Origin of the sequence: Rheinheimera nanhaiensis E407-8 (genome assembly GCF_000296695.1) — a bacterium.
Taxonomy (GTDB): domain Bacteria; phylum Pseudomonadota; class Gammaproteobacteria; order Enterobacterales; family Alteromonadaceae; genus Alishewanella; species Alishewanella nanhaiensis.
The window spans coordinates 170,708-228,378 of the sequence record NZ_BAFK01000002.1; the positions used below are offsets into that span (position 1 = coordinate 170,708).

Annotated in this window: 41 protein-coding genes, 1 tRNA gene and 1 pseudogene (1 of these 43 cut by a window edge); 26 read left to right on the forward strand and 17 right to left on the reverse strand. The window is 51.8% G+C overall.

Annotated features, from left to right (window positions below; translation table 11 throughout):
• Both RNAN_RS02405 and RNAN_RS02410 read left to right on the forward strand, forming a co-directional pair.
• Positions 1 to 1,348, forward strand: partial view of a sensor histidine kinase gene (locus RNAN_RS02405; RefSeq protein WP_008218410.1) — the end only. Its footprint begins 1,940 nt before the window's first position; only the last 1,348 of its 3,288 coding nucleotides appear in the window; the start codon falls outside the window, past its left edge; its stop codon occupies positions 1,346 to 1,348.
• Between the two features lie 212 nt (positions 1,349 to 1,560).
• Complete coding sequence (locus RNAN_RS02410) at positions 1,561 to 3,144, forward strand: S8 family serine peptidase (protein ID WP_008218412.1); 1,584 nt, start codon at positions 1,561 to 1,563, stop codon at positions 3,142 to 3,144.
• A 56-nt stretch (positions 3,145 to 3,200) separates the two neighbouring features.
• Here the strand turns inward: RNAN_RS02410 and trhA are convergent, their stop codons facing one another.
• The gene (trhA, locus tag RNAN_RS02415; RefSeq protein WP_008218413.1) at positions 3,201 to 3,842 is read right to left on the reverse strand and encodes a PAQR family membrane homeostasis protein TrhA; all 642 of its coding nucleotides are present in this window, start codon (positions 3,840 to 3,842) and stop codon (positions 3,201 to 3,203) included.
• 112 nt (positions 3,843 to 3,954) lie between these two features.
• On the opposite strand from trhA, the gene RNAN_RS02420 reads away from it, so the two are divergent.
• Complete coding sequence (locus tag RNAN_RS02420) at positions 3,955 to 5,274, forward strand: glycosyltransferase (RefSeq protein WP_008218416.1); 1,320 nt, start codon at positions 3,955 to 3,957, stop codon at positions 5,272 to 5,274.
• Here the strand turns inward: RNAN_RS02420 and RNAN_RS02425 are convergent.
• A complete protein-coding gene (locus tag RNAN_RS02425) occupies positions 5,271 to 5,642 on the reverse strand; it encodes a hypothetical protein (RefSeq protein ID WP_008218417.1) in 372 nt (123 codons plus the stop codon). The genes RNAN_RS02420 and RNAN_RS02425 overlap by 4 nt on opposite strands.
• Positions 5,643 to 5,777: 135 nt before the next feature.
• Between RNAN_RS02425 and RNAN_RS02430 the strand changes: the two are divergent.
• Together RNAN_RS02430 and RNAN_RS02435 are read left to right on the forward strand one after the other, a co-directional pair.
• A pseudogene (locus RNAN_RS02430) lies at positions 5,778 to 6,540 on the forward strand (Nif3-like dinuclear metal center hexameric protein).
• Positions 6,537 to 7,304 carry a methyltransferase gene (locus RNAN_RS02435; RefSeq protein ID WP_008218422.1) on the forward strand — a complete coding sequence of 256 codons (768 nt, stop codon included), beginning with the start codon at positions 6,537 to 6,539 and terminating at the stop codon, positions 7,302 to 7,304. Before RNAN_RS02430 ends, RNAN_RS02435 begins: the two are co-directional and overlap by 4 nt.
• Before the next feature lie 27 nt (positions 7,305 to 7,331).
• Here the strand turns inward: RNAN_RS02435 and tamB are convergent, their stop codons facing one another.
• Both tamB and tamA read right to left on the reverse strand, forming a co-directional pair.
• Complete coding sequence (tamB, locus tag RNAN_RS02440) at positions 7,332 to 11,114, reverse strand: autotransporter assembly complex protein TamB (RefSeq protein ID WP_008218424.1); 3,783 nt, start codon at positions 11,112 to 11,114, stop codon at positions 7,332 to 7,334.
• Entirely contained in the window at positions 11,111 to 12,835 is a 1,725-nt protein-coding gene (gene tamA, locus RNAN_RS02445; protein ID WP_040551469.1) for an autotransporter assembly complex protein TamA, read from the reverse strand. The genes tamB and tamA overlap by 4 nt, the downstream gene beginning before the upstream one ends.
• 210 nt (positions 12,836 to 13,045) lie before the next feature.
• Here tamA and RNAN_RS02450 point away from each other — a divergent pair, with 210 nt between their 5' ends.
• A complete protein-coding gene (locus tag RNAN_RS02450) occupies positions 13,046 to 14,161 on the forward strand; it encodes a beta-ketoacyl-ACP synthase III (RefSeq protein WP_008218427.1) in 1,116 nt (371 codons plus the stop codon).
• Between the two features lie 64 nt (positions 14,162 to 14,225).
• On the opposite strand, the gene RNAN_RS02455 is transcribed toward RNAN_RS02450, so the two are convergent.
• Positions 14,226 to 14,534: an isoamylase early set domain-containing protein gene (locus RNAN_RS02455; RefSeq protein ID WP_008218429.1), complete on the reverse strand. Its 309-nt coding sequence runs from the start codon at positions 14,532 to 14,534 to the stop codon at positions 14,226 to 14,228.
• A gap of 454 nt (positions 14,535 to 14,988) precedes the next feature.
• Between RNAN_RS02455 and RNAN_RS02460 the strand changes: the two genes are divergently transcribed.
• Entirely contained in the window at positions 14,989 to 16,209 is a 1,221-nt protein-coding gene (locus RNAN_RS02460; RefSeq protein ID WP_008218435.1) for an efflux RND transporter periplasmic adaptor subunit, read from the forward strand.
• 4 nt (positions 16,210 to 16,213) lie between these two features.
• Positions 16,214 to 19,387, forward strand: a complete 3,174-nt coding sequence (locus RNAN_RS02465; protein WP_008218437.1) for an efflux RND transporter permease subunit — start codon at positions 16,214 to 16,216, stop codon at positions 19,385 to 19,387.
• A 67-nt stretch (positions 19,388 to 19,454) separates the two neighbouring features.
• Here RNAN_RS02465 and asnB read toward each other — a convergent pair whose 3' ends face one another.
• Entirely contained in the window at positions 19,455 to 21,119 is a 1,665-nt protein-coding gene (asnB, locus tag RNAN_RS02470) for an asparagine synthase B (protein WP_040551471.1), read from the reverse strand.
• A gap of 311 nt (positions 21,120 to 21,430) precedes the next feature.
• Here asnB and RNAN_RS02475 point away from each other — a divergent pair, with 311 nt between their 5' ends.
• From RNAN_RS02475 to RNAN_RS02500, 6 genes are all read left to right on the forward strand, one after another.
• Positions 21,431 to 22,249 carry a DUF3025 domain-containing protein gene (locus tag RNAN_RS02475; RefSeq protein ID WP_008218441.1) on the forward strand — a complete coding sequence of 273 codons (819 nt, stop codon included), beginning with the start codon at positions 21,431 to 21,433 and terminating at the stop codon, positions 22,247 to 22,249.
• Between the two features lie 24 nt (positions 22,250 to 22,273).
• Positions 22,274 to 23,080 (forward strand): ATP-binding cassette domain-containing protein, encoded by an 807-nt coding sequence (locus tag RNAN_RS02480; protein WP_008218443.1) that lies wholly within the window; start codon positions 22,274 to 22,276, stop codon positions 23,078 to 23,080.
• Positions 23,080 to 24,282 (forward strand): ABC transporter permease, encoded by a 1,203-nt coding sequence (locus RNAN_RS02485; protein WP_008218445.1) that lies wholly within the window; start codon positions 23,080 to 23,082, stop codon positions 24,280 to 24,282. The genes RNAN_RS02480 and RNAN_RS02485 overlap by 1 nt, the downstream gene beginning before the upstream one ends.
• 164 nt (positions 24,283 to 24,446) lie before the next feature.
• The gene (locus RNAN_RS02490) at positions 24,447 to 24,653 is read left to right on the forward strand and encodes a bacterioferritin-associated ferredoxin (RefSeq protein WP_008218446.1); all 207 of its coding nucleotides are present in this window, start codon (positions 24,447 to 24,449) and stop codon (positions 24,651 to 24,653) included.
• A 141-nt stretch (positions 24,654 to 24,794) separates the two neighbouring features.
• Complete coding sequence (locus RNAN_RS02495; protein WP_008218448.1) at positions 24,795 to 25,688, forward strand: aspartoacylase; 894 nt, start codon at positions 24,795 to 24,797, stop codon at positions 25,686 to 25,688.
• 108 nt (positions 25,689 to 25,796) lie between these two features.
• A complete protein-coding gene (locus RNAN_RS02500) occupies positions 25,797 to 26,606 on the forward strand; it encodes a substrate-binding periplasmic protein (protein WP_008218450.1) in 810 nt (269 codons plus the stop codon).
• 17 nt (positions 26,607 to 26,623) lie between these two features.
• On the opposite strand, the gene gloA is transcribed toward RNAN_RS02500, so the two are convergent.
• Positions 26,624 to 27,025, reverse strand: a complete 402-nt coding sequence (gloA, locus tag RNAN_RS02505; RefSeq protein WP_040551534.1) for a lactoylglutathione lyase — start codon at positions 27,023 to 27,025, stop codon at positions 26,624 to 26,626.
• Between the two features lie 318 nt (positions 27,026 to 27,343).
• Here gloA and RNAN_RS02510 point away from each other — a divergent pair, with 318 nt between their 5' ends.
• The 4 genes from RNAN_RS02510 (at position 27,344) to RNAN_RS02525 (ending at position 34,618) form a co-directional block, all read left to right on the forward strand.
• Entirely contained in the window at positions 27,344 to 30,034 is a 2,691-nt protein-coding gene (locus RNAN_RS02510) for a TonB-dependent receptor (RefSeq protein WP_008218452.1), read from the forward strand.
• Positions 30,035 to 30,179: 145 nt separating this feature from the next.
• Positions 30,180 to 32,708: a glycoside hydrolase family 3 protein gene (locus tag RNAN_RS02515; protein WP_008218455.1), complete on the forward strand. Its 2,529-nt coding sequence runs from the start codon at positions 30,180 to 30,182 to the stop codon at positions 32,706 to 32,708.
• 60 nt (positions 32,709 to 32,768) lie between these two features.
• Positions 32,769 to 33,830, forward strand: a complete 1,062-nt coding sequence (locus RNAN_RS02520) for a sensor histidine kinase (RefSeq protein ID WP_008218458.1) — start codon at positions 32,769 to 32,771, stop codon at positions 33,828 to 33,830.
• Positions 33,827 to 34,618, forward strand: coding sequence for a LytR/AlgR family response regulator transcription factor (locus RNAN_RS02525; protein WP_008218459.1), 792 nt, complete (start codon positions 33,827 to 33,829; stop codon positions 34,616 to 34,618). The genes RNAN_RS02520 and RNAN_RS02525 overlap by 4 nt, the downstream gene beginning before the upstream one ends.
• Positions 34,619 to 34,639: 21 nt before the next feature.
• Here the strand turns inward: RNAN_RS02525 and nth are convergent, their stop codons facing one another.
• The 9 genes from nth to RNAN_RS02570 all read right to left on the reverse strand — a co-directional run bounded on the left by nth (position 34,640) and on the right by RNAN_RS02570 (position 43,238).
• Complete coding sequence (gene nth / locus RNAN_RS02530; RefSeq protein WP_008218461.1) at positions 34,640 to 35,275, reverse strand: endonuclease III; 636 nt, start codon at positions 35,273 to 35,275, stop codon at positions 34,640 to 34,642.
• 5 nt (positions 35,276 to 35,280) lie between these two features.
• Positions 35,281 to 35,976: an electron transport complex subunit E gene (locus RNAN_RS02535; protein WP_008218463.1), complete on the reverse strand. Its 696-nt coding sequence runs from the start codon at positions 35,974 to 35,976 to the stop codon at positions 35,281 to 35,283.
• Between the two features lie 9 nt (positions 35,977 to 35,985).
• On the reverse strand, positions 35,986 to 36,615 hold the full coding sequence (gene rsxG / locus RNAN_RS02540) for an electron transport complex subunit RsxG (protein WP_008218465.1): 630 nt from the start codon (positions 36,613 to 36,615) through the stop codon (positions 35,986 to 35,988).
• Positions 36,615 to 37,679: an electron transport complex subunit RsxD gene (gene rsxD, locus RNAN_RS02545; RefSeq protein ID WP_008218467.1), complete on the reverse strand. Its 1,065-nt coding sequence runs from the start codon at positions 37,677 to 37,679 to the stop codon at positions 36,615 to 36,617. The genes rsxG and rsxD overlap by 1 nt, the downstream gene beginning before the upstream one ends.
• A complete protein-coding gene (gene rsxC, locus RNAN_RS02550) occupies positions 37,676 to 39,817 on the reverse strand; it encodes an electron transport complex subunit RsxC (RefSeq protein WP_008218469.1) in 2,142 nt (713 codons plus the stop codon). The genes rsxD and rsxC overlap by 4 nt, the downstream gene beginning before the upstream one ends.
• Positions 39,818 to 39,819: 2 nt before the next feature.
• Positions 39,820 to 40,371 (reverse strand): electron transport complex subunit RsxB, encoded by a 552-nt coding sequence (gene rsxB / locus RNAN_RS02555; protein ID WP_008218472.1) that lies wholly within the window; start codon positions 40,369 to 40,371, stop codon positions 39,820 to 39,822.
• Positions 40,368 to 40,952 (reverse strand): electron transport complex subunit RsxA, encoded by a 585-nt coding sequence (gene rsxA / locus RNAN_RS02560; RefSeq protein WP_008218474.1) that lies wholly within the window; start codon positions 40,950 to 40,952, stop codon positions 40,368 to 40,370. Before rsxA ends, rsxB begins: the two co-directional genes overlap by 4 nt.
• 139 nt (positions 40,953 to 41,091) lie before the next feature.
• Positions 41,092 to 43,017: an EAL domain-containing protein gene (locus RNAN_RS02565; RefSeq protein ID WP_008218476.1), complete on the reverse strand. Its 1,926-nt coding sequence runs from the start codon at positions 43,015 to 43,017 to the stop codon at positions 41,092 to 41,094.
• A 144-nt stretch (positions 43,018 to 43,161) separates the two neighbouring features.
• Positions 43,162 to 43,238 (reverse strand) — tRNA-Asn (locus tag RNAN_RS02570).
• A gap of 573 nt (positions 43,239 to 43,811) precedes the next feature.
• Here RNAN_RS02570 and RNAN_RS02575 point away from each other — a divergent pair.
• From RNAN_RS02575 to RNAN_RS02600, 6 genes are all read left to right on the forward strand, one after another.
• Positions 43,812 to 45,161 (forward strand): MATE family efflux transporter, encoded by a 1,350-nt coding sequence (locus tag RNAN_RS02575; protein ID WP_008218480.1) that lies wholly within the window; start codon positions 43,812 to 43,814, stop codon positions 45,159 to 45,161.
• Positions 45,158 to 47,155 (forward strand): excinuclease ABC subunit UvrB, encoded by a 1,998-nt coding sequence (gene uvrB, locus RNAN_RS02580; protein ID WP_008218482.1) that lies wholly within the window; start codon positions 45,158 to 45,160, stop codon positions 47,153 to 47,155. The genes RNAN_RS02575 and uvrB overlap by 4 nt, the downstream gene beginning before the upstream one ends.
• 156 nt (positions 47,156 to 47,311) lie before the next feature.
• Positions 47,312 to 48,097 (forward strand): putative porin, encoded by a 786-nt coding sequence (locus tag RNAN_RS02585; protein ID WP_008218485.1) that lies wholly within the window; start codon positions 47,312 to 47,314, stop codon positions 48,095 to 48,097.
• A 170-nt stretch (positions 48,098 to 48,267) separates the two neighbouring features.
• The gene (locus RNAN_RS02590) at positions 48,268 to 49,359 is read left to right on the forward strand and encodes an efflux RND transporter periplasmic adaptor subunit (protein ID WP_008218489.1); all 1,092 of its coding nucleotides are present in this window, start codon (positions 48,268 to 48,270) and stop codon (positions 49,357 to 49,359) included.
• Between the two features lie 2 nt (positions 49,360 to 49,361).
• Positions 49,362 to 52,424 carry an efflux RND transporter permease subunit gene (locus RNAN_RS02595; protein WP_008218490.1) on the forward strand — a complete coding sequence of 1,021 codons (3,063 nt, stop codon included), beginning with the start codon at positions 49,362 to 49,364 and terminating at the stop codon, positions 52,422 to 52,424.
• A complete protein-coding gene (locus tag RNAN_RS02600; protein ID WP_008218492.1) occupies positions 52,421 to 54,214 on the forward strand; it encodes a M14 family metallopeptidase in 1,794 nt (597 codons plus the stop codon). The genes RNAN_RS02595 and RNAN_RS02600 overlap by 4 nt, the downstream gene beginning before the upstream one ends.
• 120 nt (positions 54,215 to 54,334) lie before the next feature.
• On the opposite strand, the gene fusA is transcribed toward RNAN_RS02600, so the two are convergent.
• Positions 54,335 to 56,440 carry an elongation factor G gene (gene fusA, locus RNAN_RS02605; protein ID WP_439645774.1) on the reverse strand — a complete coding sequence of 702 codons (2,106 nt, stop codon included), beginning with the start codon at positions 56,438 to 56,440 and terminating at the stop codon, positions 54,335 to 54,337.
• A gap of 292 nt (positions 56,441 to 56,732) precedes the next feature.
• On the opposite strand from fusA, the gene RNAN_RS02610 reads away from it, so the two are divergent.
• Positions 56,733 to 56,945, forward strand: a complete 213-nt coding sequence (locus RNAN_RS02610) for a type II toxin-antitoxin system VapB family antitoxin (protein WP_040551540.1) — start codon at positions 56,733 to 56,735, stop codon at positions 56,943 to 56,945.
• Positions 56,938 to 57,279 carry a nuclear transport factor 2 family protein gene (locus tag RNAN_RS02615; RefSeq protein ID WP_040551473.1) on the forward strand — a complete coding sequence of 114 codons (342 nt, stop codon included), beginning with the start codon at positions 56,938 to 56,940 and terminating at the stop codon, positions 57,277 to 57,279. The genes RNAN_RS02610 and RNAN_RS02615 overlap by 8 nt, the downstream gene beginning before the upstream one ends.
• The last annotated feature ends 392 nt before the right edge of the window (positions 57,280 to 57,671 follow it).

Here is a 57,671-nt window from a genome sequence, read left to right on the forward strand (position 1 = left end):
CAACCGTCAACCCCCGCAAGCCGTGCTGTCTGCAGTGGTGATTGATCATCAGCAACTACAGTTAAAGCCACATGCCACTGCCTGGCCCACTATAAAGTTGTCGGCGAACAACCATACGGTTAACTTTGAGTTCAGCGCACTGGATTTTCAGGATCCACAGCGTAATCAGTTTCACTACCGGCTTGAGGGGGTTGACGCTGACTGGGTGTTAGCCGGTGCGCGCAACAGCGCTTTTTATGCGAATTTGCCGCCCGGCGATTATCCGCTATGGCTTCGGGCATCTAACAATCATGGCATCTTTAGTAGCCCTCAGATTGTCGCCAGCTTGCAGGTGCAACCACATTGGTGGCAGCGCAAGCCGGTGCTTTATGCTGCGCTGCTGATCGCGCTGGTGCTGATTTGGCTGTTACATCTGTACCGGCTGCGCCATGTGCGGCAAATTAACCGTTTGTTACAGTCAGCCGTAGAGGATAAAGCCAAAGCTCAGCTCATTTTGGAAACCAGAGTGTCAGAGCGTACTCAGGCATTGGAGCAAAGCTCTGTCACGCTGTCACTACGCACGCGGCAACTTGAGCGCAGCCTGGCGGAGCTGGCCAAATCAAACCAGGAGTTAAAACAACTGGATAAACTTAAAGATGAGTTTATCGCCACCGTCAGCCATGAACTGCGCACGCCGCTGACTGCAATTCGTGGCGCTATTGGTCTGGTGGCGCAGCAAGTGGTTACGCCGGACAACCCTATGTACCTTAACATGCTGCAAACGGCGCAAGCCAATAGCGAGCGCCTGTCGCAATTGATCAATGATTTACTCGATTTGCAGAAGTTTGCTGCCGGTACCTTTACCCTTAGCTGCAAAGCTTTAAATTTGTCACTGTTGCTTCAGCAGGCTGTATTAGCCATGCAACCCTATGCCAAACGCTATCAGGTGGATCTGCTGCTGGACAGTCCCGGCGTGGATAACTGCTGGGTTGATGCTGATGCACTGCGACTGCGCCAGGTGATTGATAATCTGATCTCTAATGCCATTAAGTTTTCACCGCCTGAGGCGCTGGTCAGGGTGCGTTTGCTGTGCCACAACGATGAAGTAAAGGTAGAAGTTGAAGATCAGGGTGCCGGCATTCCGCTGGCGTTCCAACAGCGGGTGTTTGAGAAGTTTTCTCAGGCTGACAGCTCAGATCAGCGTGCGAAAGAGGGCAGTGGCCTGGGGCTGGCTATATGCAAAAAAATCATTGAAAACCATCAGGGCCAGATAGGCTTTTCCTCAGAACTGGCCAAAGGCTCCGTTTTTTGGTTTCGGTTAAAACGCATCGCCACGCCACAGCCGACGAAGAATAACCAGTTAACATAGGTTACTGTGTGCAATGACAAATCTAAACAAGTACCTAAAAAACTCAATTTGTTTCTGATAGTTATATAAATTTCCTATCCTGGGTTTATCTCATGCATTTGTAATGAATTTATAATCTGTTTGTAATGGAGCTCTGATCCGCAATTGGTTACTTTTTGTGCTGCAGGATGCCGACCGAACAACATGGAACATAAAAATTAACCAAGGGTACTATGATGAAAAAAATGACTACCGTACTGGCAGCTGCGTCTGCTGGTTGTTTTGCGCTGAGCCTGACCTCTGTAGCTGTTGCTGAGGGCGTTAAAAAGCCGGAAGCTAAACTGAGCTTAGCTGAATTGGCTGAAACAAAAGCCACCCGCTATATCGTTAAATTTAAAGAACCGGTTGCCACTATGGGCGCTGATGGTCGCAGTCAGCGTCCGGAGTTTTCTGTTGCCCGTGCTCAGCAGGCGCTGCAAAAAGCCAATGTACAAGCGTTATCGCATTTACACTTGGTACATGCCAGTGTGGCGGAGTTAACGCCAAAGCAGCTTCGGATGCTGCAAAATGATCCTGACGTTGAATATGTTGAAGAGGACCACAAACGTTATCTGATGGACGTAATTACACCTATGGCGCAAAGCACGCCATACGGTATCAATATGGTTCAGGCTAACCAGGTCAGTGACAGTAGCGCTGGTAACACCAAAGTGTGTGTGATTGATACCGGTTGGGCTGCGGGGCATGAAGATCTGCAAAACTCGGGTGTAACGGGGTACTCATTTTCAGGCCACGGCACCTGGTACTCTGACGGCAACGGTCATGGCACCCATGTGGCGGGTACCATGGTGGCACTGAATAATAACACCGGTGTGGTAGGAACCATAGGCAACGGCCAGGCGGGTGTGCATATTGTTAAAATTTTTAATAACTCGGGCAACTGGACTACGGCGTCCAACCTGATCACCGCCATTCAGTCATGTAAAGACGCGGGTGCCAAAGTGGTGAATATGAGTCTTGGTGGTAGTTCGTCTAACCAGACAGAAAACACTGCTATGACTAATTTTTATAATGGTGGCATGCTGTTAGTGGCCGCGGCGGGTAATGCCGGTAATACCAGCTTCTCTTATCCAGCGTCGTACAATGCCGTTGTATCTGTTGCCGCAGTGAATTCCAGTGGTACGCTGGCCAGCTTTTCACAGCGTAACTCGCAGGTTGAAATTGCCGCCCCGGGGGTAAGCGTAAACTCGACCTGGAATAACGGTGGCTATAACAGCATCAGCGGTACTTCTATGGCATCGCCACATGTTGCGGGTGTTGCCGCCTTAGTATGGAGTAACCACCCACAATGTACAGCTGCACAAATCCGTAATGCCTTAAATGCAACGGCGGAAGACCGGGGGGCCACTGGCCGTGATACCTCATACGGTTGGGGTATTGTTAAAGCCAAAGCTGCCCACGACTATCTGACCAACAATGGTTGTGATGGCTCAGGCGGCGGTGGTACTAATCCACCACCAACAGGCGGCGCCACCTTCCCGAATTTATCGGCATCCAGCGGTCAGTGGCTGCGTGGCAGCTATGCGATTCCGTCTGGCGTATCCAGTGTTACCTTCCAGATCTCTGGCGGTACAGGTGATGCTGACCTGTATGTGCGTTATGGCAGCGAGCCTACCACCACGAGCTACAACTGCCGGCCTTATCTGAACGGTAACAATGAAGTATGTACCATTAATAACCCGCAGGCGGGTACCTGGCATGTTGGTATCCGGGCATATACTGCGTTTAGCGGTGTAACCTTTAGCTATCAGTATTAAGCTAAAAGTGCCAGTACAGTAGAAACTCCAAGCAGGTCAGTTCTTTGGCCTGCTTTTTATCGTGTCAGGGCAAAATAATATACGGCAAAAAAATGCAGCACACTGCCGGCTAATACGAACAGATGCCAGATCAGATGATGCAGATATAAGCGCTTCCAGACATAAAAAATCACTCCAAATGAGTAACATAAGCCGCCAGCCAGTAACAGCAACAACCCCGGGGTATCTACATGGCGCAGCATAGGTTCAATCGCTACGATCACCAGCCAGCCCATGCCCAGGTAAAGTGACAGCGACAGCTTCTTATATTTAAGCCCGGTGGCCAGCTCAATAATTACGCCTGCCAGTGCGATAAGCCAAATCACAGCAAACAACGCCAGCCCCCAGCTTTCACGCAGATTAATCAGTGTGAAGGGGGTGTAGGTGCCTGCTATCAGGATAAAGATGGCCGCATGATCCAGCTGGCGTAGTCGTCGCTTTAGCAAAACATCTGAGACGGCATGATACAGCGTTGAGCTGCTGTACAGTAAGATCAGGCTGCTGCCGTAGATAATACTGCTGGCGACATACCAGCCATCCTGCAATTGCAGGCTAACGGCCAGCATGACTAGCAGAGCGGTAATGCTCAGTAGCGCACCCATGCCATGGCTTAGCGCATGCAATAGCTCTTCCGCTTTGGAGTAATGACTGACACTCATGCTGATGTTCCACGGCTAAGGATTGTTGTATCTTAGCATGACAGCTGGTCCTGCCAAGCTGTTGCGATGGGCAAAAAACCGCTAAACTGCCGCCTTTTAACAGGTGGGGATAATGGTGAGTCAGGTGCCTTTACTGGTCGTGGTCGGTTATGTCTGGCCTGAGCCCAACTCTTCAGCGGCTGGCTATCGTATGCTTAGCTTGCTCAAACTCTATTTGGCACAGGGCTGGCAGGTTGTGTTTGCCAGTGCTGCAGAGCCCGGTATGCACCGTTATCCGTTGGCTGAGCTGGGCGTGATTGAGCAGCAGATTGCGTTAAATGACAGCAGCTTTGATAACTGGATTACCGCGCTTAATCCGCAGGCAGTGCTGTTTGATCGTTTTATGCTCGAAGAGCAGTTTGGCTGGCGGGTAGAGCAAGCCTGCCCAGAGGCGCTGCGTATACTGGATATGGAAGACTGTCATGCGCTTAGAGCGGCGCGCGAGCAGTGTGCAAAGACGACAGCGGCGTTGGATGCAGCCGCACTTAATTCAGAGCTGGCGCTGAGGGAAATTGCCGCTATTTATCGCTGCGATATCACGTTGGTGATTTCCAGCTATGAAATGCAGCTGCTGCAACAGCATTATCAGGTGCCCGCGGCCTTGCTGTGTTACTGCCCCTTTTTACTGGAGCAGGAGCCGACACCAAACCGGCTGAAGTTTGACCAGCGTGAGCATTTTGTCGCTATTGGCAATTTTCGCCATGCCCCTAACTGGCATGCAGTGTTGTGGTTAAAGCAACAGATCTGGCCATTAATTCGTGCCCGCTTACCGCAGGCACAGCTGCATATCTATGGCGCTTATCCACCCCCTAAAGCTACCGCCTTGCACAATGTTCGCGACGGTTTTTTGGTAAAAGGCTGGGCAGAAGATGCCTGTGTGGTGATGGAGCAAGCGAGAGTGTGTCTGGCGCCGCTGGCATTTGGGGCCGGTTTAAAAGGTAAACTGCTGGATGCAATGCGCTGTGGCACGCCCAGCGTAACCACCGATATAGGTGCTGAGGGCATGCAGCCAGACGGTGCGTCAGTACAAGCAGATAACCCGGACCAGAGGCTATGGGCCGGGATTATCGCTAATGATGCTAAGGGTATTGCTGAGGCGGCAGTGAAGTTGTATCAGCAACCTGAGCTTTGGTCTCGTTGTCAGCAGCAAGGGTATGCCATCGTAACGGAAAAATTTATGCTGGCAGCACATCAAACAAGGCTTTGGCAACAGCTGGAGCAGGTAAGGCAGCAGCTTGAGTTACACAGACAGCACAATTTTACCGGCTTAATGCTCAGGCATCATGCTTATCGCAGCACTAAGTTTATGGGGCAGTGGATTGAAGCGAAAAACCGGCTTGGCGCTTCTACAGCGGCAGAGCCGGATGCAGTGCCAGCGCCGGAGGCAAATTAGCGGGTGCCGCGCGGCTTGCGCTGCTGCTCACCAATACGGCTAGCCCACAAGGCTTGAGCCGACTGGCCGTTACCGCTGCTTTTGGCTTTTGCTTTGGACGCCGTTTTAGCGGCCGCTTTGGGCGCTGCAGCTTTAGCGGCAGGCTTTTTATCCTCCGCTTTTTTGTCTGCAGCCGGTTTGGCGGCAGTTTTGCCTTTGGCGCCAGCGTAACTGGCGGTCAGCTCTGCCAGCTCAGCCAGACGAATATTCTTGCCGCCATCTACACTGAACCAGCCCGGTTTTTGCTCCAACTGTGGCGCTTTACCAAAGGCCGCTTTGTAGGCTGCGGTAAACTCGGCAACCACCTGATCTTTATCCAATTTGCTCATACGGATCCTTAACTGAGATTATTTAAGCAAGTCGCGCATTATTTATACACCATTTTGACCGCTTAACACAAATGTGCCTGATTTCTTAGCCAGTTGCAGTACAATAACCGCTAATCGAGTGAAGGAGCTTTGCTGATGATTTCGCGTGACGAGCTGGTGAGTTTTTTAAACCAACATTTACAAAGTGAACGAATACGTGATTACTGCCCGAATGGTTTGCAGGTAGAAGGTAAGAGCCAGATCCGCAGAGTGGTTACCGGGGTTACCGCCAGTCAGGCTTTGCTGGACGCGGCTGTTAACGCCGGGGCCGATGCTGTTGTGGTACACCATGGCTACTTTTGGAAAAATGAAGCGCCGCAGGTCACCGGTATGAAAAATGCAAACCTTGCTGCAGCATGACATCAACCTGCTGGCGTATCACCTGCCGTTGGATGTGCACCCGGTGCAGGGCAATAACGCTCAGTTAGGGGCCTTGCTCGGCGTGCAAAATATCCGGCCGCTACTTAGTGTTGAGCCTGAAGGCGTGGTGCAGCAAGGCGAGCTATCTACAGCGTTAAGCCCGGCGCAGCTGGCGGCAAAGCTTGAGACGTGGCTTAAGCGGCCGGTGTTACTGCATCAGGCCACGCTGCCTGCTGCTGACAGCCTTGTCAGTAAACTGGCCTGGTGTACCGGCGGGGGGCAGAGCTATATTGAACAAGCGGCCGCCGCTGGTGCCCAGCTGTTTATCAGTGGTGAGGTGTCGGAGCAGACCATTCATGTGTCGCGCGAACTGGGTATTCACTTTATTGCCGCCGGTCATCATGCTACCGAGCGCTATGGCGTAAAGGCGCTGGGGGAGCTGATTGCACAGCAGTTTGGCCTTGAGGTGCAATTTATTGATATAGACAACCCGGCATGACAAAAAAAACCGATCGCAGTTTTGATGGTATTGCCGCTAAATTTGCCCGCAATATCTACAGCAGCAGTAAAGGTGCGCTGCGCCAGGCGGTGTTGTTACGTGACTTGCTGGAGCTGTCGCAGCTGCAGCAGCCCTGTCAGGTGCTGGATGTCGGGGCAGGTCAGGGCCAGGTTGCGCTGGCGTTAGCCGCGCGGGGGCATAGTGTTCATCTTACGGATATTTCCGCTGACATGCTGCAAATGGCCCGGCAGCAGGCTGATTTGGCCCAGTTACAACAGGTCAGCTTTGAGCAGGTTGGTTTAGCCCAGCTTGCTGCAGCAAAGCCCGGTGTTTATCCGCTGGTGCTGTGTCATGCCATGCTGGAATGGCTGGCCGAGCCTGAGCAGGCACTGGCGCAGCTGAGGCAATTGGTAGCGCCTGACGGGGTCTTGTCACTGATGTTCTACAACAAAGATGCCAAGCGTTTTGCCAATATGGTGTTTGGCAATTTTGACTATGTTGCGGCCGATTTGCAGGTGAAGAAAAAAGTCAGCCTAAACCCGCAGCAGCCGCTGGTGCCAGCCGAGGTGTTAGTTTGGGCACAGCAGGCCGGTTTTCGCCTGCAGGGTAAAACCGGTGTACGTTGTTTTCATGACTACTTACGCGATCGCAACCTGCAGCACAGCCATTTTGACCAGTTACTGGCGCTTGAGCTGCAATTTAACCGTCAGGAGCCTTATGCTTCGCTGGGGCGCTATCAACATCTGCTGCTACAAGCGGTATAGCTGTTGGCGTAATAGGTGCAGATATGCTTAGTCGAACTCAAACTTATACAACAGATCGACGGCGTTATCTAAACCCGATACCGCCTCCAGATACAGCCGGCGCATCAGGCGGTAGCGTAGGGTAAATTCGCCTACCGCATTAAAAATGCCGTAACCGTATTTTAGCTGCAAGTCGCGTGATAAATAGCCGCTTACCGTTACCTGAGAGTTATCACCGGCCCCGGCAGTGTCCAGTGTCAGATCACGTAAGCCGAAAGCTTCGCCAATTTCGCCGACCACTTTGCTGCCGGATGACAGCGTCATGCCAATCAAACTGGTGGTCACGGCTGTGCCGGCATTGCCACTGTCACCGCCCAGGTCTCGCCCCATCACCAAATAGGCCAGCGCACTGGCTTGCGATTTAGCCGGCTCGGAAAAAATCACCACATTAGGATCATCGGCCGGGCCTGTTACTCTGATGCCGGCGATGACATCATCTTCCATATTGGCAGGGTTACGAATAGCTTCAACATTTAAAAACGGCTGATCGGCCGGGCCGTTAAAATTCATTTTGCCTTTACGGATCAGTAAGTCCTGACCGTAGGCCCGAAAAGTACCATCGACCAAATTGACATCACCATTTAATCGTAACGGCTGCAATGGCTGCTGTCTTACCCGCAGATTGCCACTGAGGCGGGTTTGCAGACCAAAAGCGGACAGCCGTACCCGCTCACCCAGCTGCACGTTTAAGTCGGTTTGCAGCGCAAACAGGCCGTCATTGCTAACGGCTTGCGGTGTTAAGTCGGCGTCAAGCAATACCGTATCGCCAGACAGCTCTACTGCACTGGCCGGCAGATCGTCGATATTAATACGGGCGTTGGGAATACGCACCGTACCGCTGAGCCTGGTGAGCTCTGGGCTGGCTTTAATGGTCAGATCCGGCGCTATTTGTAAGCTGGCTTGTGGCACCTGTAACCTGATCTCATCGCCTTTTATGTTAAGCTGCGCCTGCCAGTTGTCCAGCTGTTGCCAATCGGCCTGGCCAGTTAATACCACCTCGCCTTTGGGGGTGATCACCTGGCCGTTTAGCCTGGCGTTACTGCCGCTAAAATCGAGCTGCAGATCTGCATCATCAATATCTACCGGCGCCAGCTTGCCCTTCACTTTAGTGTTGCTAAGCCGGGTCTGGCCGTGCAGCAGCGGTTGTTGCAGGGTGCCACTGAGCTTAAGCTCAGTGTCCAGCACACCACTAAGTTCGGTAAGTTCACCCAGTAACGGCTGCAGAAAATCGATAGCAAAATGGTTTAGACGTACGTCACCACTGAGGGGTTTAGCGCCGGCATCGGCGTAAGCCAGCGTTATATTGGCATCGAGTTTGGCTTGCTCGTTAAAAGCCACCTGCAGCGTATTGTGCAGGGCGTTATCACGGATTTCCGTATTAACTGCCAACTGCTGCCAGCTTAGCGTAAGGGGAGTATCCAGTTGCTGCGTCAAGCTGCCCTGCGCGCTGCTAAGGTGTGCAGTAGCCTTTAGCGGTTTATCCTGTTGCCAACTCAACATTGCCCCGGCATCAACACGGCCTTCCAGGTTAGTGTTCGCTGGTAGCAGCGCTGCTAGTGCGCTCAGTTCAAGCTGCTGCAAGGTTAGTTTGGCGCTGGCTTGTACCGGACTAAACTGCATGGTTTGCGTGGCGCACAGCGAGGCTAAGTCTTGCTGCCAGCAATGAGCCGCCACACTAAGCTGCTGCTCTTTGTCCTGGTAGGTTAGCGCAGCAGGCGCTTTAAGCCGCCAACTTCCGAGCAGGCTGCTGATTTGTGCCTGTTGTAACTGGCCTTGCCATTGGTTGTTTTGCCGTCCGCCAGCCAGGCTTAGCTGTGCCTGGTGCTGGTCGGCATCTATATCAAGCCTGAGCGCGTGCTGCTGTTCGCTGCCATGCAAATGCAGCGCCAGTTGCGTTAATTTGTGCTGCTGATAACGGCCGCTTTGTGCCTGCAGGGTGATATCCGTGTGCCAACGCTTTTGCTCATCCAGCCACACTGAACTATCAAATTTAAGCTGCTTTAGCCGCAGCTGGTCAAAGCCTATATCCTGGCCGCTTACAGCGCCTTTAAGTTTAGGGTGCAGACGGGGGCCGGTTAAAGTGAACTGGCCCTGGACCTTACCTTGTGCCTGGTCAAGCGATTGGCTGATATCGCTGATGTCCAGAGCCAGCATCAGATCCCAGCTTTGCTGCAGGCTACCGGCCAAACGCAGCTTGTTGTCAGCGTGGCTTATTTGCAGTCCGGGGCTGCTAAAACGGTAGTCGCCGTTGCCAGTAGCATCATCGGCCCGGGCACTGCCGCTTAGGGTTAACACGTAGTCACGCAGCTTACCGCTAATATCGATGTTATCCAGCGCCAGCTGCCAGCCATGTTGCTGATTAACCTCAGCCCGGTAGTGCAGGCTGCCGTTAAGCTCACCGGGGTATGCTGGCCAGAACATGCCGGGTTGAATAGCCCTGAGCTTACCATTCCCCTCGACCCTGATACCTTGCTGCCAGTTCAGGCTAAGCGGGCTTTGTACCTGGCCCCCCAGGGTATCAAGCTGCAGTTGCGACAGCACCAGTTGCTCGGGTGTCAGCTGGCCGTCAAAGGCGATGGCCATCGCTGGCAGGCTATCGCTGTTAAGGCTGACGCGGCCACTCAGGGCGCTTTGCTTGCTATCGCCTGACAGCTTAAGCTCACCGCGCGACAGGGTAAGCATGGCGCTTTGCTCACCTTCAGCCATCGGCCAGCTGAGGTTAGCAAGATTGAGCACAAGCTGGTGTGGCAGCAGCTCGCTAAGTAAGTTCAGCTGGGCGTCAACATCCAGCGCAACAGGGCCGCGCGCAGCCAGTTCAAGGCGAAGCGCTGACAAGTCGCCACTGGCGTTAAGTTGCAGTTGTTGCTGCGCCAAAGCGCCATCGCTGATGTGCGCCGACACCTGTGCGCTTAGTGGATAACGGCCGCTTGCGCTTAGACGGGCTGAGCTTTGCACTTTGCCAAGCGGATGATAGAGATCTAACTGCGTCAGGTTTAATTCGTTTTGCTGCCACTGCAAGCTGATATAAGCGCGCTCCAGCGCAACATGCTGTTGTTGCTGCTTAAGCACAACATTGTGCAGGCTAAAACGGTCGACAAACAGTTGTAGCGGCAGGCTAAAGTCAGTTAACACCGGCGGGATATAGTTAAAACCTGTGCTCTGCTCGGTGTCTGCTGCGCTGTCGGGCAGCGTTAACTGCACGTCTTGCCAGTTGGGGGTGGTCAGTTGCAGTTTATTGCCCCAGGCGTCTAACCGGGTGCTGAGCTGTTGCCAAGTCAACTGATAGTCATCAAGGCGGATATCACCCTGGGTAATACTAAAGCCAGACAGCGTAACAGGAAAGGGCAGCCAGAATGCGCGGGTGGCCGGGTTGGCAGTTTGGCTGCTGCTTTGGACATCATCCAGCTCTGCAGCAGCGGTTTGCCAGTTCACACTCAGGTTATCCAGTTGCAGCTGCTCGGTGCACAGCGCCAGTTGCAGTAAACAGCGATGATTAAAGCGCAGTGAAAATTGTTGCAGTTGTACCCAGTTACTGCCCTGTTGCCAGCGTACCTGCTGCAAGGTGTGGCCGCCCAATACACTGCCCTGACTGGCGCCAATGCTAAGGCCTGGTATCAGCGCCTGCGCCAGTGCAATATTCAGCCGCAAGCCGGCATGGCTAAACAGCAGGGCGGCCAACAGCAGACACAGCAGCAGGCTGGGCAGTAAAATTGTCCAGTTCAGCCATTTCAGGCTAAGCCGGCATAGGGCTTTTGCGCGCAGCCAACTCATAATTCAGGCCCTAAAGCAAAGTGCAGCTGAAAACCACTGCCGGGCTGGTCCAGGCCAAAGGCGAAATCAAGCCGGATTGGCCCTACTGGCGATGCCCAGCGCACGCCAACCCCCACACCCTGTTGCCAGTCGGGGTTGTCATCCCAGGCGCTGCCATAATCAGTAAAGGCGGCCAGCCACCAGTTGCCCCGTAACCGATACTGGTATTCTGCCGAACCGGTCAATAAATAACGCCCGCCAATCAGCTCGCCTTGCTCATTAGTCGGCGAGATAGTTTCATAACCAAAACCACGAATGCTGTTGTCGCCGCCGGCGAAAAAACGTAAGGAAGGGGGAAGCTTACGTAGTGCTTCCATTAAAATAGCGCCGGCATCTAAGCGGGTAACAAAGCGGTGGTTATCGCCGGCGCTGCCTATCCAGCCGGCGCGCCCGCGCAATCTGACAAAGCTGGCACCAGAGCCCCAGGCTTCATCTGACACTTCTACCCGCAGCGCTAACCTGTCAGCGCTGTGGGGCATGGCACCACCGGCCTGACGGCTGCGGTTATAGCTGATACCTGGCATGATCAGGCTGATATTGTCCCGTTGATCGGCCTGTACAAAGTCTTCATATAACCAGCGCAGCGATGCAGTGCGATACCATTGGTTACCCAGCAACCAATAACGCTCTAACACCAGGTTAGACTCGCGGCTGGCGGTATCTTCAGTATCGCGGTTTCGTACCCCTAGTTGTAACTGATAGTAATCTGTTGCGCTGTGTTGTAACGGCAACTTATAGGCTGCTTCAATGCTTTGCTCTATTTCTGATAAGGCGAGGTCGGTACGCAAGCTGTGGCCAGCGCTGTTTAACCAGGGCTTTAGCCAGTTAAGCTTCAGCCTGGCGCCTACGTCGGTCGAGTAGCCAATACCGGTTTCGATAATATTGCGCCGCTCCGGTGCCAGGCTAACCTCTACTGGTAAGTGAAAATCGCTGATTTGCTCCGTATTACCCTCAACCAGAATGGAGGAAAACCAACCTGTTGTAGCCAGCGCCTGATTCAGTTCGCCTAATTGGCTGGCCAGATAGGCATCGCCTGCAGCGAACGGCAATAACGACTGCAGCCGGGCGCTGTCAATTTGCTGGCCGCTAAAGGTAACCTCGCCAAAGCGGTAACGCACACCGCTGTCAAAATGCAGCCGCACAAATGCCTGGTTTAGCTCAGGGGCCACCTCAAGCCGGTTCAGGCTAAAGCGGGCATCAAAATAGCCTTTACGTAAAGCCAGATTGCGCAGCGCACTTTTTAACCCCTCGTACTGACCATGATGTAATATGGCGCCGCGTTTGGGCGCCTGTTGCTGCAACAAAGCGGCAAAATCTGCATCGTTGGCGGCATCCCCGCTTAACTGAATATCGACAGTGTCAATCAGCACCGGTTTGCCAGCCTTAATGTGCAGTGTCAGGGCCAGCGGGTTATCCGGTTTGGGGTGCACCTCAATCTCACTTTGATAGTACCCCAGCGCCTGCAGCGCTTTTTCTGCTTCCTGCGTCAATGCGGCGTGTAGGCGCGTGCCGGCGCTGACTTCATCTTCAGTGAATTTTTGCAGATAAATGGCCACGTTGTCTTTTAACTCACCTTTAATGCCTGTGATATTCAGTGTTAAGGCCGACTGCGCCCAAGCTTGCGCACTGACAGCCAGCAAGCCACAAAGCATTAAACAGCGGACGAACACAAACTTAGGCATGGGTGAGATAAGATCCTGCGTATTGACCAAAAAAGATAACCAGATGCCGGCTATTATGACCCAGCCCCGTAGTTACTGTACACCGCAACGGTTAAACCCGATCTGAATAAGATATTGGTTTACGCCACAATTTATCTGACAAGCCGAGATCAGGTATACTGATGCCATTCACCGTGCGGTTAGCCTACCGCTGTAATCAAGGTTATGAAAATGAAAAATGTCGTAATAAGTGGTTCAGGTTTATTTACCCCCAGCGAAACGGTCAGTAATGAAGAGTTAGTGGCGAGTTATAATTTGTACGTCGACCAGTTTAATGCTGAGCATGCACAGGCGATTAGCCGTGGCGAAGTAGCCGCGCTGGAGCACTCCAGCTGTGAGTTTATCGAAAAAGCATCGGGTATTAAGTCACGTCATGTGCTGTATAAAGAGGGTATTTTAGACCCTGCTATTATGCGTCCGGTGTTTGCGCGGCGCAGCGAAGAACAACTGCCGGAAATGGTCGAAATGGCACTTAGCGCCGCCCGTGAAGCCATGACTCAGGCCAATAAAACCGCGGCCGATATTGATCTGATTATCTGCGCTGCCTCGAATATGCAGCGGCCCTATCCGGCGCTGTCTATTGAACTGCAGCAGCAGCTTGGTTGCCGCGGTTATGCTTTTGATATGAACGTCGCCTGCTCATCAGCGACCTTTGCCATCAGTAACGCGGTGAACGCTATTCGTGGCGGCACAGCGAAAGTGGTGCTGGTGGTGAACCCGGAATTTGCCTCGCCGCAGGTGAATTACAGCAGCCGCGACAGTCACTTTATTTTCGGTGATGTCTGTACTGCCACTATTATTGAAGCCGAACAGAGCTGCAACAGCGACAATGCCTGGCGTATTAACGGCATGCGGCTGAAAACCGAGTTTTCTAATAATATCCGCTGCGACATGGGCTATACCGAGCATTGTTTACCCGCTGATCCATTGGTGCCGTTTTTTAAACAACAGGGCCGCAAGGTGTTCAAAGAGCTGCTGCCTATCGTTGCCGATGTGATCCTCGATGAAATGGCTGCCCAGCAGTTGGCGCCAGAGCAGTTAAAACGCTTGTGGCTGCATCAGGCGAATATCAACATGAATATTTTTGCGGCGAAAAAAATTCTTGGCCGTGATCCGCTGCCCGAAGAAGCGCCGCTGGTGCTGGATACTTATGCCAACACGGCATCTGCCGGTTCTGTTATCGCCTTTCATAAGTACAAGCAAGGCCTGCAAGCTGGCGACCACGCTATTTTATGCTCGTTCGGTGCCGGTTATTCCGTAGGGTGTTTAGTGCTGCAAAAATGCTAGTGAGCAGGGGTAGTTAAGACTAAACAGGGCAGCTTCGGCTGCCCTTGGTGTTGGTCAGCAAAGGTCACAGCCGTACAACGGAGTTATGATCGTACGACACCGGTGATGGCTGATAGCTGTCGGCTGCCTCGTCGTTTAACCAGGTGCCGCCGTTAACCAGATAACGGAACTGGTATTCTTTGTTTTTTTCCAGGTTAACGGTGGCGGTAAAGTCGCCGCTTTTGGTTTTTTTCATCGGCAGCGCTATCGGATCCCAGTCGTTAAACTCACCCAGTAAGGCGGCATGCTCTATTTGTGCCAGCCGGTGCGCGGGCAGAGTAAAGGTGACTTTGCACAGCGGTTTGGTTTTCAGATACTGTTTACTGATACTCATGGTAGTTCCCTCATAATAGTAAATAGAAAGACGTCTGCGCTTGTCCGCTCATCATGCGCTGCTGGTGTGATGTTTTTATGACCAGTTTGCGCAAAAAACACCATAGAGAATTTAACCACTAACAGCAAATAACCCTTTTTAAGGTGGTTATAACCAAAGCGTTAGGTGGTCAGGGCGCCATTTACTGGGTTCAGTTGTAACAAGATATTACTAAAACCAATAGATGGTGCGCCGGTTTTAGACACAAGTTGCCATCATGGCGCTGCTGCAACAAGGTGCGATACCAGTAAATTCAGGCGTCGGCATAACCTGGTCTTGTCTGGCAAACCACGGCTATTGGCTCGCAATGTTAGCCAGCTTCTCTACACTGATACAAAGCGTAACATTCGCGGCGTTACTTTAATTTTCCGCCGCTTTACTATAAAGCCAGTAAAACAGCATTGTGGAAATCAACATGGCAGCAAAAATTATAAAAATTCTGGTTCCGGTGGGGGTAATTGGCATTGCGGTAGTAATGGCCGTGGGCTTAACCAGTATGCGTAAACCGCCGGAGAAAAAGGATGAGCAGCGCCCGGCGGTGTTAGTTAATGCAACACCGATAGTGGCAGAAGATTTGGTGTATAAAATCCAGTCGCAGGGCACGGTAAAAGCCAAACTGGAAACTAACCTCAGCTCAGAAGTGAATGGCCGTATTGTTGAAGTGTCGCCCAGCTTTGTTGAAGGCGGTTTTTTTAATGCCGGTGACTTACTGATCCGGGTAGAGCCGGCTGACTATTTAACCAATGTAAAAGCTGCAGAGGCCAGCCTGGCCAACGCGTTGGCTGCGCTTGAAGAAGAAAAAGCCCGCGGCCGGGTGGCAGAAGAAGAATGGCGCTCTTTTACCGACGGTAAAGCGCCCGAGCTGGGGTTACGCCGGCCGCAGCTGGCCGGAGCGCTGGCCAGTGTGCGCTCGGCAGAAGCAGAACTTGAGCGCGCTAAACGCGACTTGGCGCGCACCGAAATCCGCGCGCCTTTCGCCGGTATGGTCAAAAGCCGCAACGTGAACCTGGGCCAGTTTATTAGCCGGGGCACCAATGTTGGTATGATTTACGGCACCGACCTCGCTGAGGTGCGGTTACCTATTACCGACAACGATTTGGCGTTTATGCAGCTGCCTGATTTTGCCAGCGACGATGTTCAACCTGAAGTGGTGTTAACCGCGGTGGTGGGTGGCCAAATTGCCCAATGGCCGGCTAAATTAGTGCGCACCGAAGGCGTGCTGGACGAGCGCAGCCGGGTGATTTATGCGGTCGCGCAAATACAGGACCCTTATCAGCGCAACAACACTGGCAAGCTGCCACTGCGCTTTGGCCGCTTTGTGCAGGCGCAAATCCTGGGCAACGCTACTGACAATGTGGTCGTGGTGCCGCGTCATTTATTGCTGGCACAGCAGCAGGTGCTGGTGGTGGATAAAGACAGCCAGTTACAATTTCGTCCGGTAACGCTGGAGCGTACCGACGATAGCTTTGCCTATATCACCGGTGGTTTTGTTGAGGGTGACCGGCTGGCCGTCTCGGCCATTGCTAACCCGCTGGCGGGCACTTTGGTGCGGGTGGCCTCTGATAAAGCAGAAACCGACGTGGCCGATAAAAAAGACGCTGCTGCGCCTGTGCTGACCACTCAGGTGAAGGAGTAAGCCGATGGATACCAATAAGGGCCTGATTTCCTGGTTTGCCCGCAACAGCGTAGCCGCCAATTTACTGATGGCGATTATCCTGGTGGCTGGCGTGTTTTCGCTGTTCACCATCAAAAAGCAGATTTTTCCGGAAATCGTGCTGGAGCAGGTGAATATCCGCGTGCCTTATTTGGGCGCTGCACCGCAGGAAGTGGAAAGCGGTGTAATAGATAAAATTGAAGAAAGCCTGCGTGGTGTTAATGGTATCAAGCGTATTCGCTCCACTGCTGTGGAGGGGTTGGCAACCGTAAGGACTGAAATTGCCAATGGCTATAATGTGCAGGAGGTGATGGACGAGATTAAAACCCAGGTCTCGGCTATTTCATCACTCCCCGAGCAAACCGAAAAACCGGTGGTGTACCGGGTGCGTTTTCAAAGCAACGTAATGTGGTTGTCGCTGTATGGCGATGCCAGCGAGCATACGTTAAAGGAGCTGTCTAAAGACGTACGCGATGAGCTGAAAAAGCTGCCGGGTATCAGTAAGGTTGATGTGGTGGGCGCGCGTGATTATGAAATTGCTATTGAACTGTCTGAGCTGAAATTAAAAGAGTACGGCCTGACCTTTGAAGAAGTGGTTAGCGCCATTCGCGGCAGCTCAGTGGATTTACCCGGTGGCTCTATTAAATCTGAAAGCGGTAATATTTTGCTGCGCACCAAAGGCCAGGCGTATTACGCGCAGGACTTTGAAGACATAGTGTTGCTGACTTTTGCCGATGGCACCCGCTTATCGCTAAAAGATATTGCCAGCATTAATGATGGTTTTATCGAACGCGAAGATTTATCCACTTTTGATGGTAAAAACTCGGTGTCAATCCGGGTTGATGCCGTGGGCGATGACAACACCCTGCGTATCGCTGAGCAAGTAAAAGCCTATGTAGAGCGTAAGCAAAAAGAATTACCCTCATCGGTGTCGATTGCGCACTGGGGCGACTCCAGTTACTACCTGCAGGGCCGGTTAGATTTAATGAGCAGCAACCTGTTAATGGGCGCTTTTCTGGTGTTGCTGGCGCTAACCCTGTTCCTGGAGTTTCGTATTGCCTTCTGGGTGATGGTGGGCATACCAGTGTGCTTCCTTGGTGCGATGGCGATGCTGCCACTGCCGATGTTTAACGTTTCTATCAATATGATCAGCTTATTTGGCTTTATTCTGGTGCTGGGCATAGTGGTCGATGACGCCATTATCATAGGCGAGAGCGCCTACAGTGAAATTGAAAAGCGCGGTAAGTCCGTCGATGCGGTGATTGCCGGCGCGAAAAAAGTCGCCATGCCAGCCACCTTTGGTGTGTTAACCACTATTGCTGCCTTTACGCCGATGCTAATGGTAGGTGGGGCCCAGGCGCCTATCTGGGGCTCTATTGCCTGGGTAGTGGTGCTGTGTCTGATTTTCTCACTGGTCGAATCAAAAATGATCCTGCCGGCGCACATTGTGAATATGGACACCAAACCCTGGGATCCGGATCGCAAAGGGCTGTTTTATGCATTAGGCCGCGGCTGTAGCCGGGTTTTAAAAGGTATCCGTGAAACTATTGCTGCGGCAATGCACCGTTTTGTGACCAAGCGCTATCAGCCTTTTGTTGAGCGCTGCATTGAATATCGTTACACCACTATGGCGGTGTTTTTTGCCATGCTGATTGTGATGTTTGGAGTATTAGGTGGTGGTTTAGTGCGCTGGGTATTTTTTCCTAATATTCCCAGCGACTTTATCAATGCCAACCTGACCATGCAGGAAGGTGCCTCGGCCGAAGCGACGGTAAATGCATTACGTGAAGCAGAAGCCGCACTTGTTCGGGCCAATGAAAAACTCAGCGTCGAATTTGACGATGCCATCGTCAAGCACCGGTTGATGTTTCTCGACAGTGACACTGGTGGCCAATTGGTGGTCGAGCTGGAAAAAAGCGAAGGCCGTGAGGTGGATGGTTTTGAAATTGCCAACCGCTGGCGCGAGGAAATGCCGGAAATTCCGGGGTTAAAAGCCTTTAAAATTAATGCCTCTACCGGCGGTGGTGGCGGCGCCGACATAGCACTGCAACTACGCGGTACTAACCTGGATAACCTGAAGCTGGCCACCGAAGAGCTAAAAGCCCGTCTGGGCGAATACGCCGGCATTTATGATATTGAAGATAATTTGCTCGGCGGTAATGACGAGATAGTACTGCAGTTAAAACCTGAAGCCCATTTGCTGGGCTTAACGCTGGCCGATGTGGCCCGCCAGGTACGTTATGGCTTTTATGGCGCCGAAGCGCAGCGTGTGCAGCGTGACGGTGAAGAGGTTAAAGTCATGGTGCGCTACCCGCGTGAGGAGCGCAGCTCCGTCGGTAATTTGGAGAACATGCGTATCCGTACTGCCGATGGCGGCGAAATTCCGTTCAGTCAGGTCGCCAGTTATTCACTGCAGCCCAGTTTCAGCGCCATTAACCGGGTCAACGGCGAGCGCGCGGTGACCATTACCGCGGCGGCAGATAAAAATACCGTTGAGCCGGGCAAAATTGTTGGCGATATGCGCAAAACCGTGATCCCGGAAATTACGGCTAAGTATGATGGTGTGACCGGTGAGCTTGACGGTGCCAGCCAGGATGAACTGGATGCGCAGGTCGATTTATTAAAAGCCGGTGTGTTTGCGCTGTTTTGTATCTACGCCCTAATGGCGATACCGCTGAAATCTTACAGCCAGCCTTTGATCATTATGAGCGTTATTCCGTTTGGTCTGGTAGGCGCGGTAGTGGGGCATATGGTGCTGGGCCTGAGTATGAGCATTATGTCTATTTTCGGCCTGGTAGCACTGGCGGGGGTAGTGGTGAACGACTCCCTGGTGATGGTCGACTTTGTCAACCGCGCCCGTGAAGAGGGTATGTCGGTGCGTCAGGCGGTATCACAAGCCGGGGCGCAGCGCTTTAGGGCGATACTGCTTACCTCACTCACCACCTTTGTCGGCTTAGCGCCGATAGTGCTGGAGCGCAGCTTACAGGCCAAAATTGTGGTGCCAATGGCGGTATCACTGGCCTTTGGTATTTTGTTTGCTACGGTGATTACGCTGATTTTAATTCCCGCGCTGTATGTCATTCTGGAAGATGTGAAAAACCTGTTTCGTAAGAAAGAGGCAAAGCAAGACACCCGTATTGGCTCTGCGATAGTGAAATAAGCCCGTCAGCGCGAAATAAAAAGGCCACGCAATAGCGTGGCCTTTCACTGTTAGCTTACTAATAAGCTTAATAAGCTTGGGTGTGCACGTCGCGTACGGCACGGCCCGATGGGTCAGTCAGCTGCGCCATTTTCTCATCCCAGGCCAGCGCTTCCGGCGTAGAGCAGGCGACTGACTTACCGCCCGGTACACAGGCAATAGCGCCGGCATGCGGGAAGTGCTCTTCAAAGATCACCCGGTAGTAGTAGGCTTCTTTACTGTCTGGCGTGTTTACCGGGAAGCGGAAGCTGGCGGTAGCCATTTGCTGATCGGTCACTTCTTTGGCGGCATGGGCTTTTAAGCTGTCAATCCAGCTGTAGCCGACACCGTCTGAGAACTGCTCTTTCTGGCGCCATAAAATCTCATCCGGTAACACGCCGGTAAAAGCTTCGCGCAGGATATGTTTTTCCATTTTGCCGCCACCGCACATTTTTTCCTGTGGGTTTAAGCGCATGGCCACATCCATAAAGTCTTTATCTAAAAACGGTACACGGGCTTCAATACCCCAGGCCGACATGGCTTTGTTGGCGCGGTTACAGTCGAACATATGTAAGCGGTCAAGTTTACGTAAGGTTTCTTCATGGAACTCTTTGGCGTTTGGCGCTTTATGGAAGTACAGATAGCCGCCAAACAGCTCATCAGAGCCTTCACCGGATAACACCATTTTAATGCCCATGGCTTTAATTTTACGCGCCATCAGGTACATCGGGGTAGAGGCGCGAATGGTGGTGACATCATAGGTTTCCAGAAAGTAAATCACGTCACGCAGTGCATCCAAACCTTCCTGCACGGTAAAGTGCACGGTGTGGTGCACAGTACCAATAGCATCAGCCACTTTTTGCGCCGCGATTAAATCCGGCGAGCCGGCCAGGCCCACGGCAAAAGAGTGCAGGCGCGGCCACCAGGCTTCACTTTGGTCGTCATCTTCTACCCGGCGTTTGGCAAATTGCTGCGCAATGGCTGAGATCAGTGACGAGTCCAGACCGCCGGATAGCAGCACGCCATAGGGTACATCTGACATCAGATGGCTTTTAACGCTGTGCTCCAGGGCGGCCTTCAGCTCGGCTAAGCTGGCGGGGTTGTCTTTTACCGCCTCATAGCTTTGCCAGTCGCGCTGGTAGTATTTGCGCAGCTCACCCACTTTGCTGTCAAAGTAGTGGCCTGGCGGGAACTCTTTAATTTGTTTACACACCGGCACCAGCGCTTTTAGCTCTGAGGCGACAAACAGCTGGCCGTGCTCATCGTAACCGTAGTACAGCGGAATAATGCCGATATGGTCACGGGCAATTAAGTAACGGTTTTGCTCGGCATCGTACAAAATAAAAGCGAACATGCCTTGCAGCATATCGATAAAGCTGCTGCCATGCTCCAGATATAACGGCAAAATCACTTCACAGTCAGACTTGGTTTTAAACGGATAAAGGTTGCCGAGGCCTTTTTCGAGCTGCTTATGATTATAGATCTCACCATTCACTGCCAGAATGTGATTTCGATTATCATTAATCAGAGGCTGGGCGCCATTTTCAGTATCTACAATCGCCAGGCGCTCGTGCACTAAAATGGCATTGTCGTTATTCCATACGCCAGACCAGTCTGGCCCGCGGTGACGTAATAACTTGGATAACTGCAGCGCCTGTTGGCGCAAGGCTTTAACATCAGTTTTGATGTCAAGCACCCCGAATATCGAACACATGATAACCTCTATTAAATTAATTCGATTAAACCCACCGGTTTAAACACATTTTGCACCCTAAATATTTCAACTTACACGTAGGCGGCAAGGCAATTTATCCCCTTGAGCTTAGCTGTACTAAGTGATAGGGGTAAAGTGTCGCAGCCAACACCCGTGTGGGTTGAAAGATGACGGGTAGTTTTGGCAGTATGTACGGCTAAACGTACCCCCTGAATGTGCCATGCCATGCTAAAATTGCAAGCGCTTTTTCGCGCTTTTAACAAGTAATTGCCGCTGAGGAGTTTCAGCTGCAACAACAGAACAGACGGTTTATGCAAAAAACAGAGGTAAAAAGCCGCTTTACGCCGCCAACACAGTGGCAGAGCGCAGTGATGGCAAATAACCCGATTTTTGCCGACTTGTGCCAACGCTTTGGTGTTCACCGCTTAGCGCAATGGCCAGATGTCGGCTGGCTCAATAGTTTGGCCACGCAAGTAGCCGTGACGTTTGTCGACAATGAGGCCTTAATGGCCGATGGCCGCTATTACGAAGAATATATTTATGCAACTGCGCAGGTGCCTACACGCAAAGACAACTGGCATGACTTTTTTGGTGCCCTTATCTGGTGTTTATTTCCTAAAACTAAAGGCTTGTTAAATCAGCTGCATATGGCTGAAATTGCCGCTTTTGGCTTAAAACAGCGCAGTAAGCTGCGTAATAAACTGACGTTATTTGATGAGTGCGGCGTGATTATTTGCCTGGAGCCTGATGCATGGCCGCACGCAGACTTATTACGCCAGCATCAATGGCCGCAAAGTTTTCTCGCCCATCGCACGGACTGGTGGCACAGCATAAGGCCAATGGTGTTTGGCCATGCCATTTACGAGATGGCCACCGCGCCCTTTATCGGCCTTACGGCTAAGGCACTCTTCGTTGACGTGCCGCAGGGCTTTAGCGCCTGGCCTTTAACAGCTGCTTACAGTTTTGTTGATGATAAATTACATGAACAAATTGCTAACCAGGCACTACTTCTTGATAATCAACAGCTAACGCCTTTGCCAGTATTGGGCGTGCCGGGCTGGTATAACGACAACAACACCGCCAGTTTTTATAACAATACCGACTACTTCCGCCCCCGCCGGCAGCAGTAACGGTTTTGATAACAGGATGCTTGCATGATAGAAATTCAGGATTTAGCCAAAGCTTTTGCGCTTAGTAAAAACAATAAGTTATCTGATACCGAAAAACAGGATGTGCGCTATAGCAAAGACGCCTTTCATTCAGTGCGTAGTGTCAGCTTCAGCTGCGGCAGTGGCGAAGTGCTGGGCCTGCTGGGGCCTAATGGTGCCGGTAAAACGACCACGCTCAGAATGTTGTCGACGGCATTAAAACCCGATGCCGGCTCGGTGCTGTTAAACGGCGTTGATGTGTTAAAGCAACCGGTTAAAGCGCGCCAGCAAATTGGATTTTTATCCGCTGATACCGGTTTGTACGGCAAACTGACCGCCTATGAAAATATCGCCTATTTTGGCCGTTTACATGGTATGAGCGAGCAAGCTTTAAAGCAGCGTATTGACGAGCTGTTTACCTTACTCAACATGCATGATTTTGCCAACCGTCGCGCCGATAATATGTCGACCGGTATGAAGCAAAAGACTGCCATTGCCCGTGCGGTAGTACACAGCCCCAAGGTAGTGATTTTGGACGAGCCCACCACAGGCCTGGATATTATGACGGTACAAACGGTACTGGATTTTATTAAAGGCTTAAAAGCGGCCGGTACGCCGGTTATTTTCTCTACCCACCATTTAGATGAAGTGGCGTCTTTGTGTGACCGCGTGGTGGTGATAGATAAAGGCATTAGCGCCTTTTCCGGCGATATTGCACAGTTTAAAACGCTATCGGACAAGGGTGATCTGCGCCAAGCCTTTTTGTCAGTGCTAAAAGGCTCACAACAATTACAACAGCAAGGAGCAGCATAATGTGGCAGGTATATCTGAAAGAGCTTACTGAGCTGATGCGGGATAAAAAAACGCTGATTTTCGTTATTCTGCTACCGATTTTTATTTTCCCGGTGATCTTTGGTGTGATGGGACTGGTGTTATCCAGCACCACCAACAAGGCCATGCAGGAGCAGCATCGCTACGTGATTATTAACGCCGGGCAGGCACCCAAGTTTGCCGATGCGTTGTTTTACCATAAAAACTTTAAGCAGCTAAGCACCGATAAAAGCACCGAGGAAGAGTTAATTGCCGCCATTCGCAATGACGAGTTCGATGTGGCTATTGTTATCCCTGCCGACTTTAACGACAAGCGTCTGGCAGTAGAGCAAGCGCAGTGGCAGATCATTTACAATCAGTCATCGCAGTTTGACTTTATGTACCGCTATTTCTCGGAAATCCTGGCTAATTTCAACGAGCAGCTGCAGCGCGACACCTTAACGCAGCTTAATGTGGACCCGGCTAAGCTGACCGCTATTATCAAACCGGTTGATGTAAAAAAAGTAGATACGGCGGCGAAGCGGGAAAACATCGGCGAAAAGTTCGGCGCCATTATCGCCTACATTCTTATTCCGCTGTGTCTGCTCGGCGCATCTTACCCGGCCATTGACATGGGCGCCGGTGAGAAAGAGCGCGGTACACTGGAAACCTTGCTGATTTGCCCAATCAGCCGGGTTAGCATCGTACTGGGTAAGTTTTTAACCGTGCTGACCACCGGCTTAGTCGGCGCCCTGATAACAGTGGGCAGCTTTGGCCTGTGGGGCGCGATTATCGGCTCTTTCGCCGGCATGGCGGTGGTGCAGGAGGCCATGTCAGCCATTGCCATTACTGAGCTGGTGCTGATTTTCTCGCTATTGCTGCCGATTTCTGCCGTGTTTGCCGCGTTGTTGCTGGCGATATCCATTTATGCCCGCACCTTTAAAGAGGCGCAGAATTACATCAGCCCCTTGTCGATTTTGATCTTCCTGCCGCTGGTGGCGGCCATGATGCCGGGGGTAGAGCTAAACAGCAAAACCGCACTGGTGCCGATAATGAACGTGGCGCTGGCCATTAAAGAGCTGATCAAAGGCACGGCAGATTACATGATGCTGGCGCTGATCTTTGGCTCGACCCTGGTGCTGGCAACCGTTGCGATTGGCTTTTGCGTGCACTGGTTCCAGCAGGAAAAGGTACTGTTCCGCTAAGCACAGTCTACTCAGCAAAGTTTGCTAACCCAGCATGCTTTGCTGCCGCCCAAGGCCCGCGTTGTGCGGGCCTTGTTATTGGTAATAGTTCAACTTAACAAATACTATTGATAATGGTTCTTAATAATATTAAAATGCCGACGTACTGTTACCGGAGTGCTGTTATGTACGTCTGTTTATGCAAAGCTGTGACTGATAAAACCATCAAGCAAAAAGTGGCTGAGGGTGTATCGACTATGCGTGAGCTAAAGATGTGCACTAGCCTGGGTACTCAGTGCGGTAAATGCACCTGCCAGGCGCAGCAAATTTTGCATAACGAGTTAGTGCGTTTAGCCGATAACCGCTTTGATTTAGCCCAGCCTGCAGCCTAGATACTATTTAAGCTGGCATTTATATTCTTAAAAACTGCATTTGAATTCTTTAGCTATTCTTTTTTCCTACCGTTCTGGTCATAATGCGGCCTTTAATTTAGGCTAAGCTCAGGCTTAGTATCAGTAACCGGGGTAGGCAAAGTGGCAGATCAAATACAGCAAGTTGCTATTGTTGGCGGCGTTCATGGCAACGAATTTTCCGGCATTTATTTAGTTAAGCAGTATCAGGCCAACCCTGAGCAGGCCAGCCGCAGCAGTTTTACTACTCAACTGGTATGGGCCAACCCGGAAGCCCATTATGCCAACAAACGTTACCTGCACAGTGATTTAAACCGTCAGTTTAAAACCGCGGATTTAGCCAACCCCCAGCTTGCCAATTATGAGCAAAGCCGTGCCAAGGTGCTTAATGCGCAGTTAGGCCCCAAAGGTAATGCCAAAACCGATTTACTGATTGATTTGCATAACACCACCAGCAATATGGGCGCCTGTTTAATTCTGACGCAGGCCGGGCCTTTTTATAATAAGCTGGCGGCCTACGTAAAAATGAAGATGCCTGAAGCGATTATCTCGCGTGATGAAGATCATTTTGCGGCTGAAGATCATGCGCTCATGTGCACCCTGGGCCGTTATGGCGTGTTGGTAGAGGTGGGGCCGCAGCCGCAGTCGGTGCTGCGCCAGGACGTCCTGGAGCTGATGCACCGCATGACACAGCATATTCTCGATTTTGTGCAGCTGTACAACACCAACAATTTGCCAGCGCTGCCCAAGCACACCGAAGCTTTTCGCTACCTGCACAGTATTAAGCTGCCGATGAACGATAAAGGCGAGCGCATCGGAATGGTGCATAAAAATGTGCAGGATAATGACTATCAGCCAATAAACCCAGGTGACCCGATTTTTACCCTGTTTGATGGCTCAGAAATTTATTATGACGGCGACAGCACGGTATACCCCACCTTTATTAACGAGGCGGCGTACTATGACAATAACCTGGCGATGTCGCTGAACGAAAAAGTGCTTATTACGCTGGAGTAACAGGCCTCCTGTTGGGCCTGGCTAACGCACAGGATTTTGATTTCTTTTTAGCAACGGCTGTGTTATTAACTTGTTAGGTTAACCAGAAGTATACCTAAGTGGTGACAGATGATATTCAAGCAGGCTGCACGCGTACTGCTTTTCAAAGTGTTGTTTATTAATATCTTATTAAGTTTTCCCCTTGCTGCTGCAACGCAGTTGCAATGGTTAACCGAGCACAGCCCGCCGGGCCAGTATCTGGACGAGCAGGGCAAACTAAGCGGGGTGACCGTTGCGCTGATCCGCGAGTTACAGCAGCGCTTAAACGAGCCTGCAGATATTCAGTTATTGCCCTGGGGCCGGGCCATGATGATGGCGAAAACCGAGCCCAATACCGCGCTGTTTGAAACCGTACGCACACCAGAGCGTGACAGCTGGTTTAAGTGGGTTGGGCCCTTAATGCATTACCATATTAACTTATATGGCTTGCGCCAACGCTTGGGTGTAAATGCGAACACCCTGGCATTACCCGGTAAACTGATTGCCTGCAGTTATCGCAACGCGGCAACGGTAAATGACATTAAGGCCTTTGGTTTTGTCGAAGGGCGCAACCTGATCCTGACCAGCCAAACCGGTGAGTGTCTGGATATGTTAATTGCCGGTCGCATTGACGTGTTAGCGATTACCGAATACAGCTTTCCTGCCTATGCCGCCAGAGTGCAGGCGGCCGGCTTTGAGCTGACCACAGTGCATTATTTAACCGAGCGTAAACGCTATATCGCATTCTCTAAAGATGTGACAGAGGATCGCATTGCCGCCTGGCAGCAGGCACTGGAGCAAAGTTACCGCGACGGCACTATGCGTAAGTTATATCAGGGGGCATACAGTGAGGCGATAATAAGCCGGCTGGAGCAAGCGGCCCAGGCGCAGCAGCGCTAGGCTGCTGCAATACTTGCTTACAGCGTATCGTAATGCTGTTTTTTCTGAATTAGCTCAATGGCGTAATTATCCGGGTCACGTACAAAGGCAATTTCCGTGGTGCCACCTTTTACCGGGCCCGGCTCGCGGCTAATTACACCGCCTTTAGCGCGAATTTTATCGCAGGCGTCATAAACGTTGTCTACTTCCAGCGCGATATGGCCAAAGGCCGTACCTAAGTCATAGCTGTCGGTGCCCCAGTTGTAGGTAAGCTCCAGTACCGTATTTTCCGTCTCGTCACCATAGCCAACAAACGCCAGCGTGTACTTGTACTCGGGGTTTTCTGACTGGCGCAGCAATTTCATGCCCAGCACTTCAGTGTAAAAGGCGATAGATTTTTCTAAATTACCCACGCGTAGCATGGTGTGTAGCATTCTCATAAAAAACTCCTGTTTGCTATTAGCATGATTAGCCGCTGAATACAGGCCAGGCTTAATGTTCTGCTGGCCCGCCATGGTGAACCTTTGCCGCTGATTGTACCATAGCGCCGCCTGGTGCTAATGGCTAATTGTGTTTATAACGGCGACAAAGAGATGAACAACGCATGACAAAGGCATTCGGCTTGTAGTATCAGTAATTCGCTTTGCCGTAACCCTATAGCCCTGGCGCTGATACCCCAACTAAAGTGCTTAAAAAAATAATAACAGCAGGCTAGTTGTACCTGCAGAAAACTAAGTACACCCCGGGGAGGATAAGACATGTTAAAGCTTAATACGATAACGATGGCCATTGTAATGGCTTTTGCACTGCCGCTTGGCGCACAGGAAACTGAGCAGACAGTGGATGATGCGCCAACACCGGCATCAGCAAAAAATGACACAGCCATTGAAGTGATTTCCGTAACGGCTACCAAGCGTAAAACCAGGTTAATGGAAACGCCGGTGGCCATTTCGGCACTAAGTGAAGCCCAGCTTAGGCAAAGCGGCGTTAATAACGTGAAAGACATTGCTGATTTAGTGCCGGGGTTGGATATTTCAACCGCTACCGATCAGGCGGCACCGGTGATTTCAATGCGTGGGGTACGTTCGACCAATCTTACAGAGCTTGGCGATCCGGCCGTAGGTGTGCATTTAGACGGTATTTATTCGCCGCGCATGCAGGGGGCGCTGGCGCTGATGTATGACGTAGAGCGGGTAGAGGCACTGCGCGGGCCCCAGGGTACCTTATTTGGCCGTAACTCAACGGTGGGCAGTATTAACGTGCTATCGGCCAAGCCTGATTTCAGCGGTTTTGCCGGTACTATCAATGCGGAAGCCGGCCGCTTTAACAGTAAGAACCTCGGTGGTTTTATTAACATTCCGCTAAATGATGAATTTGCTGTTCGTATTGCTGCCAAAGGCTTAAAGCGTGATTCTTACCTTGAAGGCTACTGGGACCCTAACCAGTATGACACCCGCCATCTGAGCGACGAGGTGCTCAATGCTCCTGTTATTTCGGAAGATTCTTATCAGGGCATCGGCGCTACCGTAACACAGCGGGAAAACTGGTGGATAGATGGCGCCGGTACCAACCCTGAAGCGCAGCGCGTGCGGGCGCTGACGCCGGCTGATAAAAGCGATTTTTATAACAATGCAAACGAGCACTCGTTTCGTATCAGTACCTTATGGCAGCCGGCGCACGGCCAGTTCAGTAACCACACGGTTTTTCAGCAATATGTCAATAACAGCGCCGGTACGCTGGATTTAGTCAATTGTGATCAGCTGCGTGGCCGGCCGACAGAATACGGCGGCGATTGCTCATCGTTTTTACCCAGCGACAATACCTATCAGGCAGTCGTTAACTTACCGGGTGAGCTTAATCTGGACATAACGTACCTGCGCAACACGCTAAACTACACGCTAAGCGATGAACTAAGTCTGGTATGGCTGCTGGGCTATGAGGATATGGACAGATCGTCGGCGCAGGACAGCGAAACCGGCCTTGACCCCTGGGATGGCGCTATTTATTTCCTTAAAGGCACCGGGGCAACATCTTATTCGACAGAGCTGCAGTTGCAATCTGACGAATTTGGCGATCTGGTGTGGATTGCCGGTATTAACTATTTTCACGAAAAGACCACAACAGTAGGCTACTACGATAACCCGATGGATGACAAAGCGTTCTGGGATCAACCGGATCGCTCAACCGAAGCCTATGCGTTGTTTGGCCAGGCGACCTACAACATCAGTGACGATTTGCACGCTACCTTGGGTTACCGCTTCAGCCACGAAACCAAACAGGATAAAGGCGGCCGCACCTATCGCTGCTCGAACGCCGATGGCTGTGCACCAGGCTGGTTAAACCGCACCGTCCTTAGCGAGTTACCGGTGGACTATTTTAATGATCCGTCTATCTATGCCTCGTACTTTGAAAACGATAATAAAGGCCAGTGGCGTAACCACGATTTTAGAGTCGGCCTGGATTACAATCTGAGCGCAGATACCATGCTGTACAGTTATCTGGCCTCAGGTTTTAAAGCCGGTGGTATCGGTGATGTGTTTGAAGTGGTCAACGACCGAACCGGTGAGGTCAGCCGTTTTGAAACCCAGTTTGAGCCGGAAAAAGTGCTAACGTTAGAACTGGGCGCAAAATCAAGCTTTCTGAATAACTCGCTAAACCTGCAGGCGGCGTTTTTCTATACCGATTACACCGATATGCAGTACGCGTCTGTTGGCTCTATCGGCAATGTCGAGCGTTTATCACCGGTTGAAGATGAAAACGGCGCGCCCATTCTGGATGAAAACGGCATGCCGGTGCTGGATTATCAGAACCAGCCGGTAATTGCTTACTACACGCAAAACGTACCGGGTGCCACTATTAAAGGCATCGAGTTTGAGTTTGACTGGAAGCCGTATCAAAATGGCCGTATCACCGGTTACGCCACCTGGACTCACGCCCGTGTTACCGAGGATTGGATCACCAAGTGGGATTACGATCCGGAATACCTGTTCGGCTTGTCGTATGAAGACTCGATAGACCCTGAAAACACGCTGCTGACCACCAATCTGAAAGGCAATGATCTGGCGATGACGCCGCGTTTTACTGCCAATGTCAGCTATACCCACAGTTTTGACTTAGGCCGCTTTGGCTATGTACATGGCTGGTTTAACCTGAGCTGGAAGGATAAATCCTACACCACCATCTGGAATCTGGATAAACATCTGGACGATATGGACTTTACCGTCAGCGATGAAGCCGCGCTGTACATTACCGATAAACGTGATGCCTACACCATGCTAAATGCGTCATTAAAATATGAACCACAAAGCCAGGCCTGGTACGCCGAAGTGTTTATCAATAATGCCACCGACGAAGTGGTGCAGTACTGGAATAACACCGGCAAAGGCATCAATAAAGGCAGTTTTGGTATGCCGCGTTATTACGGCATTCGCGCCGGCTTTAATTTCTAACGCCGTTCTTGTGTAAATGCAGCGCCCGCAGCCGCAGGTTTTCGCTTCGGGCGCTTTATACCGTAACAGGCAGAACAGTTTAATGAACATCTCATCTGCTTTGCCATTGCGGCATAGTTGTACTGCAGACGTATAGGATTTCACTATGTCTTTTGTTTCACATACCATGCTTGTTAAAACCTTGTGTGTTTGCTCAGCACTGCTTGTTTGCAGTATTAACACTGCCGCCGAAAACGTCAGCTGGCCTAAAGTGAACACTGCGCTAAAGCCCGATCCGGCGATAGAGCAACAGCTGGATGTGTTGCTGGCCAGCATGAGCATTGAGCAGAAAGTGGCGCAAATTATCCAGCCTGAGATTGGCTATTTAAGCGTGGCGCAAATGCGCAAATATGGTTTTGGCTCTTACCTTAATGGCGGCAACACCGCGCCTTATGGCCAAAAGCAGGCTGATGCCAAAACCTGGCTGCAATATGCTGATGAAATGTATGCCGCATCCGTCGATAGCAGCGAGGATGGCAGCAGTATTCCCACCATCTGGGGTACTGATGCGATGCACGGTCACAGCAATGTGTATGGCGCGACCTTGTTCCCGCATAATATTGGCCTTGGCGCGGCGCGCGATGCGGATTTAATTCATAAAATAGGCCAGGCGACAGCGAAAGAAGTGGCGGCAACCGGTATCGAGTGGATGTTTGCGCCGACAGTAGCGGTGGTGCGGGACGATCGCTGGGGCCGCACTTATGAGAGCTTTGCTGAAGATCCGGACATTGTTGCCACATACGCCGGCCCTTTGGTAACCGGTGTACAGGGCGAAATTAGTGAGGCCTTTTTAACTGATTACCGGCGTATTGCTACAGCGAAACACTTTATTGGCGATGGCGGCACCGAAAACGGCATCGACCGTGGTGATACTGTAACGAGCGAACGGGCGCTGCGTGATATTCATGCCGCAGGCTATTACACTGCTATAGCGGCCGGTGTGCAGTCGGTGATGGCGTCCTTTAACAGCTGGAACGGTAAACGGGTGCACGGCGATCACTATCTGCTGACCGAAGTGTTGAAACAACAAATGGGCTTTGATGGCTTTGTCATCAGTGACTGGAATGCACATAAGTTTGTTGATGGTTGTGATTTAGAGCAATGCGCCGCCGCCTTTAATGCCGGTGTTGATGTGATGATGGTGCCGGAGCACTTTGAAGCCTTTTACCACAATACCCTGCAGCAGGTAAAACACGGTGTTATCCCGATGGCACGGCTGGATGATGCGGTGCGGCGCTTTCTACGTGCCAAACTACGCTGGGGCGTGTTTACGCGTGGTAAACCCTCAACCCGGCCGGAATCTTTAAAGCCAGAGTGGTTTAATGCGCCTGAACACCGTGACTTGGCCAGAGAAGCGGTGCGAAAATCGCTGGTACTGCTAAAAAACAATAATAATATTCTGCCGCTGTCGCCAAAAAGCAAAGTGCTTATCGCCGGTGATGGCGCAGATAACATTGCCAAGCAGGCCGGTGGCTGGAGCGTATCCTGGCAGGGGACTGATAATACCAATGCTGATTTTCCCAATGCGACATCGATTTATACCGGTTTACGTCAGCAAATTGCAGCGGCCGGCGGTACGGTAGAACTTAGTATCGATGGACAATACCGCAGTAAACCCGATGTCGCTATCGTAGTGATTGGTGAAGAACCTTATGCCGAATGGTTTGGTGATATTCAGCAACTGGAATACCAGCACGGAAACAAGCGCGATTTAGCGCTGCTTAAACGCTTAAAACAGCAGAATATTCCTGTGGTGACGGTTTTTCTAAGTGGCCGGCCGCTGTGGGTTAATAAAGAGCTGAATGCATCTGATGCCTTCGTTGCGGCCTGGTTACCCGGCTCAGAAGGGCAGGGCATCGCCGATGTGCTGCTGACCGACAGCGCGGGCAACATCCAGTATGATTTTCATGGCAAACTGAGCTTTTCCTGGCCAAAGTACGATGATCAGTACCGGTTAAATGTCGGTCAGGCACAGTACGAGCCGTTGTTTGCTTATGGCTATGGCCTGACGTATGCTGACGAGGTTCTGCTGGCGCCTTTATCTGAAGCTACAAGAGCGCAGAAAGTAGAACATGCTGCAGAGCAAACACCGCTGTTTGTCAGAAACTTAGCCGATGGCATGTTGTGGGCACTATCAGATAGCAGCGCCCCGTTACAGCGGTTTAATACGCCGTCAGCGGTTAGTGCCGATGGTAACAGTATCACTATGCAGTCGGTTAATTTGGCCTATCAGGAAGATGGCAGAAAATTTGTCTGGCAAAACGCTGACAACAGGGCCGCGGCCAGTTTAGTCTACGCCGAGACGCAGCTATTAACGCAAGCGGTGCGCAGCAAATTTTTACAGTTGAGTATCCGGCTTGACCAGACTGCTATCAATGATATGACCATGGCCGCTATGTGCCATCAACAAAGCTGTCTGCGCACCGTATCGTTGCAACCGCTGCTACAACACTTGCCTGCAGGCAAATGGCATAGCCTGGCCTTGCCACTGCATTGCGACGCGGCAGACACTATGCCGTCAGTAGAAGAGGCTGTACGCTTTACGGCCAAACAGCCATCCAGCCTGGCGGTAGCTGATATCGCCCTGGTTAACAACGTGGCGTCATCCACGCTGGTGTTGGGGTGTGGCTCCTAGCTGTGCAGTGAGCCCGGCAAGCAAATCCGCTGGGCCGCTATTGAAGCTAAAGGTTATTGATTGATAAAGCTCGAATCGAAAAGGCAGTTGTTTTGGTTGTGCCAGTACTGTGGCTGGCTGGCATACGCCTTACTGACCGAACTGATGATTAAAATGCCGGGGCAGGAGCCCTGGCTTATTCATCTGCCCCATCTGGTACTCGACACCTGTTGCGGCTTTTTTATTACGCTGTGGCTGAGAAAGCTCTATGCGGGGTTCCGGCAGCGGCAGATTGTGGTCAGCGCTGCTTTGCATATCGTCTGTCTGCTGGCAGCGTCACTGCTATGGACACAGTTTAAATGGTACAGCTTGCAGTGGTTTTATGGCAGCTGGTGGCAGCCAATGACCTGGTTCGATTTTGGTACCTGGACCTCGGCGTCGTTAACCATGCTGGCTACCTGGACTGCCGGTTACTATGGTATAAAAATCTATCTGGATAACGCCGAGCAGCGCCATCAGGCGGCAGAGGCATTGCACCTGGCAAAAGAGTCGCAGCTGAAGATGCTGCGCTATCAGTTAAACCCGCATTTTATGTTTAACAGCATCAATGCCATTTGCACACTTATTCTGAAGCAGCACAACGCCAATGCGGTAGCGATGCTGGAAAAGCTGTGTGATTTTTTGCGCTACAGTTTATATACCGATCCGCTGGCAAAAATCACCGTGCAGGATGAAATTGCCATACTGCAAACCTATGTTGATATAGAGCAGTGCCGCTTTCAGAGTGGGCTGAAAGTAGTCATCACGGCTGAGCCGTGCTGCCAGGCGGCGCTGATGCCATCGCTGTTATTACAACCGCTGGTGGAGAATGCGTTAAAACATGGCATGGATCAGAACAGCAGTATCATTATTACCGTCAGCTTCACGCAAGCCGCCGGTAAGCTGTATATCAGTGTCAGCGATAGTGGTACCGGCTTTAGCCCGGCCGCACCGGCAGCTTTGGGCATCGGCATTAAAAATTGTCAGGAGCGGCTGCAGCTGATTTATCCCGGCGCCAGCCAGTTAACCCTGGGCAATGCTGAACATGGCGGCGCCAGAGTGAATATTGCTATCCCGCTGGAACTGGCCGGGAGCAGGCAATGAACAAGCTAAAAACGCTGCTGGTAGATGATGAATACAGTGCTATTGAAGGGCTGGCGATTAGGCTTGAAGCTTTCCCGCAGATTAAGGTGGTAGGCTATGCCCGCAATGTGGCCGATGCGCTGGCGCTGATCAGTAAAACCGAGCCAGATCTCATTTTTCTTGATATCGAGATGCCGGGCCAATCCGGCTTTGAATTAATCAAGCAATTGCAGCCGGAAAACTGTCCGGCCATCATCTTTGTTACCGCCTTTCATCAATATGCGGTTAAAGCCTTTGAAGTCAGGGCGCTGGATTATTTACTGAAACCAGTAAAGAAAGAGCGGCTGGCCGAGGCGATAGCCAGAGTCGTGGCCAGGGCTGAGCCGCAGCCCAACAAGCAGCAACTGCTGGAAGTGGCCGATATAGTGCAAAACGCTGCAGCCACGTCGCCAACTGACACCGCCACATACCGTATTGAACAGGAAAAACTGTTGATCCAGGACGGGCACCATCCGGCGCAATTGATCCCGTACCGCGACATTTTATGGATAGACGCCGCCGGTGACTATATGTGTGTGCACACCAGCAACGAAACCTTTGTTATGCGCGCCAGAATGAAAAGCCTGATCAGCGAAGTACTACCCGACGGCTTTGTCCGCATTCATAAGTCAACCATTGTTAACCTGCAGCATGTTGCCAAGCTCGAACCCTTGATTAACTCAGAGTACAAGCTGACCTTAGTTAATAATAAAGCGCTAAAAGTCAGCCGGACTTACAGCAAACAGCTAAAAGAGAGTTTGTCCGCCTGACAACATTAAAACGTCCGGGGTTTAATGTTCAGTTTTATCTCTAAACTCACACAAATCTTCAATAATACAGCTGCCACAGCGCGGCTTACGGGCCATACAAGTATAACGGCCGTGCAGGATAAGCCAGTGGTGTACGTCGAGTTTAAACTCGGCGGGTACTACTTTTAGTAGTTTTTGCTCGACTTCATCGACGTTTTTACCCGGCGCCAGCTTGGTGCGGTTAGATACGCGGAAAATATGGGTGTCTACCGCTATGGTAGGCCAGCGAAAGGCGGTGTTGAGTACCACATTCGCGGTTTTACGGCCCACGCCGGGCAGGGCTTCTAAGGCTTCGCGATTTTCTGGCACTTCTCCGCCGTGCTGCTCGACTAAAATGCGGCAGGTTTTAATCACGTTTTCGGCTTTGGTGTTAAACAGGCCGATGGTTTTAATGTAGTGCTTCACGCCATCAACGCCTAAGTCCAGCATCGCCTGTGGTGTGCGCGCTACCGGGAACAAATGTTTGGTTGCCTTATTCACGCCGACATCGGTGGCCTGGGCCGATAATAGCACGGCGATTAACAGCTCGAACGGTGAGCTGTACTCCAACTCGGTAGTAGGCTCTGGGTTAGCCGCGCGCAGCCGGCTTAGCATTTCAATACGTTTTTGTTTATTCATACTCTTTACTGCGCCGCGCCGGTAACGCGGGCGCGGGCGATGCTGCCTTTTTCAACAGCTTTTTTTTGCTTAAGTTTGTTATCTATGCTGTTTTTCAGCGCGATTAACAGCCCCATACCCAAAAAAGCGCCTGGTGGCAGTAACGCCAGTAAAAACTGGCTGTCTAGCTGAAACAGTTCAATACGTAGTACCTTAGCCCAGTCGCCCAGTAGTAAATCGGCACCGTCAAATAAGGTACCCTGGCCGAGTATTTCACGCATGGCGCCCAGTACCAGCAACACCAGCATAAAGCCCAGGCCCATCATAATGGCATCAATGGCAGAAGGCAGCACAGCGTTTTTCGAGGCAAAGGCTTCGGCACGGCCAATAATGGCGCAGTTGGTGACGATAAGCGGAATAAAGATGCCCAGAGACAAATACAAGTCATAGGTGTAAGCGTTCATTAACAGCTGCACTACGGTGACCAGGCTGGCAATAATCAGCACAAATACCGGGATACGAATTTCATTGGCAACATGGTTACGCACCAGGGATACCGCCACATTGGAGCCTAATAGCACCAGCAAGGTTGCCAAACCCAGCCCCAGCGCATTGGTGACGGTGGCGGTTACCGCCAGCAGCGGGCATAACCCCAGCAGCTGCACCAAACCTGGGTTGTTTTTCCATAACCCCTGCAGGGTTAACTCTTTAAACTGGCTCATAGGATTACCTTATTGTGCCGGGCAGTTCGCACTTAATGCCGCAAGTTCAGGATGCTGCTGAATATAGAGTGCGGCCTTACGCACAGCAGTTACCACGGCCCGGGGCGTAATGGTGGCGCCGGTAAACTGGTCAAACTGGCCGCCGTCTTTGCGCACCGCCCACTTGGCGCTGTTCTCTTCTGTAACCTGCTGCTGCGCAAAACTTAATATCCACTCAGAGCGGCGCAGCTCAATTTTATCACCAAGGCCAGGGGTTTCTTTGTGCTCCAGCACCCGGCTACCTAACACAGTGCCATCGGGCGTTACTGCAACTAACAAATCGATATTGCCACTGTAGCCATCGGGCGCGGTGGTTTCAATAATATAGGCGCTCAGCGTATCTTGTGGCCGCCAGCGGTATATCGCCTGTGCGCTGTCGCGCCCCAAAAGCTCAGCGTCTCGCACCAGCACGCAGTCGGCCAGCAGGGTAGCGCTGGCGTCACTACCGGGTAATACCTCAGATAAGATGGCCAGCTTGCTGCTCAGACGCTGCTGCGCGATGCGCTCGTGGGTAAGCTGGTTTACTAACCCCAGCACCGCTACACAAAGCGCTGCTGCTGCGCCAAGCGCCAGGGCATTTTTACTGATAGCGCGGATCATTAACGTTCACTCCGGGTGCGATGGCCATAAGTGCGCGGCCGGGTGTAATAATCAATCAGCGGCACCGCCATATTGGCCAGTAACACGGCAAAGGCGTAGGCGTCCGGGTAGCCGCCAAAATTACGGATTAAAAACACCAGCACACCGATTAAAGCACCGTAAATTAACCGGCCGCGGTTAGTGGTCGAGGCCGACACCGGATCGGTGGCGATAAAAAAAGCTGCCAGCATAGTGCCGCCGCTGAACAGATGAAACAGCGGACCGGCCATAGTGTCGGGTGCCGCTAAACTGGCGATGCTGGATAGCACAAACAGGCTGGCCAGCACCGCCACCGGGATACGCCAGCTGATAATTTTTTGCTGGATAAGTAATAAGCCCCCCAGCAGATAAGCCAGATTAACCCAGAGCCAGCCTGCGCCGGCAAAGGCAAAAAACACCGGCTTGGTCAGGCTTTCATCCAGCGTGAGGCCACGGCTTAAATCAGTACGCAGCGTATCCAGCGGCGTGGCCATCGTGATGCCATCAATACTGCTTTGCAATTGCGTCAGGCTAAAGCCGCTGCAGCTATATTGGCTGAACACCGCACACACGGCATCTGCCGGCGTTAAACTGACACTTTGCAGTGACAAGGGCGGCAGCCACTGCGTCATCTGTAGCGGAAAAGAGATAAGTAGCAGCACATAAGCGGCCATGGCCGGATTAAACAGGTTGTTGCCCAGGCCGCCGTATAACTGCTTCACCATAATAATGGCAAAGGCGGTACCGATCACAATGATCCACCAGGGCGCATAGGGCGGTATGGCAATGGCCAGCAGCACGGCAGTGAGCAGGGCACTGTTGTCTTTAAGCCGCGGTAATATGGGTTTGTTACGCAGTTTAAGCACCAGGGCTTCACTGCACCAGGCCGTCACAATGGCCAGTAGCAACTGAATAATTACGCCATAACCAAACAGCACCGCTTGCACGGCAATACCCGGCAAACAGGCAAAGGCAACCAGGCGCATGATCTGCGCTGTGCTAAGCTGGTTGTGCTGGTGTGGTGAGCTGGCGATTTTAAAACTCATGAGTTCTCACTATCGGCTTGTTTTTTTGCTTTTGCACGTGCTATGGCAGCGGCAATGGCGGCTTTGCGTGGATCGACGCCGTTACCGGCCTCGCTATCGGCCGCAGTTAAGGCTGCAGCCGCTGTTTCTGCCGGTGCTGTACTTTGCATTGTCTCGGCAGCCTTTTTCGCTTTAGCGCGGGCCAGTGCGGCCGCTACCGCAGCTTTACGCGGATCAGCGTCGTTGTCGGTTTCAGTTTTGGCTTCGGTGCTGGCTTCGGCATCGGTTTGCACTGGCGCTGCGGTATTCGGTGCCGTCTCTGCGGCTTTTTTCGCTCTGGCCCGGGCAATGGCGGCAGCAACAGCTGCTGCCTTGTTATCGGCTGTGCTATTGCTGTTATCTGCAGCGGCGCTATCACTTGGCGTTGCTATTTGGTCTGTACTGGCGTCAGTCGCTGCGTTTTCGTCGGCCTTCATTTCCGCAGCTATAGCAGCGGCTTTTTGCTGCTGATATTCACGTGCCTGCTGCTTTTTGCGCTCGCGCTCGGCCAGGATGGCCGTTTTATCAGCGCTGCTTTGTGTCGCTGCGCTGGCCGTTTCAGTCGCTGTATTGGCCGTGTCAGCACTGGCTTGCGCCTGTTTGGCTTTAATGCGCGCTAAGGCATCGGCCACTGCATTATTGGCACCACTGGCCAATTGCTGTTGTTGCCGCGCGGCGGCCAGTTGTTGGTTGCGTTCGGCGCGCTCTTGTTTTTCCCGCTCCAGCCTGGCGTTTCGCGCTTCAAAGCGGGCTTTGGCCTGTTCAGCCTTAAGTGCTTCACGCTGCTGTTCGCGTAGCTCTGCTTTGGCTACCCGGTAGTATTGCACCAGGGGGATTTCGCTCGGGCAAACATAAGCACAGGCGCCACATTCAATGCAGTCGGCCAGGTTATACTCGGCCAGTTTTTCGCTGTCTTTGGCTTTGCTGTACCACAATAGCTGCTGTGGCAATAAACTGGCCGGGCAGGCATCCGCGCAGCTGCTGCAGCGGATACAGTCCATTTCGTTGCTGGCGGCCGGCAGCTCCTCTGCGGTGGGCGCTAAAATACAGTTAGTGGTTTTTACCACCGGCACGCTTAGGTCCGCCAGGGTAAAGCCCATCATCGGGCCGCCCATAATCACCCTTTGTTTCGGCTCGCTTTGAAAGCCGCAAAAATTCAGCAGGCTGGACACCGGCGTGCCGATAAGCGTGAGCACATTCTGCGGCTGGCTTAAGGTGTCACCGGCCACGGTGACAATGCGCGACAGCAGCGGATGATCGTCCAGCACCGCCTGGGCGATAGCAAAGGCGGTCCCGACATTTTGCATCACGATGCCAATATCAACCGGACGGCGGCCATTGGGCACTTCTTTATTGGTCAAAAGCTGAATAAGCTGTTTTTCACCACCCGACGGGTACTTGGTAGGCACGGTACGCACATAATAGTGTTCACGTTGGCTGCAGGCAGCCATCATAGCCGCGGCGGCAATAGGCTTGTCATCTTCTATGCCAATCAGCACCGCTTTGGGGTTTAACAGCTGGCAGAGAATATCAATGCCTTTGACAATAGTGGTAGCCGCCTCCTGCATCAGCAGATCGTCAGCGGTAATGTACGGCTCGCACTCAACCGCATTGATAATTAAGTAATCGACTGGCTGATTAACACCGGTTTTTAAATGGGTTGGAAAGCCTGCGCCCCCCATGCCGGCTATGCCACTTTCCTGAATACGGTTTAGCAGTGTCATATTATCGCAACTGGCCAGGGTAAGGGGCTCGCGCTCACGCCATTGCTCTTTGCCATCAGGCGCCAGTACCAGCGTAAGCTCAGGTAAAGCAGAAGGGTGAGCACCGGTATGCGGCGTAATCGCCAGCACCGTGCCTGAGGTGGGCGCATGTACCGGTACTGCCATAGAGTTATCGGCCAGCGTCAGTGGCTGGCCTTTTAGTACCGTCTCGCCTGCTTTAACCAGCAGTTGGCCGGCCACACCTATGTGTTGGCGCAGCGGGATATAAAGCCGGTCAGGCAGGGGCATCACCGCGACCGGTTTTTGGCTGGTTTGCTGTTTGCGTGTTGGCGGATGAATACCACCATGGAAGTCCCACACTTTACCGGCTTGAATTTGCTGAAATAAACTTGGCATGCTTAATCTACCATCTTTACCGGTATGCTGGCTAAATCCCACTTCCAGCGCTCGGGCGTTACTGTCAGCGGGACCATATCAATACAATCTACCGGGCAGGGCTCGACACAGAGATCGCAGCCGGTACATTCATCTACCAGCACGGTATGCATTAATTTAGAGGCGCCGACGATGGCATCGACCGGGCAGGCCTGAATACATTTGGTACAGCCAATACACTCATCTTCACGAATGTAGGCAACCCGTTTTACGCTCTCCGTTTGCGCTTCGTTCAGTGGCTTGGCTTCAACCCCCATTAAATCAGCCAGTTTGCGGATCGTCGCTTCACCGCCGGGTGGGCACTTATTGATGTCATCACCGTTGGCAATAGCCTCGGCGTAAGGACGACACCCCGGATAGCCGCACTGGCCGCATTGGGTTTGCGGCAAAATATCATCGATTTGCTCAACCAGCGGGTCGGCTTCCACTTTAAACCGGATAGCGGCATAGCCCAATACCGCCCCAAATACCAGGGCCAGGGTGCCAACCGCAATTAAGGCAGTAACGAGGGTCATCCGATTTTTACCAAACCTGTAAAGCCCATAAAGGCCAGCGACATTAAGCCGGCTGTAATCATACCAATGGCCGCGCCTTTAAACGGCACCGGCACATCAGCTGCCGCCAAACGCTCACGCATGGCAGCAAACAAAATAAGCACTAACGAGAAACCCACCGCAGCACCGAAGCCATACACTACCGAGTTGATAAAGTTGTGGCGCGCATTCACATTAAGCAGCGCCACACCTAACACGGCGCAGTTGGTGGTAATCAGTGGTAAAAAAATGCCCAGCAAGCGATACAGTGTAGGGCTGGTTTTATGCACGACCATTTCGGTAAATTGCACTACCACTGCAATCACCAGAATAAAGGCCAGTGTTTGCAGGTACAACAGGTCAAGCGGGGCCAGTAAATAGTGATTCACCAGATAACTGCACAGCGATGCCAGTGTCAGCACAAAGGTGGTGGCCAGTGACATGCCAATTGCTGTTTCCAGCTTGCCTGACACGCCCATAAAGGGGCATAACCCGAGAAACTTTACCAGTACAAAGTTATTTACCAGCACAGTACTGATTAACAACAGGAGAAATTCAGTCATCATTACGCCCGGGAAAAATGAGGGCCATATTATGCAATTAAGCTGCTGTAGACACAACCGGATAAAGCTTAGGGGTATTAAGGCAGGGCGCTTGATAGCGCCCCTGTTGCCTGTTCAGATGTTAGCTTGGCTATACCCTTTACAGTGGCGCCGGTTTGCCAACGTAATAGCCCTGGTTGCCGTCGATAAACAGTGACTCCAGCATATGCTTCTCTTCCTGCGTTTCCACGCTTTCGGCGAACACGCCCACACCGATGCGGTGCGCCAGGTCAATCATTAAGCGCATAAAGTACTGATTATTTTTATCTTCGTTAATATGGCGGGTGTAGCTGCCGTCCATCTTGACGTAGTCGGGCTTTAAATCACGGAAAAACTTAAATGAGGTAATACCGACACCGAATTTTTCCACTGTCACCCGGGCACCGGCACGGTGTACCATATCAATAAAGCGTTTGCTGGTTTTTAAGTTTTGCTGCAGGCCAAATTCAGTCACTTCAAACACCAGTTTGGCGGCGATGTGCGCATCTTTTAATAAACGCCGCTCCAGCCAGATAATAAACTGATCGTCATGCACGCAACGCGCCGACAGGTTTAAGCCAAAATACTGATCCTGCAGGTTTTTGTTTTTTATCGTTACCAGCGCGGTTTCGATAATTAAACGGTCTACCGCCACTATGCGGTCAAGCTTCTCGGCCATGGCCAAAAACGAGGCGGTGGGCAGAATCTGGCCTTCCTGCGTTTTAAAGCGCACCAGAATTTCGGAATAGGCTTTTGCCGAGCGGTTGGATGGCTGAATAAGCTGTGCCAGTAAACTGATGCGATGATTGGTCAGCACATCGTCAATCACATTGCGCCAGTTTTGGTTGCCATAACCACCGCTGGCCATTTCCAGGCCAGCCGATTCTTTTTGTAAATGCCAGGCATTGGGCTGTTTGGTCTGTGCCAGGCTGATTGAGGTGTCGGCCACTGCCAGCAGCTCACCGAGCGCCTTGCCTGATTCATAGGTCACCAGGCCGGTATAGGCAACAGAGTCTAGCTCGGCCATTTTTTGGTATTCATTGAGCCGGCTTTGCAGTTGCAGCGCGAAGTTTTCCGCCTCTTTCGGCGTTACCCGTGGCAGTAAAATACCAAAATCCGAACTGTTTAAGCGGTATATTTTGTGATCTTTGTAGGTGCCACTGAGTTTTTTAATCAGATCTGCCACTTCGCGTACATAGTTATCGCCTTCCTGATAACCACGGGTTTGGTTCAGGCTTTGCAACTCTGTGCAGCGGGTAATGGCAAATACACCGAACTCGTTGTTGTCATTCTGGCGGATATTTTCTTCATAAAACTGCACAAAGCGATTACGGTTGGGCAGCTGTGTTACCGGATCTTTATACGCCTCTTCGGCTATCTGATGTGCATTGGAGGCCATTTCGTTGTACTGGCTGCGGGTGTAATTGGCCAGTTTTTGTAAGGCTGTATTGATATCAGAAAATTCCGGTGGAATTTTCTGCCAATCGGGTTCGGCTTTTTGCGGATCTTTAATAAAGCGGTCGATTAATTCGTTAACGGCCGCTGTGGTGCGCCGGTAGCTGCGGGTAATGCTGCTTTTGCTTAGCAGCACCGGTAGCCAGCCAATTAAAAAAGGTAACAGGAATAATACCAACACCATCAACTGAAACTGTGCCAGGCGGGCGCTGAAATCGAGCTGATAGCTTACTTGTACATTATGTTGTTCATTGCGTATCGACTGGTTTTTAAACTGTGTGCCAAACAGCTCCAACAGCAAGGTAGCCACCGGCGTTTTATCGCCATTGATGTTTTGCTCATGCAGCATGGTGTTATCCAGCTGGCTTATTCTTAAACTTTTCAGCCGGAAACTGCGGTCCAGCTGTCTGCTCAGCACCTTACCGTCACCGGTAATATGATGCTCGAGGATTTGCTCAATCGCCATCCTGGCTGATTTCTCGTCGGCCTCAAGTTGTTGCTGAGTGTAAATAACCAATACCGCCAGTGCTGCCAGTGACAGTATGACTGCAGATAATAATTGGCTGATAAGCAGAGTACGTAATATTCTCATAAGCTTTGACCACCAGACATAACCAGTTTCCTTGTCTTAACGCTTAATATAGTTTAGCTATACGCAATAGAAAGCTAATTAAATCAAAAAAATACTGAGAAATATAGCAATAACGACAGACTGACGGAAAAACGCGGGTGAGTGTGGCTCCCCAGACTGGACTCGAACCAGTGACCTACGGATTAACAGTCCGCCGCTCTAACCAACTGAGCTACTAGGGAATAGTATTCAACGGGGCGCAATACTAATGCCAGCTATACCCACTGTCAACACTTTGGCTGCGGGATTTTTGCTATTGCTGACCACTTGCGTATTGTTTGAGCAAAGCCGTTGTGTCAGGGCCTTGATTCGGCATAAAAACCGCTGTTGCCCGCTTAAAATAGCGCTGCTTGCACCGGCGATAAAATTGCAACAACCCCCTTATCTTGCTGTGGCTATAGCCGGCGCCTGTTGCAGCGACTTACCCACAGAAACTGTGGGTAAGTCTGTGGATGGGCAGGGTGTTACTGCGGCAAAGCAGCATGCGCCTTAGCTTTATCGTAGGTCAAGCAACTTGCGACGAAAATTTAATCTGTTATAAAACAATGCTTTACGCTTTTTGTGCTGGCAGCTTACTTTCGTTACGCGATAAAAAAATTGGCACAGCTTAAGCAAGGCGGAATTGTGAACTGTTTCGCCAGCTAAAGCCGTATCAGGATGCAATACCCGCTATACGCGGCGAAGCGGCTAAATAGGCGTAGTGCCCACGCCGGCTTTTCTTTACAATAGGCCGACACCTCAACCGTGCTGTAGTTATGACCTCTGCCAATTCACTGACGCAAAATCCGATCCAGCCCACGTTAGTGGCGATGACCCTGCCAATGCTGGTCGGTATGATCACGCTGATGAGCTTTAACCTGGTGGATACCTTTTTTATCAGTATGCTGGGCACAGTAGAGCTGGCCGCTATCAGCTTTACCTTTCCGGTGTCGTTTACCCTGATAAGCCTGGCCATTGGCTTAAGTATTGGCACCTCAGCGGTGATTGCTAAGGCGCTCGGGGCCGGGCGCTTAACGGAAGCGCGCACCGATGGCCAGGTAGCACTGTGGCTGGCCGCTGCCATGGTTGCGCTATTGGCCTTAGTTGGTTATGTCTTTACCCAGCCGTTGTTTAGTGCCCTGGGGGCCGGTGACGACGTGTTGGTGTTTATCCGCCAATATATGGATATCTGGTTTGCTGGCGCAGTGCTACTGGTAGTGCCTATGGTGGGCAATGCGGTGCTGCGCGCCGCCGGCGATACCAAAACGCCCAGTCTGATTATGGCCGGCTCCGGCCTGGTGAATGCGGTGCTTGACCCTCTGTTAATTTTCGGCCTGGGCCCGGTGCCCGCACTGGGTATGCAAGGCGCCGCTATTGCCACCGTGCTGTCGTGGGTGTTTGGTTCTGTGATGATTATCGCCCTGCTGCTAAAACGCGATCTTATTGCAACGCATTGGATTATGCCGGTAATGCTTATAGGCATTTGCCGTAAAATCCTGCGCATAGGTTTGCCGGCCGCCGGCGCCAATATGCTCACGCCGCTGGCGATGGCGGTGCTGACAGCCATTATTGCCGGTTATGGCGATGCGGCAGTGGCAGCTTTTGGCGTGGGTATCAGGCTGGAGAGCATGGCGTGTCTGGTGGTGCTGGCGTTATCAATGACGCTGCCACCTTTTGTCAGCCAGAACTTTGGTGCTGGTCTTTTGCACCGGGTGCAACAGGCCTACCGGCTTTGTGGCCGCTTTGTCATGTTATGGCAGTTTGGTATCTATTTGTTGCTGGCATTAGTTGCCATACCGCTGGCGCGTTTATTCAGCGATGAGGCTGAAGTGGTGCGTGTTATCTGTCAATTTTTGTGGATAGTGCCGCTGGCGTATGGCCTGCAGGGCATTATTATTCTCACTAATTCGTCTTTTAATGCGCTGCACCAACCAGGCAGTGCACTGCTGCTTAGCATAGTGCGCTTATTTGTGTTTTACGTGCCACTGGCCTGGCTTGGCGGTAAGCTTTATGGTGTCACCGGGTTGTTTATCGGCTGTGTGATCGCCAATATCTGCACTGCCGCCTTGGCCTGGGGCTGGTTTAACAGGGCCGTGACACGTACCTTACAGGAGAGTAGCCAATGAGCCGCGACTTTGAATTATGCTCCAGTTATCAGCCGGCCGGCGATCAGCCGCAGGCCATTGATAAACTGGTTGACGGGCTTGAAGCCGGACTGGCGCATCAGACCCTGCTGGGCGTTACCGGCTCAGGCAAAACCTTTACCATGGCTAATGTTATTGCCAGGGTGAACCGGCCGACGCTGATTATGGCGCACAATAAAACCCTGGCGGCACAGCTGTATGGCGAAATGAAAGAGTTCTTCCCGCATAACGCGGTGGAATACTTCGTTTCTTATTACGATTACTACCAGCCAGAAGCCTATGTGCCTTCCACTGATACCTTTATTGAGAAAGATGCCTCTATTAATGAGCATATCGAGCAGATGCGTCTGTCGGCCACCAAAGCGCTGATGGAGCGGCGCGATGTGGTGATTATTGCATCGGTATCGGCTATCTACGGTTTGGGCGATCCTGAGTCTTACATGAAAATGCTGCTGCATTTAAAAGTGGGCGATATCGTCGATCAGCGTTTTATTTTGCGCCGGCTGGCCGAGCTGCAATACAGCCGTAACGACATCGACTTTGCCCGTGCCACTTACCGGGTGCGGGGCGATGTGATTGATATTTTCCCGGCCGAGTCGGACGACATTGCCGTGCGCATTGAGCTGTTTGATGAAGAAATTGAGCGGATCAGCTTGTTTGACCCCTTAACCGGTGCGGTCGAAAAGGTGGTAACCCGCTATACGGTCTATCCGAAAACCCACTATGTCACGCCGCGCGAGAAAATTCTGGCGGCGGTTGATGAAATAAAAGTTGAGCTCAAGCAGCGCCGCGACGAGCTTATGGCGCACAACAAACTGGTAGAAGAGCAGCGGCTGAGTCAACGTACCTTGTTTGATATCGAGATGATGATTGAGCTGGGGTACTGCTCAGGTATTGAAAACTACTCGCGCTATCTGTCGGGCCGGGCCAACGGCGAGCCGCCACCGACCTTGCTGGACTATTTCCCGGCGGATGGCCTGATGTTTATTGACGAGTCGCATGTGACCATTTCACAAATCGGCGCCATGTATAAAGGCGACCGCTCGCGGAAAGAAAACCTGGTTAATTATGGTTTTCGTCTGCCCTCGGCGCTGGATAACCGGCCATTAAAGTTTGACGAGTTTGAAGCCATAGCGCCACAGCGCATTTATGTGTCGGCCACGCCAGCCGCCTATGAGCTTGAGCATTCAGCTGGCGAAGTAGTTGAGCAGGTGGTACGGCCCACCGGTTTGGTTGACCCGCAAATTGAGATCCGCCCGGTGGCCACCCAGGTGGATGACTTATTGTCCGAAGCCTTTATCCGGGCAGAGCGCCAGGAGCGGGTGCTGGTGACCACGCTAACCAAGAAGATGGCAGAAGATTTAACCGAATATCTAAACGAGCACGGTGTTAAGGTGCGCTATCTGCACTCAGATATTGATACCGTCGAGCGGATGGAGATTATCCGCGACTTACGCCTGGGCGTATTTGATGTATTGGTAGGCATTAACCTGCTGCGTGAAGGCTTAGATATACCCGAAGTGTCGCTGGTCGCGATTTTAGACGCCGATAAAGAAGGCTTTTTGCGCTCTGAGCGCTCACTTATTCAAACCATAGGCCGGGCGGCGCGTAACTTACAGGGCCGGGCCATTTTATATGCCGATCGTATTACCGGCTCTATGCAGCGTGCAATAGATGAAACCGAGCGCCGCCGCGCCAAACAGCTGCAGTTTAATCAGCTGCATGGCATAGCGCCGCAAGCGATTAAACGCAAAATTGCCGATGTGATGGACTTAGGCCAGGATGCCAAAACAGCGCTGCCGCAGGTGGCCGAAAAAATACGGCTGATAAAGGGTAAAACACCCTATCAGGTTGAGGCTGAAATTAAACAGCTGGAGCAAAAAATGCTGCAGCATGCCCGTGAATTGGAATTTGAACAGGCGGCAAAACTGCGCGATCAGGTGCAGTTATTAAAGCAGGCGCTGTTGGAAATTTAGCCAGGCGCAGGCCGGGGTTATCACAGTATAAAGTGGTTACAAAACAACTGGCTAATAAGGTGCTGGGTTCATTGATTGTTCAGCAATAACTGTTAGTATGCGCGCGGGCTGTGTCAGCCCCAAATGCCCTTGGGTTTTACTTTTTTAAGGACAGTTATGAAAACTACAATGTTAGCGTCTGTTATCGCCGTTTTTTCTGCCTCTGCACTGGCCAATAGTTATCAGCATCAATCAGACGCCAGCTTTGGCTGGGGTGATGTGGCAACCGGTGAGGTACAAAACTGGTCACTGCGTCATCAGTTTTATTTAACGCCAGTGCGCAGCGGCACTGTTCCTTATGCCGAAGCCGCCTTTATCAGCCGTAATGCCAGTGTGTATGCCGGCTATGACTATGCCCAGTTTGACTTGCCAGGTATGGCTGAATTCAGCTTCAGTAACTGGCAACTAGGCGGTGTATATCAGGACAAGGCGCACAATTTTTATGCTGCCGCCGCCCTGACCGAGTTTAACGGCACTGATGATCGGCAACTTGATATCAGCTTAGGTTACTTTGTGGCCAGCGACTGGCTGGTAAAACTGGATGGCCGTCATATTGATGACGAAGGACAGGGCAGTTATACCGAGTACGGTATCAGCACGAAAAAACTGCTGGCGCTGGAAAACGGCAACTTTATCAATATTGAAGCCAGCTTTATGGATCTCAAACAAAACGATAACTCGGAATACAGCGTGGCAGCCGATTATTACTTTGGCCGTAACATCGCTGTAGGTTTAGTGTATGACTGGTTATCGGACGATCTGGTTAACGCTGAAGAAGACAGCTTTACCTTACGTGGCAGCTGGTACCTGCAAGCTAATCTGGCGCTTAACGCAGCCGTCACTTTTGATGATATCTTTACGCAGGACGATCTTTATCAGTTAGGTATCAGCTACCGTTTCTAAGCCGTGATTTATTGGTACCAAAAACCCGCCCATTGTGGCGGGTTTTTTCATCATGGCGAAAAAAACATGCTGTTAAGCAAGGCTTTTTTGCGGTTAAATAAGGCGCGCTGGTCAGACTTGGCTAAGCTTGAACGGCACCTTTATTTTCTTCATGTTTCAGGATGATACTTATGCGTCGACCCTTGCCCGTAATTCTTAGTGTCAGCCTTGCTGCCATAGTGTTAACCAGTTGCTCAAAACCTGCACCAGAGCCGGTGGCTGAGCAGGTGCAGCCGGTAAAACTGCATCAGGTAAGCCGTGAGGCGCAAGGCGCTGTGCGCCAGTTTCCGGCCGTGGTGGCGCCCACTGAGCGTGCCAGCCTGACGTTTCGCGTCAGTGGTAAATTGGTACAGCTGGTAGCCCGGCCCGGCCAAATGGTAGTAAAGGGTGAATTGTTAGCCCGGCTGGATGACACCGATTTTGCCTTAAAGCTTGATCAGGCCAAAGCCCGTTTTGAACTGGCACAAACCCAGTTTACCCGCGCTGAGCAGCTTATTGCGCAAAAGCTGGTATCGCAAGCCGTGTTTGATGAAGCCAAAGCGCAGCTGCAGGTGGCGCAGGCGGATTTATCTACCGCTGAAACGGCACTTAGTTATACCCGGCTGGAAGCACCCTTTGCCGGTAATATTTCCCGTCTGCTGGTCGAAAACCACGAAAACGTCGCTGCCCAGCAGCCGATTATGGAGCTACAGGTGCGCGATCAGGTTGATGTGATCATTCAGGTGCCGGAAGATGTGATCTCCAATGTGCGTAAAGACTTTGATTATCAGCCCGAAGTGGTGTTTGACTCGCACCCGGAGCTGCGTTACCGCGCCCGGATTCGTGAGTGGGATACCCAGGCCGATCCGGCCACTAACAGTTTTAAAGTGGTATTTAGTATGCCAACACCGGCTGAATTTAACGTGTTATCGGGCATGACGGCCAATGTGATTGCCGAGGTCAGTAAAATCAGCGCGGTGTTTACCGATGCACTTTATATTCCGGCCAGCGCCATTTTTATGCCGGCCGATATCGCCCTGGAGCAGCAGCAAAGCTATGTCTGGGTATATCAGCCAGACAGCGGCATGGTGACTAAAAGAGCCATAACAGTAAAAAGCTTAAGCAGTGCCGGCGCGGCTGTGACCGCCGGCTTAACGGAAGGCGAGCAGGTGGTCAGTGCCGGGGTGCAGCATTTAACGGAAGGCCAGCGCGTGCGGCCCTGGGTGCGTGAGCGGGGGCTGTAAGCATGGATATCGCCCGTTATTTTATTAAGTACCGCACCTCGTCCTGGTTGTTTGCCGCCATTTTGTTGTTTGGCGGCATCGTCTCTTATCTGGGCTTGGGGCGGCTGGAAGATCCGCAATTTACGCTAAAACAGGCGCTTATCATCACCCAGTACCCGGGGGCATCACCGACACAGGTTGAAGAAGAAGTGACTTACCCGCTGGAAAATGCCATTCAGCAATTGCCTTACGTGAATCATGTCACTTCTGTCTCGACTGCCGGTTTGTCGCAATTAATGGTCGAGATGAAAGACACTTACCGCGCCAAAGAGTTAAAGCAAATTTGGGATGAGCTGCGCCATAAAGTAAATGATTTGCAGCCACAACTGCCACCGGGTGTGCAGGTACCGCAGGTAAAAGATGATTTTGGCGATGTATACGGCATTTTATATGCGGTGACCGGTGACGGCTACAGCGATGATGAGCTTCGGGACTATGTCGATTTTCTGCGCCGCGAGCTGGTGTTGGTGCCAAGCGTAGGTAAGGTGGCGGTATCCGGTGTACAGCAGGAGCAGGTTATTGTCGAAATTTCCCGGCCCAGGCTGACCGCGCTGGGTATAGCGCCGCAAACCTTATCGGCACTGCTGCAAAGTCAGAATATGGTGGCCAATGCCGGCTCGATTAAGGTAGGGCCGGATCGGCTGCGTATTTACCCCACCGGTGAGTTTGAATCGGTAAAAGAGCTGGAAAACCTGATTATCTCCAGCCCGGATTCAAAAGAGCTGATTTATTTAGGCGATGTGGCGCGGGTATACCGCGAAAATGCCGAAGTCCCGGCCCAACTTATTCGTTTTGCTGGCCAGAATGCTCTTACGCTGGGGGTGTCGTTTTCTGCCGGCGTTAACGTGGTCGATGCCGGCGCACAAATTAAGCAGCGTTTAGCACAGCTGGAGTACAACCGGCCGGTCGGTATCACGCTACATACTATTTACAACCAGCCCGACGAGGTGGCCAATTCGGTTACCGGCTTTATTGTCAATCTGGCCGCTGCGGTGGCCATAGTCATACTGGTGCTGCTGGTGTTTATGGGGCTGCGCAGCGGCATCTTAATTGGCCTTATTTTGCTGTTAACCGTGCTGGGCAGCTTTATTTTTATGCAGCAAATGCAGATTGAGCTGCAGCGCGTATCACTGGGCGCGCTGATTATTGCGCTGGGCATGCTGGTGGATAACGCCATTGTTATTACCGAAGGTATTTTAATAGGTATGCAGCGCCGGCTTAAACTGGCCGATGCAGCCAGTTTAATTGTCAGGCAAACCCAATGGCCGCTTTTGGGCGCAACGGTAATAGCCATAGCGGCTTTTGCGCCTATTGGCTTATCCAGTGATGCCACCGGTGAGTTTGCCGGCAGCTTGTTTTGGGTGCTGCTGGTATCCTTACTGCTAAGTTGGGTAACGGCCATTACGCTGACACCGTTTTTTGCCAGTTTGCTATTTAAAGATACGCCGGCAGAGCAGGGCGAGCCTGCGCAGCTGTACCAGGGCATTATTTTTACCCTGTACCGCAAGTTGCTGTGGCTGGCGCTGCGCCAACGTGCGCTAACCTATACGCTGACGCTGGTACTGTTGGTGCTGGCGGTAGTGGGTTTTGGTAAGGTGAAGCAGGTGTTTTTTCCGCCGTCGAACACGCCGATTTTTCTGGTTGACTTGTGGCAGCCTGAAGGGAGCGATATCCGCCACTCGGCAGAGGATGCGCTGGCGCTGATGCGTTATCTGCAGACGCTTGACGGTGTCAGCCATGTGACCAGTACCAGTGGCCGCGGCGCTGAGCGCTTTATGCTGACCTATCAGCCGGAGAAAAACTTCGCCGCCTACAGCCAGCTTATTGTCCGTGCTGAGCAGTTAGAGCAGTTGCCGGCGCTGATGCAACAAACCCGGCGCTACATTACTGAGCAGTTGCCACGGCTGCAGTATAAACTGCTGCGCTTAGAAGTGGGGCCATCAACGCCGGCCAAAATTGAGGCCCGCTTCAGTGGCGCCGACCCTGACGTGCTGCGCGCACTGGCCGAGCAAGCGAAAGCCATTTTGCTGGCCGATGGCCGTGCGGTCAGCGTGCGGGACAACTGGCGGGAGCGCACCAAAGTGATTAGGCCGCGTTTTAACGAAGCGATGGCGCGCCGCGCCGGTATCAGTAAGCAGGATATCGACGAAGTGCTGCTCAGCAGCATGTCGGGCCGTACCGTCGGTATTTACCGCGACGGCACCCATTTACTGCCAATCGTTGCCCGCTCGCCACTGTCTGAGCGTGACAACCTCGATGCTTTGTACGATTTACAGGTGTACAGCAATAAACTGCAGCGTTATGTGCCGATAACCCAGGTGGTTACCGGTTTTGATCTGGTATGGGAAGATGCACAAATTCAGCGCCGTGACCGCAAACGCACCATTACCGTGATGGCCGAGCATGACAATTTAACTGATGATACCGCCTCTGCCTTACTGGCCAGGGTAAAAGCCGATATTGAAGCCATAGCGCTGCCAACCGGCTATTTCCTCAGTTGGGGCGGGGAGTATGAAGCACAGCAAAAAGCGCAAACCGCGCTGTTTAGCTCGCTGCCGCTGGGCTATCTGATGATGTTTATTATCACGGTGCTGCTGTTTAACTCACTGCGCAGCGCTTTAGTAATTTGGGCTTGTGTGCCGCTGGCCATTATTGGTGTCAGCTTTGGCCTGTTGCTGCTGGGCGCGCCCTTTGGTTTTATCGCGCTGCTGGGCTTTTTAAGTTTATCCGGCATGCTGATTAAAAACTGTATTGTGCTGGTTGAGCAAATCAAGCTGGAACTTAGCGAGGGCAAAGCGGCGTTTAACGCTGTGTTTGACAGTGCTGTCAGCCGGGTGCGGCCGGTGTCGATGGCTGCCATTACCACCATTTTAGGCATGTTGCCGCTGCTGGGTGATGTGTTTTTTGCCAGCCTGGCGGTGGTGATTATGTTTGGTTTGGGTTTTGCCACTGTGCTGACACTGGTGTTTTTACCGGTGCTGTATTGCAGTATGTTTAATATTAAAACGCCACAGGAAACACCATGAAGCTTTTCGCTCCGTCAATGCTGGCGCTCTGTCTGGCCGCCTCTGGCCAGGGCCGGGCCGCCGATGACTGGTTACCGCCATTACCCGCCTGGCAGGGCGCAAGTGAGCAACTGTTAAAACAGCAGGGCGATGCCTGGGTAACCCCGGCAGAGCTGACTGGCCTGACCGATAGCCCGGATTATGCTGCCACGCTGGCCTATTTAACCAAGCTGGTAGACAGCTCAGATTTACTGCAACTGGAGCAATTTGGCCAAAGCCCGCAGGGGCGGCCGCTGTATCTGGTGAAGGCCAGCAAGGTGCTGCATAAAATTGCCAATAACCCCAACCGGCCATTGTTGTTAGTGCAGGCCGGTATTCACAGTGGTGAAATTGATGGTAAAGATGCCGGGCTAATGCTGCTGCGCGATATTGCCCACGGCGGCAAAGCGGCGCTGTTGGAGAGCGCCGATCTGGTGTTTATTCCGGTGTTATCGCCCGACGGCCATGAACGGCGCTCGCTGTATAACCGGATGAACCAGCGCGGCCCCTTGCAGCAAGGCTGGCGCGCCACCGCACAAAACCTGAACCTGAATCGCGATTATGCCAAAGCCGATGCGCCGGAGATGCAGGCGCTATTGGGCGTGCTTAAGCAATATCAGCCCGATTTGTATATAGATGTGCATGTTACCGACGGCGAAGATTATCAGTACGACATTACCTACGGCTTTAACGAGCCCTTTGCTGCGGTCAGTGTAAATGCCGCCAGCTGGCTGGCAAAGGTGTATCGCCCGGCGGTCAACGCAGCGCTGACCCAGGCCGGCCATATACCGGGGCCGCTGGTATTTGGGGTCGACAGCAATGACTTTAGCAAAGGCATTAGTGGCTGGACTGCCAGCCCGCGCTTTTCCAACGGCTATGGTGATGTACGCCATTTACCCACGGTGCTGGTAGAGAACCACAGCTTAAAGCCTTACCGGCAGCGCGTACTGGGCACTTATGTGTTACTTGAACGAAGCCTTAAGTTGTTAAACGAGCAGGGCAAAGCGCTGATGCTGGCACGCCAGGCCGATTTACAGGCCAGGCCACAACAGCTGGTGCTTAGCTACAAAGCCAGTGAACAAGCCGATTTTATCGACTTTAAAGGCATCAGCTTCGAGCAGCGCCAGTCTGACATCAGTGGTGCGCCCTATGTTGCCTGGACCGGCAAGCCGGTGCTGTACCAGCAGTTGCCAGTGTACTGGGATAAAGTGGCGGATATTACTGTGCAAATCCCGGCGGCTTATTGGATCCCACCTGAGCAGCAGCAGGTTATTGCCCGCCTGGCGCTGCACGGAGTTGAAATGACCACGCTGACACAGGCGAAAAAGCTCAAGCTGCAGCAGCTGAGCGTAGAAGACTATCGCTTTGCTGATAAACCGTTTGAAAGCCGTTTTATGCTAAGTGAGGCCCGCTTTAGTGAGCACAGTGTGCAGCGCAATTTAACTGCCGGTTGGGTGCGGGTAAGTACCGATCAGCCGCTGGGCCGCTTAGCGGTGGCACTGCTGGAGCCCAGCGCGCCCGACTCATTCTTTAGCTGGGGCTTTTTCCCGGGGATGTTTGAGCGCACCGAGTATTTTGAGCCCTATGCCATAGAGCCATTAATTGCCCGTATGCTGGCACAGCAGCCGGCGTTAAAGCAACAGTTTGACAAGGCGCTGGCAGCAGATGAGCAGCTGAGAAACAACCCGCGTGCGCGCTATAACTGGTTTTACCGCCAGATGCCATTTTACGATCAGCAATACCTGAAATACCCGGTACTGATTGAGCGCTAAAGCTGCAGGCAAGCGCTGTTATTATGACTTCCTTGCCATCGCTGCTGATAATTACGCTATGCCGGCAATAAAAAAGCCCCGCGGTGAAAACCGGCGGGGCTTTTATCAAAGCGCTACAGCTTAGTTTTTAGCAGCAGCGGCTTTCTTTTCTTTCTCTTTGGCGATTACCGCGTCCGCGACGTTAGTCGGGCACGGTGAGTAGTGCGAGAACTCCATAGAGAACTGACCACGGCCTGACGTCATAGTACGCAGGGTTGAGATGTAACCGAACATCTCAGACAGTGGTACGTCGCCTTTAATACGTACGCCTGTTACACCCGCTTCCTGACCAGAGATCATGCCACGACGACGGTTTAAGTCACCGATAACGTCACCTACGTGATCTTCTGGAGTGAACACGTCAACTTTCATGATTGGCTCTAACAGCTGTGGGCCAGCTTTAGGCATAGATTGACGGAATGCACCTTTAGCTGCGATTTCGAACGCGATAGCTGATGAGTCAACAGCGTGGAAACCACCGTCGAACAGTTCAACTTCAACGTCCAGTACCGGGAAGCCAGCCAGAGGACCGGTTGACATCATAGACTCGAAGCCTTTTTCAATCGCCGGGAAGAATTCTTTCGGAACGCTACCACCAACTACTGTAGAAGTGAACTTGAAGCCTGAGTTCTGCTCGCCCGGACGAATGCGGTAGTCAATTTTACCGTACTGACCAGAACCACCAGACTGCTTCTTGTGCGTGTAGCTGTCTTCGATTTCACGGGTAATAGTTTCGCGGTAAGCAACCTGAGGCTGACCAACCACTAACTCAACGCCATAAGTACGCTTTAAGATGTCTACTTTGATATCCAGGTGTAATTCACCCATACCTTTAAGGATGGTTTCACCTGAATCTGGGTCAGTTTCAACACGGAACGTTGGATCTTCAGCCACCATCTTACCGATAGCAATACCCATCTTCTCTACAGAGCCTTTGTCTTTTGGCGTTACAGAGATAGAAATTACCGGCTCTGGGAATACCATTGGCTCAAGGGTACAAGGCGATTTAGGGTCACACAGGGTATGGCCAGTCTGGGTGTTGTTTTTCAGACCTACCAGCGCGATGATGTCACCGGCTTGTGCTGTGGTCAGGTCGGTACGGTCGTTTGCGTGCATTTCAACCATACGGCCAACACGTTCAGTTTTACCGGTGTAAGAGTTCAGGATGGTGTCACCCTTGTTAAGTACACCAGAGTAAATACGGATAAAGGTCAGGGCGCCGAAACGGTCATCCATGATTTTGAACGCTAAAGCGCGGAACGGCTCGTCTGGCGATACGATAGCGTGCTGGCCAGTCTCGTTACCTTCTTCGTCAGTCAGTGGCTGAGGAATAACTTCAGTTGGTGACGGCAGGTAATCAACAACAGCGTCTAACAGTAACTGCATACCTTTGTTTTTAAAGGCAGAACCACAGTAAGTTGGGAAGAACGCCAGGTCACGGCAGCCTTTACGGATACAACGCTTAATGTCTTCAATTGACGGCTCTTCGCCTTCCATGTACGCCATTAACAGGTCATCGTCCTGCTCAACCGCAGTCTCGATCAGCTGCTGACGGTACATTTCAACGTCATCAGCCATATCAGCTGGTACGTCAGTTACGGTGTAGTTTTCTGGCTGGCCAGACTCGTCCCACACGTAAGCTTGCTTGGTTAACAGGTCAACCACGCCTTTAAAGGTATCTTCACGGCCGATTGGTAATGTCATGATCAGCGGGTTTGCACCCAGCACTTTTTTCACCTGCTCGGTAACGCGGATAAAGTCAGCACCGATACGGTCTAACTTGTTAACGAAGATCAGACGTGATACTTCAGCGTCGTTGGCATAACGCCAGTTAGTTTCTGACTGAGGTTCAACACCGCCAGAGCCACAGAATACGCCGATACCGCCGTCCAGAACTTTCAGCGAACGGTATACTTCTACCGTAAAGTCAACGTGACCCGGGGTATCGATAACGTTGAAACGGTGGCCTTTCCAGAAGCAGCTAACCGCGGCTGACTGGATAGTAATACCACGCTCGGCTTCCTGCTCCATAAAGTCGGTAGTCGATTCACCTTCGTGAACTTCACCTAACTTATGGATCTTACCGGTCAGTTTCAGGATACGCTCGGTAGTAGTGGTTTTGCCGGCATCAACGTGGGCGAAGATACCAATGTTTCTGTATAAGGATAAATCTGCTGACATAGTCATCTCTATAAGCTAGGGTTTGAAAATAGTGCGGTAATATACAGGATTTCAAAACGTTTTGCAGGAAAAAAAATCTTGTTGCGGGCTAATTTTTTATCCTTGCTGTCAAAGCACACGTACAGTTGCCGCCGGCCACTTTATTTACCGCGGTTTTAGCCGCTTACGCCCGGTATCCGCTTCTGGGGCAAGTCACTGTACGCGGTTAAATAGCACAGCATAATTGGTGAAGATGCTGCTTTTGCTGCAAGCTTATGCTTTACCCTATCTTATGCTTTACCCGATATTGGAGGGCGATATGCGTACCACAGTAACCATTGACGATGAGTTATATCAGCAAGCGCTGGCGTTGGCAGAGCCGGGTACTGACAAAGCCGGGCTGTTTCGTGAAGCGATGAAAACCTATATTCGGGTGCAAGCCGCCCACAGGCTGGCAGCAGTTGGCTGCACAACCCCCGCTATGCCTATACCTAAGCGGCGCTTTGGCATAGCGTTTAAACAACATGACTGATAATACCGCCCCGGTCCAACGCCAGTTGGATGCTTACAACGCGAAGGATCTCGCCGCCTTTATCAGCTGTTACCACAGCGATATTGCCATTTACCGTATGCCGGCAACGCAGCCGTCCTTAAAAGGCCGAGACGCACTGGCAGCCTTTTATAAAACCGAACGCTTTAGCATAGCGTCGCTGCACGCCGAAGTGCTGCAGCGGATGGTGGTGGGTAATAAGGTTATCGACCATGAAAGGGTATACGGCATGGCCGAACAGCCGTATGAGGTAATGGTGGTGTACGAAGTACAAGACGGCTTAATCGTAAACGCCTGGTTTTATCCGGCGGGATGATCGGCTGTTGGAATTGCAGCTGTATGCCCAAATCGGACTGTCGCCTCTGTCTTTAGCACTGTTCAATCTCTTAAGCGAACATGATGTTTTATATTTTTATATACAGTGTTATTTGCAATATCCGGCATGTCAGGTCAAATATCCCGCTAACATTGCGCACAAGCTAATTGCTGTTTTGATTTACATACTATAAATTAGGTACTTACGAAAGCGAAGTAAATAAATATAACGCACAGGCTTCGAAATATAACGTATGCTCGTTTTTCCGGAATGTGAAAGTGAAATGCTGAATTTTTCTTTTATTTTACAAGGATGTTTCAGTAGTTGTTTCCTCTATAGGAAATGAGGAGGCAAGCATGCGCAATAATAAAATGTTATGTGTCAGTGCAGTG

Excerpts from the sequence above, each read along its gene's own strand:
- RNAN_RS02510 (WP_008218452.1), top strand. The coding sequence starts at position 27,344 with ATGTTAAAGCTTAATACGATAACGATGGCCATTGTAATGGCTTTTGCA.
- rsxG (WP_008218465.1), bottom strand. The coding sequence starts at position 36,615 with ATGATCCGCGCTATCAGTAAAAATGCCCTGGCGCTTGGCGCAGCAGCA.
- RNAN_RS02410 (WP_008218412.1), top strand. The coding sequence starts at position 1,561 with ATGATGAAAAAAATGACTACCGTACTGGCAGCTGCGTCTGCTGGTTGT.
- gloA (WP_040551534.1), bottom strand. The coding sequence starts at position 27,025 with ATGAGAATGCTACACACCATGCTACGCGTGGGTAATTTAGAAAAATCT.
- RNAN_RS02455 (WP_008218429.1), bottom strand. The coding sequence starts at position 14,534 with ATGAGTATCAGTAAACAGTATCTGAAAACCAAACCGCTGTGCAAAGTC.
- RNAN_RS02450 (WP_008218427.1), top strand. The coding sequence starts at position 13,046 with ATGAAAAATGTCGTAATAAGTGGTTCAGGTTTATTTACCCCCAGCGAA.
- RNAN_RS02490 (WP_008218446.1), top strand. The coding sequence starts at position 24,447 with ATGTACGTCTGTTTATGCAAAGCTGTGACTGATAAAACCATCAAGCAA.
- RNAN_RS02615 (WP_040551473.1), top strand. The coding sequence starts at position 56,938 with ATGACTGATAATACCGCCCCGGTCCAACGCCAGTTGGATGCTTACAAC.
- rsxC (WP_008218469.1), bottom strand. The coding sequence starts at position 39,817 with ATGCCAAGTTTATTTCAGCAAATTCAAGCCGGTAAAGTGTGGGACTTC.
- RNAN_RS02420 (WP_008218416.1), top strand. The coding sequence starts at position 3,955 with ATGGTGAGTCAGGTGCCTTTACTGGTCGTGGTCGGTTATGTCTGGCCT.
- RNAN_RS02425 (WP_008218417.1), bottom strand. The coding sequence starts at position 5,642 with ATGAGCAAATTGGATAAAGATCAGGTGGTTGCCGAGTTTACCGCAGCC.
- RNAN_RS02435 (WP_008218422.1), top strand. The coding sequence starts at position 6,537 with ATGACAAAAAAAACCGATCGCAGTTTTGATGGTATTGCCGCTAAATTT.
- RNAN_RS02595 (WP_008218490.1), top strand. The coding sequence starts at position 49,362 with ATGGATATCGCCCGTTATTTTATTAAGTACCGCACCTCGTCCTGGTTG.
- RNAN_RS02600 (WP_008218492.1), top strand. The coding sequence starts at position 52,421 with ATGAAGCTTTTCGCTCCGTCAATGCTGGCGCTCTGTCTGGCCGCCTCT.
- fusA (WP_439645774.1), bottom strand. The coding sequence starts at position 56,440 with ATGACTATGTCAGCAGATTTATCCTTATACAGAAACATTGGTATCTTC.
- RNAN_RS02460 (WP_008218435.1), top strand. The coding sequence starts at position 14,989 with ATGGCAGCAAAAATTATAAAAATTCTGGTTCCGGTGGGGGTAATTGGC.
- RNAN_RS02475 (WP_008218441.1), top strand. The coding sequence starts at position 21,431 with ATGCAAAAAACAGAGGTAAAAAGCCGCTTTACGCCGCCAACACAGTGG.
- asnB (WP_040551471.1), bottom strand. The coding sequence starts at position 21,119 with ATGTGTTCGATATTCGGGGTGCTTGACATCAAAACTGATGTTAAAGCC.
- RNAN_RS02515 (WP_008218455.1), top strand. The coding sequence starts at position 30,180 with ATGTCTTTTGTTTCACATACCATGCTTGTTAAAACCTTGTGTGTTTGC.
- rsxB (WP_008218472.1), bottom strand. The coding sequence starts at position 40,371 with ATGACCCTCGTTACTGCCTTAATTGCGGTTGGCACCCTGGCCCTGGTA.
- tamB (WP_008218424.1), bottom strand. The coding sequence starts at position 11,114 with ATGAGTTGGCTGCGCGCAAAAGCCCTATGCCGGCTTAGCCTGAAATGG.
- RNAN_RS02485 (WP_008218445.1), top strand. The coding sequence starts at position 23,080 with ATGTGGCAGGTATATCTGAAAGAGCTTACTGAGCTGATGCGGGATAAA.
- RNAN_RS02480 (WP_008218443.1), top strand. The coding sequence starts at position 22,274 with ATGATAGAAATTCAGGATTTAGCCAAAGCTTTTGCGCTTAGTAAAAAC.
- RNAN_RS02525 (WP_008218459.1), top strand. The coding sequence starts at position 33,827 with ATGAACAAGCTAAAAACGCTGCTGGTAGATGATGAATACAGTGCTATT.
- RNAN_RS02565 (WP_008218476.1), bottom strand. The coding sequence starts at position 43,017 with ATGAGAATATTACGTACTCTGCTTATCAGCCAATTATTATCTGCAGTC.
- RNAN_RS02575 (WP_008218480.1), top strand. The coding sequence starts at position 43,812 with ATGACCTCTGCCAATTCACTGACGCAAAATCCGATCCAGCCCACGTTA.
- trhA (WP_008218413.1), bottom strand. The coding sequence starts at position 3,842 with ATGAGTGTCAGTCATTACTCCAAAGCGGAAGAGCTATTGCATGCGCTA.
- nth (WP_008218461.1), bottom strand. The coding sequence starts at position 35,275 with ATGAATAAACAAAAACGTATTGAAATGCTAAGCCGGCTGCGCGCGGCT.
- RNAN_RS02535 (WP_008218463.1), bottom strand. The coding sequence starts at position 35,976 with ATGAGCCAGTTTAAAGAGTTAACCCTGCAGGGGTTATGGAAAAACAAC.
- tamA (WP_040551469.1), bottom strand. The coding sequence starts at position 12,835 with ATGCCTAAGTTTGTGTTCGTCCGCTGTTTAATGCTTTGTGGCTTGCTG.
- rsxA (WP_008218474.1), bottom strand. The coding sequence starts at position 40,952 with ATGACTGAATTTCTCCTGTTGTTAATCAGTACTGTGCTGGTAAATAAC.
- RNAN_RS02585 (WP_008218485.1), top strand. The coding sequence starts at position 47,312 with ATGAAAACTACAATGTTAGCGTCTGTTATCGCCGTTTTTTCTGCCTCT.
- rsxD (WP_008218467.1), bottom strand. The coding sequence starts at position 37,679 with ATGAGTTTTAAAATCGCCAGCTCACCACACCAGCACAACCAGCTTAGC.
- RNAN_RS02465 (WP_008218437.1), top strand. The coding sequence starts at position 16,214 with ATGGATACCAATAAGGGCCTGATTTCCTGGTTTGCCCGCAACAGCGTA.
- RNAN_RS02610 (WP_040551540.1), top strand. The coding sequence starts at position 56,733 with ATGCGTACCACAGTAACCATTGACGATGAGTTATATCAGCAAGCGCTG.
- uvrB (WP_008218482.1), top strand. The coding sequence starts at position 45,158 with ATGAGCCGCGACTTTGAATTATGCTCCAGTTATCAGCCGGCCGGCGAT.
- RNAN_RS02590 (WP_008218489.1), top strand. The coding sequence starts at position 48,268 with ATGCGTCGACCCTTGCCCGTAATTCTTAGTGTCAGCCTTGCTGCCATA.
- RNAN_RS02500 (WP_008218450.1), top strand. The coding sequence starts at position 25,797 with ATGATATTCAAGCAGGCTGCACGCGTACTGCTTTTCAAAGTGTTGTTT.